This is a genomic window from Pseudomonas sp. WSY_20, from assembly GCF_043104335.1.
Taxonomy (GTDB): domain Bacteria; phylum Pseudomonadota; class Gammaproteobacteria; order Pseudomonadales; family Pseudomonadaceae; genus Aquipseudomonas; species Aquipseudomonas parafulva_B.
Window position 1 is genome coordinate 55,999 of sequence record NZ_JBICKP010000060.1, and the last position, 55,705, is coordinate 111,703.

General features: G+C 63.3%; 56 protein-coding genes (2 of these 56 running past the window's edge). 30 read left to right on the top strand and 26 right to left on the bottom strand.

The genetic code is table 11. From position 1 onward, the window contains the following. Positions 1–378 carry the 3' portion of a hypothetical protein gene (locus ACF8E5_RS14765; RefSeq protein ID WP_196124399.1) on the top strand. Its footprint begins 9 nt before the window's first position, so 378 of the gene's 387 nt are visible here — the last part of the coding sequence; the start codon falls outside the window, past its left edge; the stop codon is at positions 376–378. A 326-nt stretch (positions 379–704) separates the two neighbouring features. After that, entirely contained in the window at positions 705–1,082 is a 378-nt protein-coding gene (locus ACF8E5_RS14770; protein WP_392475454.1) for a hypothetical protein, read from the top strand. A gap of 73 nt (positions 1,083–1,155) precedes the next feature. Here the strand turns inward: ACF8E5_RS14770 and ACF8E5_RS14775 are convergent, their stop codons facing one another. Next, complete coding sequence (locus ACF8E5_RS14775; RefSeq protein WP_392475455.1) at positions 1,156–3,141, bottom strand: sensor histidine kinase; 1,986 nt, start codon at positions 3,139–3,141, stop codon at positions 1,156–1,158. Between the two features lie 262 nt (positions 3,142–3,403). Between ACF8E5_RS14775 and ACF8E5_RS14780 the strand changes: the two genes are divergently transcribed. The 8 genes from ACF8E5_RS14780 to lnt all read left to right on the top strand — a co-directional run bounded on the left by ACF8E5_RS14780 (position 3,404) and on the right by lnt (position 10,899). Then, positions 3,404–4,201 carry a hydroxymethylpyrimidine/phosphomethylpyrimidine kinase gene (locus tag ACF8E5_RS14780; RefSeq protein ID WP_058638963.1) on the top strand — a complete coding sequence of 266 codons (798 nt, stop codon included), beginning with the start codon at positions 3,404–3,406 and terminating at the stop codon, positions 4,199–4,201. 13 nt (positions 4,202–4,214) lie between these two features. After that, positions 4,215–4,838, top strand: a complete 624-nt coding sequence (gene thiE, locus ACF8E5_RS14785) for a thiamine phosphate synthase (RefSeq protein WP_058638962.1) — start codon at positions 4,215–4,217, stop codon at positions 4,836–4,838. Between the two features lie 16 nt (positions 4,839–4,854). After that, positions 4,855–6,138 (top strand): glutamate-1-semialdehyde 2,1-aminomutase, encoded by a 1,284-nt coding sequence (gene hemL / locus ACF8E5_RS14790; RefSeq protein ID WP_058638961.1) that lies wholly within the window; start codon positions 4,855–4,857, stop codon positions 6,136–6,138. A gap of 254 nt (positions 6,139–6,392) precedes the next feature. After that, a complete protein-coding gene (locus ACF8E5_RS14795) occupies positions 6,393–6,938 on the top strand; it encodes a tetratricopeptide repeat protein (RefSeq protein ID WP_058603547.1) in 546 nt (181 codons plus the stop codon). A gap of 105 nt (positions 6,939–7,043) precedes the next feature. Next, a complete protein-coding gene (locus tag ACF8E5_RS14800) occupies positions 7,044–8,042 on the top strand; it encodes a PhoH family protein (RefSeq protein ID WP_028687151.1) in 999 nt (332 codons plus the stop codon). Beyond that, positions 8,035–8,508 (top strand): rRNA maturation RNase YbeY, encoded by a 474-nt coding sequence (gene ybeY, locus ACF8E5_RS14805; protein ID WP_058638960.1) that lies wholly within the window; start codon positions 8,035–8,037, stop codon positions 8,506–8,508. Before ACF8E5_RS14800 ends, ybeY begins: the two co-directional genes overlap by 8 nt. A 25-nt stretch (positions 8,509–8,533) precedes the next feature. Beyond that, a complete protein-coding gene (locus tag ACF8E5_RS14810; RefSeq protein ID WP_023534628.1) occupies positions 8,534–9,373 on the top strand; it encodes an HlyC/CorC family transporter in 840 nt (279 codons plus the stop codon). A gap of 8 nt (positions 9,374–9,381) precedes the next feature. Then, positions 9,382–10,899 carry an apolipoprotein N-acyltransferase gene (lnt, locus tag ACF8E5_RS14815; protein WP_058638959.1) on the top strand — a complete coding sequence of 506 codons (1,518 nt, stop codon included), beginning with the start codon at positions 9,382–9,384 and terminating at the stop codon, positions 10,897–10,899. Positions 10,900–10,944: 45 nt separating this feature from the next. Here the strand turns inward: lnt and ACF8E5_RS14820 are convergent, their stop codons facing one another. Next, positions 10,945–11,706 (bottom strand): YdcF family protein, encoded by a 762-nt coding sequence (locus tag ACF8E5_RS14820; protein ID WP_058638958.1) that lies wholly within the window; start codon positions 11,704–11,706, stop codon positions 10,945–10,947. 115 nt (positions 11,707–11,821) lie between these two features. Next, positions 11,822–12,136 carry a hypothetical protein gene (locus ACF8E5_RS14825; protein WP_078477937.1) on the bottom strand — a complete coding sequence of 105 codons (315 nt, stop codon included), beginning with the start codon at positions 12,134–12,136 and terminating at the stop codon, positions 11,822–11,824. 224 nt (positions 12,137–12,360) lie between these two features. Here ACF8E5_RS14825 and leuS point away from each other — a divergent pair, with 224 nt between their 5' ends. The 5 genes from leuS (at position 12,361) to ACF8E5_RS14850 (ending at position 18,408) form a co-directional block, all read left to right on the top strand. Continuing rightward, the gene (gene leuS, locus ACF8E5_RS14830; protein ID WP_392475456.1) at positions 12,361–14,967 is read left to right on the top strand and encodes a leucine--tRNA ligase; all 2,607 of its coding nucleotides are present in this window, start codon (positions 12,361–12,363) and stop codon (positions 14,965–14,967) included. Between the two features lie 61 nt (positions 14,968–15,028). Continuing rightward, a complete protein-coding gene (gene lptE, locus ACF8E5_RS14835; RefSeq protein WP_145253609.1) occupies positions 15,029–15,634 on the top strand; it encodes an LPS assembly lipoprotein LptE in 606 nt (201 codons plus the stop codon). Positions 15,635–15,674: 40 nt separating this feature from the next. Next, entirely contained in the window at positions 15,675–16,712 is a 1,038-nt protein-coding gene (holA, locus tag ACF8E5_RS14840) for a DNA polymerase III subunit delta (RefSeq protein ID WP_058603540.1), read from the top strand. Positions 16,713–16,872: 160 nt separating this feature from the next. After that, a complete protein-coding gene (gene arfA, locus ACF8E5_RS14845) occupies positions 16,873–17,037 on the top strand; it encodes an alternative ribosome rescue factor ArfA (RefSeq protein WP_027915252.1) in 165 nt (54 codons plus the stop codon). Between the two features lie 60 nt (positions 17,038–17,097). Then, positions 17,098–18,408, top strand: a complete 1,311-nt coding sequence (locus tag ACF8E5_RS14850) for a lytic murein transglycosylase (protein ID WP_058638953.1) — start codon at positions 17,098–17,100, stop codon at positions 18,406–18,408. 82 nt (positions 18,409–18,490) lie between these two features. Here the strand turns inward: ACF8E5_RS14850 and ACF8E5_RS14855 are convergent, their stop codons facing one another. From ACF8E5_RS14855 to ACF8E5_RS14915, 13 genes are all read right to left on the bottom strand, one after another. Beyond that, positions 18,491–19,429, bottom strand: a complete 939-nt coding sequence (locus ACF8E5_RS14855) for an LD-carboxypeptidase (RefSeq protein ID WP_326384037.1) — start codon at positions 19,427–19,429, stop codon at positions 18,491–18,493. Positions 19,430–19,537: 108 nt separating this feature from the next. Continuing rightward, positions 19,538–20,554 (bottom strand): lipoyl synthase, encoded by a 1,017-nt coding sequence (lipA, locus tag ACF8E5_RS14860; RefSeq protein WP_058603537.1) that lies wholly within the window; start codon positions 20,552–20,554, stop codon positions 19,538–19,540. 2 nt (positions 20,555–20,556) lie between these two features. Then, positions 20,557–21,204 (bottom strand): lipoyl(octanoyl) transferase LipB, encoded by a 648-nt coding sequence (gene lipB / locus ACF8E5_RS14865; protein WP_058638951.1) that lies wholly within the window; start codon positions 21,202–21,204, stop codon positions 20,557–20,559. Continuing rightward, entirely contained in the window at positions 21,204–21,479 is a 276-nt protein-coding gene (locus ACF8E5_RS14870) for a DUF493 domain-containing protein (protein WP_058603535.1), read from the bottom strand. The genes lipB and ACF8E5_RS14870 overlap by 1 nt, the downstream gene beginning before the upstream one ends. A 72-nt stretch (positions 21,480–21,551) precedes the next feature. Continuing rightward, complete coding sequence (locus ACF8E5_RS14875; RefSeq protein ID WP_023534573.1) at positions 21,552–22,712, bottom strand: D-alanyl-D-alanine carboxypeptidase family protein; 1,161 nt, start codon at positions 22,710–22,712, stop codon at positions 21,552–21,554. A 267-nt stretch (positions 22,713–22,979) separates the two neighbouring features. Further along, entirely contained in the window at positions 22,980–23,987 is a 1,008-nt protein-coding gene (locus ACF8E5_RS14880) for a septal ring lytic transglycosylase RlpA family protein (protein ID WP_058603534.1), read from the bottom strand. Beyond that, a complete protein-coding gene (gene mltB / locus ACF8E5_RS14885; RefSeq protein ID WP_392475457.1) occupies positions 23,987–24,997 on the bottom strand; it encodes a lytic murein transglycosylase B in 1,011 nt (336 codons plus the stop codon). Before mltB ends, ACF8E5_RS14880 begins: the two co-directional genes overlap by 1 nt. A 17-nt stretch (positions 24,998–25,014) precedes the next feature. Beyond that, the gene (rodA, locus tag ACF8E5_RS14890; RefSeq protein ID WP_042139378.1) at positions 25,015–26,118 is read right to left on the bottom strand and encodes a rod shape-determining protein RodA; all 1,104 of its coding nucleotides are present in this window, start codon (positions 26,116–26,118) and stop codon (positions 25,015–25,017) included. Positions 26,119–26,156: 38 nt separating this feature from the next. Continuing rightward, positions 26,157–28,046: a penicillin-binding protein 2 gene (gene mrdA / locus ACF8E5_RS14895; protein ID WP_058603532.1), complete on the bottom strand. Its 1,890-nt coding sequence runs from the start codon at positions 28,044–28,046 to the stop codon at positions 26,157–26,159. A gap of 16 nt (positions 28,047–28,062) precedes the next feature. Then, the gene (gene rlmH, locus ACF8E5_RS14900; RefSeq protein WP_027915262.1) at positions 28,063–28,530 is read right to left on the bottom strand and encodes a 23S rRNA (pseudouridine(1915)-N(3))-methyltransferase RlmH; all 468 of its coding nucleotides are present in this window, start codon (positions 28,528–28,530) and stop codon (positions 28,063–28,065) included. A 10-nt stretch (positions 28,531–28,540) separates the two neighbouring features. Further along, positions 28,541–28,960, bottom strand: coding sequence for a ribosome silencing factor (rsfS, locus tag ACF8E5_RS14905; RefSeq protein WP_027915263.1), 420 nt, complete (start codon positions 28,958–28,960; stop codon positions 28,541–28,543). 43 nt (positions 28,961–29,003) lie between these two features. After that, the gene (gene nadD, locus ACF8E5_RS14910) at positions 29,004–29,663 is read right to left on the bottom strand and encodes a nicotinate-nucleotide adenylyltransferase (protein WP_196136077.1); all 660 of its coding nucleotides are present in this window, start codon (positions 29,661–29,663) and stop codon (positions 29,004–29,006) included. A 1-nt stretch (position 29,664) separates the two neighbouring features. Further along, entirely contained in the window at positions 29,665–30,936 is a 1,272-nt protein-coding gene (locus ACF8E5_RS14915; RefSeq protein WP_392475458.1) for a glutamate-5-semialdehyde dehydrogenase, read from the bottom strand. A gap of 246 nt (positions 30,937–31,182) precedes the next feature. On the opposite strand from ACF8E5_RS14915, the gene ACF8E5_RS14920 reads away from it, so the two are divergent. Beyond that, positions 31,183–31,851 carry a DNA-3-methyladenine glycosylase gene (locus ACF8E5_RS14920; protein ID WP_392475459.1) on the top strand — a complete coding sequence of 223 codons (669 nt, stop codon included), beginning with the start codon at positions 31,183–31,185 and terminating at the stop codon, positions 31,849–31,851. Positions 31,852–31,854: 3 nt separating this feature from the next. Beyond that, positions 31,855–33,171: a bifunctional DedA family/phosphatase PAP2 family protein gene (locus tag ACF8E5_RS14925; protein ID WP_392475460.1), complete on the top strand. Its 1,317-nt coding sequence runs from the start codon at positions 31,855–31,857 to the stop codon at positions 33,169–33,171. 13 nt (positions 33,172–33,184) lie between these two features. Here ACF8E5_RS14925 and ACF8E5_RS14930 read toward each other — a convergent pair whose 3' ends face one another. Genes ACF8E5_RS14930 through ACF8E5_RS14940 form a run of 3 tightly spaced genes read right to left on the bottom strand, consistent with a single transcriptional unit; the run spans position 33,185 to position 34,860 of the window. Then, complete coding sequence (locus tag ACF8E5_RS14930) at positions 33,185–33,775, bottom strand: LON peptidase substrate-binding domain-containing protein (protein WP_058638979.1); 591 nt, start codon at positions 33,773–33,775, stop codon at positions 33,185–33,187. Positions 33,776–33,784: 9 nt separating this feature from the next. Then, positions 33,785–34,501 (bottom strand): LrgB family protein, encoded by a 717-nt coding sequence (locus ACF8E5_RS14935; RefSeq protein WP_392475461.1) that lies wholly within the window; start codon positions 34,499–34,501, stop codon positions 33,785–33,787. Then, positions 34,498–34,860 (bottom strand): CidA/LrgA family protein, encoded by a 363-nt coding sequence (locus ACF8E5_RS14940; RefSeq protein WP_023534554.1) that lies wholly within the window; start codon positions 34,858–34,860, stop codon positions 34,498–34,500. Before ACF8E5_RS14940 ends, ACF8E5_RS14935 begins: the two co-directional genes overlap by 4 nt. Before the next feature lie 130 nt (positions 34,861–34,990). On the opposite strand from ACF8E5_RS14940, the gene ACF8E5_RS14945 reads away from it, so the two are divergent. From ACF8E5_RS14945 to ACF8E5_RS14980, 8 genes are all read left to right on the top strand, one after another. Then, positions 34,991–35,446, top strand: coding sequence for a MaoC family dehydratase (locus ACF8E5_RS14945; RefSeq protein WP_058603526.1), 456 nt, complete (start codon positions 34,991–34,993; stop codon positions 35,444–35,446). A 113-nt stretch (positions 35,447–35,559) separates the two neighbouring features. Next, entirely contained in the window at positions 35,560–36,453 is an 894-nt protein-coding gene (gene prmA / locus ACF8E5_RS14950) for a 50S ribosomal protein L11 methyltransferase (protein WP_196124432.1), read from the top strand. 27 nt (positions 36,454–36,480) lie between these two features. After that, positions 36,481–37,809, top strand: coding sequence for a DUF3426 domain-containing protein (locus tag ACF8E5_RS14955; RefSeq protein ID WP_392475462.1), 1,329 nt, complete (start codon positions 36,481–36,483; stop codon positions 37,807–37,809). 207 nt (positions 37,810–38,016) lie between these two features. After that, complete coding sequence (gene dusB / locus ACF8E5_RS14960; RefSeq protein WP_058603523.1) at positions 38,017–39,030, top strand: tRNA dihydrouridine synthase DusB; 1,014 nt, start codon at positions 38,017–38,019, stop codon at positions 39,028–39,030. After that, entirely contained in the window at positions 39,027–39,347 is a 321-nt protein-coding gene (fis, locus tag ACF8E5_RS14965; protein ID WP_023534526.1) for a DNA-binding transcriptional regulator Fis, read from the top strand. Before dusB ends, fis begins: the two co-directional genes overlap by 4 nt. Before the next feature lie 81 nt (positions 39,348–39,428). Next, positions 39,429–41,036, top strand: coding sequence for a bifunctional phosphoribosylaminoimidazolecarboxamide formyltransferase/IMP cyclohydrolase (gene purH, locus ACF8E5_RS14970; protein WP_058638216.1), 1,608 nt, complete (start codon positions 39,429–39,431; stop codon positions 41,034–41,036). 99 nt (positions 41,037–41,135) lie between these two features. Continuing rightward, the gene (gene purD, locus ACF8E5_RS14975) at positions 41,136–42,425 is read left to right on the top strand and encodes a phosphoribosylamine--glycine ligase (RefSeq protein ID WP_392475463.1); all 1,290 of its coding nucleotides are present in this window, start codon (positions 41,136–41,138) and stop codon (positions 42,423–42,425) included. A gap of 149 nt (positions 42,426–42,574) precedes the next feature. Further along, on the top strand, positions 42,575–45,367 hold the full coding sequence (locus ACF8E5_RS14980; RefSeq protein ID WP_392475464.1) for a response regulator: 2,793 nt from the start codon (positions 42,575–42,577) through the stop codon (positions 45,365–45,367). On the opposite strand, the gene ACF8E5_RS14985 is transcribed toward ACF8E5_RS14980, so the two are convergent. The 7 genes from ACF8E5_RS14985 to cobG form a co-directional block, all read right to left on the bottom strand. Further along, the gene (locus tag ACF8E5_RS14985; protein ID WP_145253628.1) at positions 45,364–46,020 is read right to left on the bottom strand and encodes a hypothetical protein; all 657 of its coding nucleotides are present in this window, start codon (positions 46,018–46,020) and stop codon (positions 45,364–45,366) included. The two genes, ACF8E5_RS14980 and ACF8E5_RS14985, sit on opposite strands and share 4 nt — an antisense overlap. After that, positions 46,013–46,699, bottom strand: a complete 687-nt coding sequence (locus ACF8E5_RS14990; protein WP_196185794.1) for a hypothetical protein — start codon at positions 46,697–46,699, stop codon at positions 46,013–46,015. Before ACF8E5_RS14990 ends, ACF8E5_RS14985 begins: the two co-directional genes overlap by 8 nt. Positions 46,700–46,754: 55 nt before the next feature. After that, a complete protein-coding gene (locus ACF8E5_RS14995) occupies positions 46,755–47,438 on the bottom strand; it encodes a hypothetical protein (protein ID WP_058638221.1) in 684 nt (227 codons plus the stop codon). A 116-nt stretch (positions 47,439–47,554) separates the two neighbouring features. Next, a complete protein-coding gene (gene cobJ, locus ACF8E5_RS15000) occupies positions 47,555–49,252 on the bottom strand; it encodes a precorrin-3B C(17)-methyltransferase (RefSeq protein ID WP_196126325.1) in 1,698 nt (565 codons plus the stop codon). Continuing rightward, a complete protein-coding gene (locus ACF8E5_RS15005; RefSeq protein WP_058603631.1) occupies positions 49,240–49,971 on the bottom strand; it encodes a precorrin-2 C(20)-methyltransferase in 732 nt (243 codons plus the stop codon). Before ACF8E5_RS15005 ends, cobJ begins: the two co-directional genes overlap by 13 nt. Continuing rightward, the gene (locus tag ACF8E5_RS15010) at positions 49,971–50,597 is read right to left on the bottom strand and encodes a precorrin-8X methylmutase (protein WP_027915280.1); all 627 of its coding nucleotides are present in this window, start codon (positions 50,595–50,597) and stop codon (positions 49,971–49,973) included. The genes ACF8E5_RS15005 and ACF8E5_RS15010 overlap by 1 nt, the downstream gene beginning before the upstream one ends. Then, entirely contained in the window at positions 50,590–51,903 is a 1,314-nt protein-coding gene (gene cobG / locus ACF8E5_RS15015; RefSeq protein ID WP_392475465.1) for a precorrin-3B synthase, read from the bottom strand. Before cobG ends, ACF8E5_RS15010 begins: the two co-directional genes overlap by 8 nt. A 157-nt stretch (positions 51,904–52,060) precedes the next feature. Here cobG and cbiE point away from each other — a divergent pair, with 157 nt between their 5' ends. The 5 genes from cbiE to ACF8E5_RS15040 form a co-directional block, all read left to right on the top strand. Continuing rightward, complete coding sequence (gene cbiE, locus ACF8E5_RS15020) at positions 52,061–53,272, top strand: precorrin-6y C5,15-methyltransferase (decarboxylating) subunit CbiE (RefSeq protein ID WP_197844440.1); 1,212 nt, start codon at positions 52,061–52,063, stop codon at positions 53,270–53,272. Beyond that, complete coding sequence (locus tag ACF8E5_RS15025) at positions 53,265–54,359, top strand: cobalt-precorrin-5B (C(1))-methyltransferase (RefSeq protein ID WP_058638225.1); 1,095 nt, start codon at positions 53,265–53,267, stop codon at positions 54,357–54,359. Before cbiE ends, ACF8E5_RS15025 begins: the two co-directional genes overlap by 8 nt. Beyond that, positions 54,356–55,078 (top strand): cobalt-precorrin-6A reductase, encoded by a 723-nt coding sequence (locus ACF8E5_RS15030; protein WP_078477925.1) that lies wholly within the window; start codon positions 54,356–54,358, stop codon positions 55,076–55,078. Before ACF8E5_RS15025 ends, ACF8E5_RS15030 begins: the two co-directional genes overlap by 4 nt. A 137-nt stretch (positions 55,079–55,215) precedes the next feature. Beyond that, positions 55,216–55,653, top strand: coding sequence for an NfeD family protein (locus ACF8E5_RS15035; protein WP_058638227.1), 438 nt, complete (start codon positions 55,216–55,218; stop codon positions 55,651–55,653). Between the two features lie 25 nt (positions 55,654–55,678). Further along, on the top strand, positions 55,679–55,705 hold the 5' portion of the coding sequence (locus ACF8E5_RS15040; RefSeq protein ID WP_392475466.1) for an SPFH domain-containing protein. Its footprint extends 828 nt past the window's final position; only the first 27 of its 855 coding nucleotides appear in the window; the start codon lies at positions 55,679–55,681; its stop codon lies off the right edge, out of view.

The following is a 55,705-nucleotide window of genomic DNA, read 5'->3' on the forward strand; positions in this document are numbered from 1 at the left end:
CACCTTGACATAAAACTGAAGTTGTTTCTGCTCACTTCCCCTTTCATCGTAGGCTTTATCTCACTGGCCATGGACCTGCGCATTGCATGTTCAAAAGAATACGACGTCATGATCGCAGCGCTCCAGCGCAGTGCTTGCTTAGAGTTTATTACAACACTCTGGGGAGAACAAAGCATACGCGCACGATTATTGGTGATCTCAATGGTGGGTGGGCTCATAGCATTTCCAACCTACCACATTCGCAAAGGTGCGCTTGATCCACTCGATTATCAGAATTTTCCAGCCTCCCTTAAAAAGAAGATCAACACCGCATCCTGGCTGAACACAGTAGCGTTCACTTGGCTAACAGTCGGTTACTTTTTCCTACTACCAAGGTGAAACTGTTTACTCATTACACGCACCATGGATCCACGCTGATGATTGGGTATTCGACGCATCTGGGCGAGCTGGCAAGTAGGCCAGGTACTCGAAGCTCGCACGGCGGACGGGAATACAAAGCCATGTTGAAGAACACTATTTACTGAGCCTGACGATTTTGGCTTGCCCAAAATGGTCGGGGCCAAAGCAGCTAATGAAGTGATACTTATTTCTTCCAGAAGAACTGCCTTGACGGTGCTGCATATGACATCTTGACCCCTGCAACAGCGCCTCTGACGGGAAGCCTTCGTGCATGCAATTAAGCGAAAACTTTCGAGGCCTTGAGAATGATCAAGAATTTTGACATTACGTTTCAATTACTTTTTCTTGCCGCTCCCTTTGCCCTCGGACTGACTGGCCTCGTCATGGATCTGCGTATCGCAGGCTCCAAAGAATACAACGTCATGATCGGGGCCCTGCAGCGCAGTGCGTGCCTACCCTTTATTGTCACCCTTTGTGGTGAAAAGACTTTGCGTGCGAGAATGTTTGTGACATTCATGGTCGCCGGGGTCATAAAGTATCCAAAATCAAGTATTCGACAAGGCATGCTTGACGCACAAGACTATGAGCAATTTCCACCATCCGTGAGAAAGCGGATTGTGGCCGCCTCATGGCTGAACACAGTCGCCTTCGGCTGGTTAATCATAGGTTCTTACTTTCTTTGATACCCCGAGTCGCACGCCCACGTTATCGCACTGCCCATTTAGCTAACAGCAAATCGTCCTAACCTACCGATGCTTACCGCCAACGCCGCCCCTCACTCCCCTGCACAGCCACCTGCCCCTGCGAAATTGCCAACTCCACACTCATCTCGAACCGACTGCCCACCCCAGGCGCCGATTGATGTGACAGCCGTGCCCCCAGCAATTCGCTCATCTGCCGGCAGATGGCAAGGCCAATGCCCAACCCGCCGTAGCGCCGGGTCATGGACCCATCCACCTGGAAAAACCGCTGGTAAAGAATCGACTGGTCAAGGTCTTCAAAACCGATACCGGTGTCGCTCACGGTAAACGTCAAGACCAGTTGATTAGGCCCCCTGTGCTGTCCGCGAACCTGGATCATCACGCCACCCTGATGGGTGAATTTCAGGCCATTGTCCACCAGGCATCCCAGACAGCGGGCCAGCTTCGGCCCATCGCCCACCAGTCGGTCGGGCAGGTCCGCCGGGATGTCCACACTCAAATACAGGCCCTTGCCCAGTGCCTGGCCGGCATAGCCAGCGCGCACGCCGTGCAGCAGTGCCCGCAGGTCGAAAGGTGCTGGCTGCGCACGCAGCCGCCCTGCCTGGAGTTCGGACAAGGTCAGGATGGCGTCGATCATGTTCATCATGCCCTGGGCCGAACCCACCGCTGTCTGATGAAAGCGGGCCATTTCCGCGTCCATCGGCAGGGTATGCATCAACTCCAGGGAACCGATCACGCCATTCATTGGGGTGCGCAGTTCATGGGTGGCGCAGGCCAGAAACTCGTCTTTGAGCCGGTTGCTGTTGGCCAGTTGCTGGTTGAGTAGCTCCAGTTGCTGCCCCGTTTCACGCAGGGTACGGGCCTGCTCATCGCGCAGCGTCTTGATGCGGTCGGCCAGGGCCAGCGATAGCAACGCCACTTCCAGCGCAGCACCCAATTGACTGGCATACATGGTCAGGAACATGTTCGGCAGGTAGCCCAGCACCATCAGCGTGTTGACCAGCCCCCCGAGCAGGAACGCGGTCCAGGCGATGATGAACCAGCACGCCACGCGCAGGCCGCGCTGCCAGGCGTTGAGCCCTGCGCACAAAACGCCCAGGCTGAACACGAGCGCCAAGGCGGTGGCAAGGCGCATGGCCACGCCATAGGGCACGCTCACGGCCAGCACCATCACCACGGCGCCGCCCAGCATCAGCGCCTGCAGCAACCGGTCGAAGCCGCGGCTTTGATAGCGAAGCTGCAGAAAATGCCGGGCGAACTGGGAGCCGAACAGCGCAGCTGCGCCGACGAACAACGGTGTGCAGGCATTGGCCCACCATGGGCTGTCGGGCCACAGGTAAGCGATGCCGGCGCCATTGACCGAGACCTGGTAAAGACCGAAGGAGGCGATGTAGAGGATGTAGTACAGGTAGCTGACGTCCCGCACGCTCAGGTACAGGAACAGGTTGTACACCAGCATCACCAACAGCACCCCGTAGATCATCCCCAGCACATACAGGCGCGTGGCCTGGGCTTCCAGGTAGGCCTGGGGCGACCAGAGGGCCAGCGGCGCCTGCACCGAGCCCTGGCTATGCAGCCGCAGGAAGACGGTGGTGACCTGCCCAGGCGGCAATTGCAGGTTGAACAGGTAATTGTCCTGCCGAACCTCCCGACTTGAGTAAGGCAGTGCGTCACCGGTGCGCTGGGCCAGGTGAAAGCGCCCGTCCGGGCCCTTCAGGTAAAGCTCGAGGTGGTCGAGGGGTGGGTAGGCCAGTTCCAGCAACCAGTGCCGGGGCATGCCCGGCTCCGCGTCAGGGTGCAGCTCGAGCTTGAGCCAGAACACCGACTTGGAAAACCCGGCATTGAGCACGTCTTCAGGGTGGGAAAGAAAATGCTGTGCGAAGTCGGGCGCACTGACCTCCGTGATGCTGGCGCTGCCGTCCGGGTCTTCGTAGACCTGCATGACCTTGCCCAGAGGCAGGTGACGGGTGGCCGCGGTGATGTCCACCGCCTCGGCGAATGCGGGCAGCAAACCCATGAGCATAATCAGCAAATAGCGCATACAGCCCCAGCATGGCCTGTCCGGTCGCGTCGCGGTTGCCCCCTTTCCGTTTGAGACGACGAAATCCTGCAGAACCTGTTTATCGATTTATCTGCGCACTCTAGCACAGCTTCTAGGTGCATCGAGCGGCGGCACAAAACCCACAGGACCGCTCTGGCACGGGCATAAGCGGCGTTGAGCGTTGCCCATCTCGCACCAAAAAATCCACCGACCTGCACGGGCAAGGTCCGCACAAACAGGTTTGGTGGTAAGCTCGCCGACCATGAATACCTACGCCTCCCGCCCCGTTGTCCTCTGTCTCTCCGGCCACGACCCCAGTGGCGGCGCCGGCTTGCAGGCAGATATCGAAGCCCTGCTTGCACAAGGTTGTCATGCCGCGCCCGCGGTGACCGCCCTGACCGTGCAGGATACCGTCAATGTCTCCGACTTCCGCGTGCTCGACCGTGAGTGGGTGCTGGCCCAGGCCAATGCCGTGCTCACCGACTCCACGGTGGCTGCGGTCAAGCTGGGCATGCTCGGCTCGATCGACATGGTCGATACCGTGGCCGAGCTGCTGGCTGCGCACCCGCACCTGCCGTTGGTGTGCGATCCGGTGCTGCGCGCAGGCGGCGGCGGGCGCCTGGGCAAGGATGAAGTAGGCTATGCCCTGCGTGAACGCCTGTTGCCGCTGGCGACCATCACCACGCCAAACCTGCCCGAAGCCCGCATTCTTGCCGAGTTGCCCGAAGGCAGCGCCGACGAGTGCGCTGCCAGGCTGCTGGAGTTCTGCCCGCACGTGCTGATCACCGGCGGACACGGCGACGAGGTCGAAATCCACAACCGTCTGTACAGCCGCGACGGTCACCGCAGCACCTCGACCTGCCAACGCCTGCCGGGCAGCTACCACGGTTCGGGCTGCACCCTGGCCAGCGCCCTGGCGGGTCGACTGGCCTTGGGCGAGCACCTGGAAAGCGCCGTGCGCACCGCCCTGGACTACACCTGGCGCACCCTGCGCGATGCGGAGCAGTTGGGACGGGGCCAGTTCGTGCCTCGGCGCCTGCCTCTGGATTTCTGCTCCTGACTCGAGGTGCTCGATGACCCTACGCGGCCTGTATGCCATCACCGACAGCCAACTGCTGGCCGGCCGATTCCTGTCTCATGTGGAGGCAGCGCTCGAAGGGGGTGTATGCCTTCTGCAGTACCGGGACAAAAGCGATGACGCCGCGCGGCGCTTGCGTGAAGCGCAGGCACTCCAGCAATTGTGCGAGCGCTATGGCACTCAGCTGCTCATCAACGACGATGCCCAACTGGCCAGGCACCTTGGCGTGGGCGTACACCTGGGGCAAACCGATGGGCCGCTGACCCCTGCACGCGCCCTGCTGGGCAGCGCGGCGATCATCGGCTCGACCTGCCATGCCAGCCTCGACCTGGCCGACCAGGCAGCCCGCGAAGGCGCCAGCTACGTCGCCTTCGGCCGCTTTTTCACCTCCAGCACCAAACCCGGCGCTCCGGCTGCCGACGTCCGTCTTCTGGCGCAGGCTCGCGCCCAGGTGAACCTGCCGATCGCCGCCATCGGCGGGGTCACCCTCGACAATGCCGCCGCACTGGTGCACCACGGTGCCGACCTGCTGGCGGTGATCCACGGCTTGTTCGGTGCCGACAGTGCGCAGGAAGTCACCCGCCGCGCCCGCGCCTTCAATGCCTTGTTCGCATCCTGATTCGAGAGAACTTTCCATGTCCCGTTCCGAAGCACTTTTCGCCCAAGCCCAGAAACACATCCCCGGTGGTGTGAACTCGCCCGTGCGCGCGTTCAAGAGCGTGGGCGGCACCCCATTGTTCTTCAAGCATGCCGAGGGCGCCTACGTCGTCGACGAAGATGACAAGCGCTACGTCGACTACGTGGGCTCCTGGGGCCCGATGATCCTGGGCCATGGCCACCCTGACGTGCTGGACTCGGTACGTCGCCAGCTGGAACACGGGCTGTCCTATGGCGCCCCGACCGCCATGGAAACCGAAATGGCAGACCTGGTGTGCTCGCTGGTGCCTTCCATGGAAATGGTGCGCATGGTCAGCTCGGGTACCGAAGCGACCATGAGCGCCATCCGCCTGGCCCGTGGCTACACCGGCCGTGACGCGATCATCAAGTTCGAAGGCTGCTACCATGGCCACTCCGACAGCCTGTTGGTCAAGGCCGGTTCCGGTCTGCTGACCCAAGGCGTGCCCAGCTCGGCAGGCGTGCCCGCCGACTTCGCCAAGCACACCCTGACGCTGCCCTTCAACGACATCGCCGCCGTCGAGAAGACGCTGGCTGAAGTGGGCCAGACCGTAGCCTGCATTATCGTCGAGCCGGTTGCCGGCAACATGAACTGCGTCCCGCCGGCGCCGGGCTTCCTCGAAGGCCTGCGCGAGCAGTGCGACAAGCATGGGGTGGTGTTGATCTTCGATGAAGTGATGACCGGTTTCCGGGTTTCGCTGGGTGGTGCGCAGGCGCACTACGGCATTACCCCCGACCTGTCGACCTTCGGCAAGATCGTCGGCGGCGGCATGCCGGTCGGCTGCTTCGGCGGCAAACGCGAAATCATGGGCTGCATCGCCCCGCTGGGCCCGGTCTACCAGGCGGGTACGCTGTCGGGCAACCCGCTGGCCATGGCCGCCGGCCTGACCACGCTCAAGCTGATCAGCCGCCCGGGCTTCCACGCCGAGCTGACTGACTACACCAGCCGCATGCTCGACGGCCTGCAACAGCGCGCCGATGCTGCCGGCGTGCCGTTCGTGACCACTCAGGCTGGCGGCATGTTCGGCCTGTACTTCAGCGGGGCCGACGACATCGTCACCTTCGATGACGTAATGGCCAGTGACGCCGGTCGCTTCAAGCAGTTCTTCCACCTGATGCTCGAGGGTGGCGTGTACCTGGCGCCGAGCGCGTTCGAGGCTGGCTTCACCTCCATCGTTCATGGCGACAAAGAGCTGCAGATCACCCTGGATGCGGCTGAAAAGGCCTTCGCAGCCCTGAAGTAACCCGGCGCCTTCCCACCTTGGTAGCTGGTAGTACCCGCTATCACGGTGGGTATACCGGCCATCGCCAGGGGCATACCCCATGGGAACGGGCGCATGTGCAATGAGGCCATACAGGTAACGAAGGGGTCCTGCCATCAGCCTGTTTCGCCACGCCGACATAAATTCGAGTAAAACTTTGTAAGGTTGGCGCTGCTTATCCCATAATGTGCCACCAGAGACATTGGCCGCAGCTTTGCAGAGGTAAGTCGATCCCCATGAACCGCACCGGCCGCGCCCTCACCCTGGGCTGCCTGTTGCTTCTCCAGCCCCTGCTGGCCCTGGCGGAGGGCGGTAACTCGTTGCTCATCCCGACGACGGGTCGCTGCACCTTGAACGTGCAGCCGCAGGACCTGGCCAGCGCACTCAAAACCTGTGAACAGGTGGCCGATGCCGGCGATGCCCAGGCACAGTACGAGCTGGGCGAGTACTTCTATGCGCAAGCGCCGAAAAACCTCAACAAGGCACTGGACTGGTACCAGAAAGCGTCCCTGCAAGGCCATGCCGAGGCCCAGTACCGCCTTGGGTCGATGTTTTTCCGCGGCGAAGGGGTCAAGGCCAACAACGTGCAGGCCTACATCCTGTTGAAGATGGCGGCAGTCAACGGCGCTGAAGATGCCCTGGACATGGCGGACGAAGTCACCGAACAGATGCCCAGGGACGACCTGGAGCATGCGACGCAGGTGCTCGGCCAGATCTTCCGCAAGTACCTGCTCGAGCTGCAGAACGCCGAGGGTCGCTCGCCGTTCTCCCCGCTGCCCTAGGCTTTGCTTGCAGAATGCCGTTGAGCCCATCAGGACTTTCGCCACTGCCATTCAAGGGTTATTCTTGAGCTCACACTCATTGCCGTCGGGCGGCTAAAAACGACCTTGAACGCACCCATCGAACCCCATCGTTTCATCCTCGAACCTTTCGAGGCCCACCGTTTCGCCAACTTGTGTGGCCAGTTCGACGAGCACCTGCGCTTGATCGAACAACGCCTTGCCATCGAGATCCGCAACCGCGGCAATCAGTTCGAACTGATCGGCGAATCCAAGACCACCCATGCTGCCGAGCAACTGCTGCGCCGTCTCTACCGCGAGACCCAGGCTACCGAGCTGTCGCCGGAAACCGTGCACCTGTACCTTCAGGAATCGGCCGTCGAGCACATCGACAACCCGGCGGTGAACGAGGTCAGCGTCTCGCTGCGCACACGCAAGGGCAATATCCGACCACGGGGCGCCAACCAGCAGCGCTACGTCAAGGAGATCCTGGCCAACGACATCAACTTCGGCATCGGCCCGGCCGGTACCGGCAAGACGTACCTGGCCGTGGCGTGTGCTGTCGACGCACTGGAACGTGAACAGGTTCGCCGCATCCTGCTGGTGCGCCCGGCCGTTGAAGCTGGCGAGAAGCTCGGGTTCCTGCCTGGCGACCTTGCACAGAAGATCGACCCTTATCTGCGCCCGCTCTACGATGCCCTTTATGAAATGCTGGGCTTCGAGCACGTGGCCAAGCTGATCGAGCGTCAGGTCATCGAAATTGCGCCGCTTGCCTACATGCGCGGTCGCACCCTGAACAACAGCTTCATCATTCTCGACGAAAGCCAGAACACCACGCTCGAGCAGATGAAGATGTTCCTCACCCGTATCGGCTTCGGCTCCACGGCGGTGATCACCGGCGACATCACCCAGGTCGACCTGCCCCGGGGCACCAAGTCGGGCCTGGCGCATGTGATCGAAGTGCTGCGGGACGTGCCGGGCATCAGTTTCACCCACTTCCAGCCCAAGGACGTGGTACGTCACCCCTTGGTGCAGCGCATCGTAGAGGCCTATGACCGCTTCGAAGCCCGCCAGGCCACTCCCGAGGCGCCCGGCAAAAATGCTTGAACTGGACATACAACGGGCGACACAGGCTGTCGCCCCGGTCGATGCCGACTTTCGCCGCTGGTGTGAACTGGCCTTGCAGCAACGCAAGGCCGACTCGGAGATGACCATTCGTCTTGTGGACGAAGCGGAAGCGCGCGAGCTCAATCACACGTATCGACACAAGGACTACGCGACCAACGTGCTGTCCTTCCCGGCCGACGTGCCAGACGAATTGCTCGACATCCCCTTGCTGGGCGACCTGGTGATCTGCGTCGCGGTGGTCGAACGCGAGGCGGCCGAGCAAGGCAAGTCGCTGGCGGCGCACTGGGCGCACCTGGTCATACACGGCTGCCTGCATCTGCTCGGTTACGACCACATCGAGGATGAGGAAGCCGAGGAGATGGAAAGCCTGGAACGAGAATTGCTGGCGCAACTGGGTCACCCGGACCCATACGCCGATGACGAAACCGAATCAACCCCACACTGATAGACCAAGGATCACGAGAACCGCCATGAGCGAAGATCGATCGAGCAACGGGCAGAAGTCCTGGCTGGGTAAACTGACCCAGGCTTTTGCCCATGAGCCGAAAAACCGCCAGGAGCTCCTGGAGCTGCTGCGCGAAGCACATCAGAACAAGCTGCTGGACAGCGAGGCGCTGACCATCGTCGAAGGTGCCATCCAGGTGGCGGACCTTCAAGTGCGTGACATCATGGTGCCGCGCTCGCAGATGAACAGCATCAAGGCCGGCCAGTCGCCGCGCGAGTTCCTGCCGGCGGTGATCGACGCGGCGCACTCGCGCTACCCGGTAATCGGCGAAAGCCATGACGATGTGCTCGGTGTCCTGCTCGCCAAGGACCTGCTGCCGCTGATTCTCAAGGAGAACGGCGACAACTTCGACATCAAGACGCTGCTGCGCCCGGCCACTTTTGTGCCCGAGTCCAAGCGCCTGAACGTGCTGCTGCGCGAGTTTCGCGCCAACCACAACCACATGGCCATCGTCATCGATGAATACGGCGGCGTGGCTGGCTTGGTGACCATCGAGGATGTGCTCGAACAGATCGTCGGCGATATCGAAGACGAACACGACGTCGAAGAGGACAGCTACATCAAGCCGCTGCCCAACGGCGACTTCCTGGTCAAGGCGCTGACGCCGATCGAGCACTTCAACGAGTCCTTCGACAGCGCGTTCTCCGACGATGAGTTCGACACCGTCGGCGGTTTGGTGATGAGTGCATTCGGCCATCTGCCCAAGCGCAACGAAACCACCGAAATCGGCGCGTACAAGTTCCGCGTGCTCAACGCCGATAGCCGCCGGATACACCTGCTGCGCCTGACCCCGATCAACCGTTAAGGAACGACATGCGCTGGATCACCCGCCCCGGCTGGCCCGGTAACCTGCTGGCCCTGGCGGCCGGCGCTTCTACCCTCCTGGCCCTGGCGCCATTCGATCTGTGGCCACTGGCGCTGCTGTCCATCGCCCTGCTCTACCTGGGCCTGCGCGAGCTTAGCCCGCGCCAGGCCCTGTGGCGTGGCTGGTGGTTCGGCTTCGGCCTCTACGGCGCCGGCACCTGGTGGATCTACGTCAGCATGACGAACTACGGCGGCGCCTCGCCGCTGTTGGCCATCGCGCTGCTGGTTGCGTTCTTTGCGGCCTTGGCCTGGTTCTTTGCGCTGCCCACCTGGTTGTGGGCACGCTGGTTGCGGCGCAACGAGGCGCCCCTGGCCGATGCCCTGGGCTTTGCTGCCCTGTGGGTGGGGCAAGAGGCGTTTCGCGGCTGGTTCCTCACCGGCTTCCCGTGGTTGTACGCAGGCTACAGTCAGCTGGACGGCCCGCTGGCCGGCCTGGCGCCTCTGGGCGGGGTGTGGCTGGTGTCGTTTGCGTTGGCCCTGACGGCTGCGCTGCTGTGCAACCTCAACCGTTTGCGTACCCGCCCGGGCTTTCTTGCCATCGCCTGCGTGCTGCTGCTCACTCCCTGGGCAGTAGGATTGGCACTCAAAGGGCATGCCTGGACTACTCCGGCAGGCGACCCACTCAAGGTCGCTGCCATTCAGGGCAACGTCGAACAGGACGTGAAGTGGGACCCGGCGCATATCGACGCCCAGTTGGCCCTGTACCGCGACCTGAGTTTCAGTTCAAAACCTGCGGACTTGTTGATCTGGCCGGAAACGGCGGTACCTGTGCTCAAGGACCAGGCGCAAGGGTATATCGACATCATGGGGCGCTTCGCCGCAGACCGGCATTCGGCCCTGATCACCGGCGTGCCGGTTCGCGAAGTGGTGCACCGCCAGCGTCGCTACTTCAACGGCATCACCGTCACGGGCGAAGGGGACGGCACCTACCTCAAGCAGAAGCTGGTGCCCTTTGGCGAATATGTCCCGCTGCAGGACATGCTGCGGGGGCTGATCGAGTTCTTCAACCTGCCCATGTCGGATTTCGCCCGGGGCCCTGAGGACCAACCGCTGCTCCAGGCCAAGGGTTATCAGATCGCGCCTTATATCTGCTACGAGGTGGTCTACCCCGAGTTTGCCGCCGGCCTGGCGGCACGTAGCGACTTGCTACTGACCATCAGCAACGACACCTGGTTCGGCACTTCCATAGGCCCGCTGCAGCACTTGCAGATGGCCCAGATGCGTGCGCTTGAAGCCGGCCGCTGGATGATCCGGGCCACCAACAATGGCGTGACGGCCTTGATCGACCCGTTCGGGCGCATCACGACCCAAGTGCCTCAGTTCCAGCAGGCAGTGATGTACGGCGAGGTGGTGCCGATGCAGCAGCTGACGCCTTATCTGCAATGGCGTTCCTGGCCGCTTGCAATCGTTTGTGGGTTGCTGCTGGTCTGGGCGTTGATGGCCGGGCGTGTGGCCAGGGCAGTGTGACGGGGCTTTGAAGTTGACGTTCCAAGGGGCTGTTGCTCAGCCCTTTCAGTAGAACAACCGATACCCCACCAGCCCAGCCACCTCATTGAGCAACTGCCCGCTCTGCCACATGGCCCGGCTTTCCGGCAGCCAACCACCGAATGGCCGCGCCGGATCACGGCCGAGGAAGCCGACTGGCGCGGGTACCACTTCGAAACCTGCCTGCTCGAAGCTCCAGCGTGAGCGCTGCATGTGCCAGGCCTGGGTCACCACCACGACGCGGCGTATCCCCAACGGCTCAAGCACACTCGCCGAGTGCTGGGCATTTTCCCAGGTGGTGCGGCTCGCCTGCTCCAACCACTTCACCTCAATGCCGAAGTCGTCATGCAGGCTGTCGGCCATCAGCTGCGCCTCGCTGGGTGGTGTGCCGTAGTGCAGCCCGCCGCTGGTCAGCACCGGTAGCCCGGACGCCTTGGCCAGGCGAGCGGCAAAGCGCAGCCGCTCCAAGGCCGTGGGCGTCGGCTGGTCGACACCCGCCCAGGCAGGGTCGCCCCGTTCACGCCCTGCGCCCAGCACGACGATGGCATCGGCCCGCTGCTTGAGGCCAGCCCAGTCCTGCCCGGCTAGCGCAGGCTCCGTCTCCAGGGCTCTTGCCAGGTACTGAACGGCCACCGGCAAGCTGGTCATCCACAGCCCGCCTAGCCCTGCCACAAAGCACACAGCGGCCAGCCGGGGGCGACGCCTGCGCAGCCACCAGGCTGCAAGCAGCAGGAGAAACAGCACGCCTGGGGGTAACAACCACTGTTTGATGAAATACCGAATGGGCATGCACACCTCCTTCGAAGGTGTGCAGACTAAAAGCATCGGCGCCGGCCAACAACATGGCCGGCGTCGATCAAGGTCGGATTACTGTGCAAACCCTTGAAAGGCGCCGCGCAAACCCCTAGCGGCGGGAGGCCTTGCGTGGGCGTGGCGTGCGCACTGTGCGCTTGATGTCCTTGAGCCAGATGATCCTGGCCGACGCAGGTTCAGCTTGCGGCCTGAGGTTTGCAGCCTCGTCGGCGCGTTTCTGGAAGGTATCCAGATAAGTTTTGATCACCTCGAACTCGGCGCGGCTCAAACCACGCAACTCCAACTCGGCTGGCGCCTCGTCCCGAAGCCGCATGGACGTTCTGGCTGTATCCAGGGCAAGCCCGAGCCTATCGATCAGGCGCTCATAGAGTTCTGGTTTTCCTGCAGGTAGCTGCGACTCTCCCATTCGTTCACCTCATTGAAGATAACGATTATCTCCCCCACCCGAGAGCTTAGCGTCGTTGCGAAAAGCAGCCCGACGCTGCGACCAGCGGCCATTCGCAACGAACGTTTCCCACGATGCGCGGCGCTGCTGTATGCTACGGCGTTCACTCCCGATGACACCGGAGTGCCGGACGCAGCGAGGTTCGCTGCCTGGAAAGGTCTCCTCTCTCTCAGCCAAAAGTAGCCATGCACGAACAATACACGCCCCGTGATATCGAAGCCGCCGCCCAGACATTCTGGGACGAGCAACAATCGTTCGCTGTTACCGAACAGCCAGGCAAGGACACGTACTACTGCCTGTCGATGTTCCCGTACCCGAGCGGCAAGCTACACATGGGCCACGTGCGCAACTACACCATCGGCGACGTTATTGCCCGCTACCAGCGCATGCTGGGCAAGAACGTCCTGCAGCCAATGGGCTGGGACGCTTTCGGCATGCCTGCCGAAAACGCGGCGATGAAGAACAACGTCGCCCCGGCCAAGTGGACCTACGAAAACATCGACTACATGAAGACCCAGCTCAAGAGCCTGGGCCTTGCCATCGACTGGGCCCGCGAGGTCACCACCTGCAAGCCCGACTACTACCGTTGGGAGCAGTGGCTGTTCACCCGCCTGTTCGAGAAGGGCATCATCTATCGCAAGAACGGCACCGTTAACTGGGACCCGGCTGACCAGACCGTGCTGGCCAACGAACAGGTCATCGACGGACGCGGCTGGCGTTCCGGCGCGCTGATTGAAAAGCGCGAAATCCCGATGTACTACTTCCGCATCACCGACTATGCCGACGAGCTGCTGGAAAGCCTCGACGAGCTGCCGGGCTGGCCTGAGCAGGTCAAGACCATGCAGCGCAACTGGATCGGCAAGTCCCGCGGCATGGAAGTGCAGTTCCCGTACGATCAGGCCAGCATTGGCCACACCGGTACGCTGAAAGTCTTCACCACCCGCCCGGACACGCTGATGGGCGCTACCTACGTGGCAGTCGCCGCCGAGCATGCGCTGGCCACCCAGGCGGCCCAGGGCAACCCGGCGCTGCAAGCCTTCATCGATGAATGCAAGGGCGGCAGCGTGGCCGAAGCGGACATGGCCACCCAGGAAAAGAAGGGCATGGCCACTTCCCTGCTGGTCGAGCACCCGCTTACCGGTGAGAAGCTGCCGGTCTGGGTCGCCAACTACGTGCTGATGCACTACGGCGACGGTGCAGTCATGGCTGTGCCAGCCCACGACGAACGCGATTTCGAGTTCGCCCGCAAGTACGACCTGCCGGTCAAGGCCGTGGTGCGTACCAGTGCCGGTGACGAGGTGGGCGCCCAGTGGCAGGCTGCCTATGGCGAGCATGGCCAGCTGATCAATTCCGGCGAATTCGACGGCCTGGATTTCGCCGGCGCCTTCGACGCCATCGAAGCGGCGCTGGTGCGCAAGGACCTGGGCAAGTCCCGCACCCAGTTCCGCCTGCGCGACTGGGGCATCAGCCGCCAGCGTTACTGGGGCTGCCCGATTCCGATCATCCACTGCCCGTCTTGCGGCGATGTGCCGGTGCCGGAAGACCAGTTGCCGGTTACCCTGCCCGAAAACGTGGTACCGGACGGTGCAGGCTCGCCGCTGGCGCGCATGCCCGAATTCTACGAATGCAGCTGCCCCAAGTGCGGCGCTGCGGCCAAGCGCGAAACCGACACCATGGACACCTTCGTCGAGTCCTCGTGGTACTTCGCGCGCTACGCCTCGCCCAACTACGAAGGCGGCATGGTAGACCCGAAAGCGGCCAACCACTGGCTGCCGGTCGACCAGTACATCGGCGGCATCGAACACGCCATCCTGCACCTTCTGTATGCGCGCTTCTTCCACAAGCTGATGCGTGACGAAGGCCTGGTGACCTCGAACGAGCCGTTCAAGAACCTGCTGACCCAGGGCATGGTCGTGGCCGAAACCTACTACCGCGTCGCCAGCAACGGCGGCAAGGACTGGTTCAACCCGGCCGATGTCGAAGTCGAGCGCGATGCCAAGGCCAAGATCGTCGGCGCGCGCCTGAAGACCGATGGCCTGCCGGTTGAAATCGGCGGCACCGAAAAGATGTCCAAGTCCAAGAACAACGGCGTCGATCCCCAGTCGATGATCGAACAGTACGGCGCCGATACCTGCCGCCTGTTCATGATGTTCGCCTCGCCGCCCGACATGAGCCTGGAGTGGTCCGACTCAGGTGTGGAGGGCGCCAGCCGCTTCCTGCGCCGCGTCTGGCGCCTGGCTCAGGCCCACGTTGCCCAGGGCTTGCCTGGCAAGCTGGAGGTGGCAACCCTGGATGACGCGCAGAAAGTGATCCGCCGCGCCATCCACGCCGCCATCAAGCAAGCCAGTACCGATGTAGGCCAGCACCACAAGTTCAACACCGCCATCGCCCAGGTGATGACCGTGATGAACGTGCTGGAAAAAGCGCCACAGGCCACCGCGCAGGACCGTGCCCTGATGCAGGAAGGCCTCGAAGCCGTCACCCTGCTGCTGGCCCCGATCACGCCGCACATCTCCCACGAGCTGTGGAAGCAACTGGGCCATGACCAGGCCGTCATCGATGCCGCCTGGCCTGCAGTGGATGAAGCCGCGCTGGTACAGGACACCGTGACCCTGGTGGTGCAAGTCAATGGCAAGCTGCGTGGCCAGATCGAGATGCCAGCCGCAGCCAGCCGCGAAGAAGTCGAAGCCGCCGCGCGCAGCAACGAGAATGTCCTGCGCTTCATCGATGGCCTGGCCATCCGCAAGGTCATCGTAGTGCCGGGCAAACTGGTCAATATCGTCGCCAACTGATGGCAACGCCCGTTCGCAGGCTCTGCGCACGGGCGGAACAGGCTCACGAGGGAGCAACAACATGATCAAACGCAATCTGCTGGTAGTTGGCCTGGCGGTCATGCTCAGCGCCTGCGGGTTCCAGCTGCGCGGCACGGGCACCAGCGAAATGAGCGTCAAGGAGATGGACGTCAGCGCGCGCAACGCTTACGGCCCGACCGTGATTCAACTGCGCGAAGTGCTCGAGCGCAGCGGCGTGAACGTCCACGCAGGCGCACCTTACCGCCTGGTGCTGACCAACGAACAGGAGCGCCAGCGCGCCGTTACCTACAACAGCGGCAACCGCACGGCGGAATTCGAGCTCACCACCGAGCTGGACTACAGCATCCAGGGCCTGAACAACCTGGAGCTGACCAGCGACAAGGTCGAAGTGCGCAAGGTCTATGTGCGTGACGCCTCGAACATCACCGGTTCCGAGCAGGATGCCAAACGCGCCCGTGACGAGATGCGCCGCGACTTGGTCAATGCCATGATCGTGCGCCTGCAAAACCTCACCCCTGCCCAGCTCGATGAATTGCAGCGCAAGGCCGATGAGCGTGCCAAGGCCGAAGCGGATGCGCTGGAAGCCGCGCGTCGCCAGCAGGCCGAGACACCGCAGCAGTCGCCGCTGGAAGTGCCGGGCAACTGAGCCCGTGCAGGGCGCTGTCTGGCGCCCTGCCCCCGATGCCATGAAACTCGCCCCCGCTCAACTCACCAAACACCTGCAAGGCTCACTCGCGCCCGTCTACGTGGTCAGCGGCGATGACCCGTTGCTGTGCCAGGAAGCGGCCGACGCCATCCGCAGCGCCGCCCGCCAGCAAGGTTTCGACGAGCGCCAGGTATTCAGTGCCGATGCCAACTTCGATTGGGGCACCCTGCTGCAAGCGGGTGCGAGCCTGTCGCTTTTCGCCCAGCGACGCCTGCTGGAACTGCGCCTGCCCTCGGGCAAGCCGGGTGACAAGGGCGCTGCCGCGTTGCTGGAATACTGCGCCCGCCCTGCCGAAGACACGCTGCTGCTGATCAGCTTGCCAAAGCTCGATGCCAGCGCGCAGAAGACCAAATGGGGCAAGGCACTGGTCGAGGGTGATCATTGCCAGTTCATCCAGATATGGCCCGTGGACGCGCATCAGTTGCCCCAATGGATCAATCAGCGGTTGCAACAGGCAGGCCTGAGTGCCCAGCGTGACGCCGTGGACCTGATTGCTGCGCGCGTGGAGGGCAACTTGCTCGCGGCCGCGCAGGAAATCGAAAAGCTCAAGCTGCTGGCCGAGGGCAACGTCATCACCCTGGAAACGGTCCAGGCCGCGGTGGCGGACAGCGCGCGCTTCGATGTCTTCGGGCTGGTCGACGCCATTCTCAAGGGTGAAGCCGCCCATGCCTTGCGCATGCTCGAAGGCCTGCGCGGCGAAGGCGTGGAGCCCCCGGTGATCCTCTGGGCCCTGGCCCGTGAACTGCGGCAACTGGCGGGCCTGGCCCAGCAGTTCAGCCAGGGCGTTCCCCTGGACAAGGCCTTCAGCCAGGCACGCCCACCCATCTGGGACAAACGCCGCCCCTTGGTTAGCAAGGCCCTGCAGCGGTTACCCGCCCAGCGCTGGTCGCAGCTGCTGCAGGACGCCCAGCGTATCGACGCCCAGATCAAGGGCCAGGCGCAAGGTTCTCCCTGGACAGGCCTGGCGCGCCTGGTGCTACTGATGGCCGGCCAGCGCCTAGCGCTGCCTGCCCAATAGTCGAAGCCCTGCCTATAGAGCCCGCGCTTGTTGGCCATGGCCGGCAAGCCGCCTCATGAGGCCTGGATGACACTCACGACCATATAAACAATCAATTGGCCTGCCCACGGCCAAGCCTGCACAGTGCAGCCCGCACCGTCCCAACGCAGGAACCACCTTCATGAGCAAAAAACCAAACAAGCAAGGCCATAACAAGGCCAAGTCCATCGTCGCCCAGCCCCTGTTCCGTTGCCGTCAGGAACGGCCGGAGAAAGGCAAGGGCAGCTACCGCCGCGAAGCCTTCCAATCGAGAGATTGGGAGGCTTCTTACTTTTTGGCGGCATGAAGGCATCCGTAGCGCAGGCATGATATGGTCATCACCTGACCTGCAGACCTGGACCTGTGCATGCTCTACCGTCTTTTTCCTCGTTGGGAAACCCGCCAGCTCGTTGCGGCCTCCAGCTTCATCCTGCTCGTTGCCTGTGCGGAAAAACCCACGGCAGCCGATGCATTGCCCCTCGCCCAGGCGCAGCCGGCACCTGTCGTGAATGCACCTGGCAAGGCGCCAGACAGCAACCCAGATATCCAGCCGTCCCAAACCTTTGCCCAGTGGCAAGCAGGTTTCCGCCAACAGGCCCTGCAAGCAGGCATTGCCCCGGAAATTTTCGACAAGGCGTTTCTCGGCGTCACGCCGGACATGGACGTGATCAAGGCTGACCGAAGCCAGCCAGAGTTCACCCGGCCAGTCTGGGAGTACCTGGAAGGTGCCTTGTCCCCCGTGCGCGTACGCAACGGCAAAAGGCTGCTGGAGCAGAACGCCGAGCTGCTGACCCGCCTGGAACAGCGCTACGGCGTTGATCGCCAGATCCTGGTCGCGGTATGGGGTATGGAAAGCAACTTCGGCCAGTTCCAGGGCAGCAAGTCAGTGATCCGCTCCCTGGCCACCCTGGCCTACGAAGGACGACGCCCACAGTTTGCCCAAGACCAGCTGATTGCCGCCCTGCAGATCATCCAGCACGGTGATATTCAGCCTGATGCGATGCGCGGCTCCTGGGCCGGCGCCATGGGCCAGACCCAATTCATCCCGACCACCTACAACACCCATGCCGTGGATTTCGACGGCGATGGCCGCCGCGATATCTGGAACAGCACGCCCGATGCCTTGGCCTCCACTGCACACTACCTGCAAAGCTCAGGCTGGAAGCGTGGCCAACCCTGGGGGTTCGAGGTGCAGGTACCGGCAGGCTTCGATTATTGGCAAGCTGACGGGACCTCGCGCAAGCCGATCGCCGAATGGTTGGCCATGGGCCTGACACTGCCTGCTGGTACGCAGTTGCCAGCCGGTAGCAATGAGTTGCCAGCCGCCCTGTTGCTGCCCGCTGGCGCGCGAGGCCCGGCATTCCTGGTTCTCGACAATTTCCGCGCCATTCTCAAATACAACAACTCATCGGCTTACGCGCTGGCCGTCAGTCTCCTGAGCGATCGCTTCACCGGCTGGGGCTTCATCGCTGGCAGCTGGCCCAAGGACGACACCCCCCTGAGCCGTAGCGAGCGCATGGAGTTGCAGAACTTGCTCAATGCCAAGGGCTTTGAGGCGGGCAACGCCGATGGGATCATTGGCGCCAACACCCGCAAGGCCATCCGTAATGCCCAGCAGGGCCTGGGCTGGCCAGCCGATGGCTATCCGACGCACAAGCTCCTGGAGAGCCTACGGTAGCCACACGCTCTCGCTGACTGGCAACAATGCGGGTCCCCCTGGGCACGGTAACCGTGACCCTGGGGTGGCCTTGGCGCCAGGCTCATGCCTGGAACAACGCCTGCTCCAGCACCAGGCGCTGCCGCTCGCTGTCCAGCGTTACTCGGGCACCTAGCGGCAGGCAGATATTGGGGTCACAGTGCCCACTGCGCCATCCGGCCAGCACAGGGACGCCCAGAGGGCCGAACGTGTCGCGCAGCAGCGGTGCCAGCGCCGCCGCGGTAATGCCAGCAAAGTCCCCTACCAGCACACCCCTGATGCCTTCTAGCTTGCCGGCTAGCCGTAACTGCGTCAGCAGGCGATCGACTCGGTACAACGGCTCGTTCACGTCTTCGATGAACAGGATGCAGCCCTGGGTGTGCAGCTCTGCCAAGGTCCCCAAGGTCGCACCCAGCATCGACAGATTCCCACCCAGCAGCGGGCCACTGGCAAGGCCGGGGAAGACCGTGTGCAAGGGGAACTGCACCGGGTGCGTGATCAGGTCACCGGCTGCCACCTGCCCGCTCAACTGCGCCACCAGCGACGATTCGGTCGGTGCCTGCTTGCCACCCAGCAGGTCGGCGTTGAGCATGGCCCCGTGGAAGCTGATCATCCCTGTGTGACGGTAGAGCGCCGCATGCAAGGCGGTGATATCGCTGTAGCCAATCAAAGGCTTGGGATGGTGTTGCAACAGCTCGAAATCGAGCTTGTCCAGCAGGCGCATGCTGCCGTAGCCGCCACGCATGCACAGAACCGCGTCGATGGACGGGTCCCGGAAGGCGTCGTGCAGATCCTGTAGCCGCTGCGCGTCGGCGCCTGCCAGGTAGCCCTCGGACTGAGTCGCACCTGGATAGACCCGGCAGCGGTAGCCGCGCTCGGCGAACCACTGGGCCGCTTTGTGCACATCCAGACGCGCCGGGCCTGCCGGGGCAACCACGGCAAAGCAGGCATCGGGCTCAATGGCCTTGCGCAGTGGCAAGGCAGAAGGTTCTACGCAGTTCATCGGGCAACTCCATACGGCTTGTCACAAACAGCTTACGGCTTGGCTGGTAGAAAAAAAAATGCCGACGCGGCCTTGCGGCGCATCGGCATTTCTCTTTTTACGGTCAGATCAGAGTTTGATCTTGGCTTCGTGCGCTTGCTGGTCGGCATGGTAGGACGAGCGCACCAGCGGGCCGGAAGCGACGTTCTTGAAGCCCATGCGGTAGCCTTCCTCGGCGAACCAGGCGAAGGTGTCAGGGTGCACGAAACGCTGTACCGGCAAGTGGCTGCGCGATGGCTGCAGGTATTGACCCAGGGTGAGCATGTCGATGTCGTGCTCGCGCATGCGGTGCATGACCTCGATCACTTCTTCGTCGGTCTCGCCCAACCCGAGCATCAGGCCAGACTTGGTAGGAACATGCGGTACCAGCTGCTTGAACTTCTGCAGCAGGTCCAGCGACCAGTCGTAGTCCGAACCCGGGCGAGCGGCCTTGTACAGACGCGGCACGGTTTCGAGGTTGTGGTTGAACACATCCGGCGGCTCCTGAGCCGTGATCGCCAGCGCGACGTCCATACGGCCCCGGTAATCCGGCACCAGGGTTTCAAGCTGCACGCCTGGCGACAAAGCGCGGATTTCGCGGATGCAGTCGGCGAAATGCTGGGCGCCGCCATCGCGCAAATCATCACGGTCAACCGAGGTGATGACCACGTACTTCAGGCGCAGGTCGGCAATGGCCACCGCAAGGTTCTTCGGCTCGTCCACGTCCAACGGCTTGGGACGGCCATGCCCCACGTCGCAGAACGGGCAGCGGCGCGTGCAGATGTCGCCCATGATCATGAAGGTGGCGGTGCCGCCCGAGAAGCACTCGCCCAGGTTCGGGCAGGAGGCCTCCTCGCAGACGCTGTGCAGCTTGTGCTTGCGCAGCAGTTGCTTGATGCGGTCTACCTCGGGCGAGACCGGGATACGCACACGGATCCAGTCAGGCTTCTTGGGCAGCTCGTCAGTGGGGATGATCTTGACCGGGATGCGCGCGACCTTGTCGGCGCCTCGCAGCTTGACCCCAGCTTCGACCTTCTTGGGGGCGGAGCGCGGCGTAGCGTCCTGGGTTGGGATCAGGTTCGGCACGGCTTCTTGCACAGTAGTCATATTCAGTCGATTCCGCCCGTGAGGGTCGTCTGCTCTGCGTAGTCGAGGTGCTTGACCAGCTGTTCGCGCAGCCTTGTCCTGACCTCGTCGAGTTCGATCGGGCCTGCCAGGTCACGCAGCTGGGTCATCGCCAGCCCCGCATAACCGCAGGGGTTGATTCGGCAAAAGGGCGCCAGGTCCATGTCCACGTTCAAGGCAAGGCCATGAAAGGAGCGGCCGTTGCGGATACGCAGGCCAAGCGAAGCGATCTTCGCGCCGTCCACATACACACCGGGTGCATCGGGTTTGGCAGCGGCCTGCACCGCGTAGCCATCGAGCAAAGCGATCAGGCTGCGCTCGATGCGGCTGACCAGGTCGCGTACGCCAAAGCCCAGGCGGCGTACATCCAGCAGCAGGTAGGCCACCAGCTGGCCTGGCCCATGATAGGTCACCTGGCCACCACGGTCGGCCTGCACCACGGGGATATCGCCCGGCACCAGCAGGTGCTCGGCCTTGCCAGCCTGCCCTTGCGTGAAGACCGGCGGGTGTTCGACCAGCCAGACTTCATCCTGGGTATCGGCAGTGCGCTGCTCAGTGAAACGCCGCATGGCCTCGAGCACCGGCTCATAGGGCTGCAGGCCAAGTTCGCGGACACCGAGGCAGCCGGGCATCACAGCACCATTTTCACGATGCCGGTGGCACGCAGGGCGCTGTTGATGTCGTGGAGCTGGTTTTCGCTTTCGGCCACGATGTGCAGTTGCACGGTGGTGTACTTGCCTTCCTTGCTCTGGCGTTCGGCCAGCGTGGAAAGATCGACCTTGGCGTATTTGCTGAGCACTTCGATCACGGTGTCCTTGAAGCCGACACCAGTGTCACCAATGACTTTGATCGGGTAGTCGGCACAGGGAAATTCGATTTTATGAGACTTGACGTCTGGTTCGCTCATGGCGGAAACGGCCTCGCAAGCCGTGGCAACAACAACACCCCCGCGATCACGCGGGGGTGTGCAGGTCACGTGTCAGTTGAACAACCCGTAGAAGAATAGACGGATGCTATCCCACATACGGCGGAAGAAACCACCTTCCTCGACGCCATCGAGGGCGATCAGGTCGGCGCTATGAACCACTTTGTCGTCCAATTTGACTTCAACCTTGCCGATCACGTCACCCTTGGCAATAGGTGCGGTCAGTTGTGGGTTCATGGTCATCGAAGCCTGCAGGCGCTTAAGCTGGCCCTTGGGCATGGTCATGGTCAGGTCTTCGGCAAGGCCTGCCTTGACTTCGCTGGTGGCGCCTTTCCAGACCGGCGCCTTGGTCAGCTCGGTGCCTTTCTGATAGAAGGTCTGGGTTTCGAAGAAGCGGAAACCGTAGGTCAGCAGCTTCTGGGTTTCGGCAGCACGGGACTGCTCGCTATTGGTACCGAACACCACGGCGATCAGGCGCTGCCCGTCACGTACGGCCGACGCCACCATGCAGTAGCCAGCCTCTTCGGTGTGGCCGGTCTTAAGGCCGTCCACGGTCTTGTCACGCCACAACAGCAAGTTGCGGTTAGGCTGCTTGATGTTGTTCCAGAAGAACTCTTTCTGCGAATAGATGGCGTAGTGAGCCGGATCGACGTTGATGATCGCACGGGCCAGGATCGCCATGTCGTGAGCAGAAGAATAATGCTCCGGGTTCGGCAGGCCGGTGGGGTTCATGAAGTGACTGTTGGTCATGCCCAGGTCGGCAGCGGTCTTGTTCATCATGTCGGCGAACGCGTCTTCGCTGCCGGCGATGTGCTCGGACAGGGCGACGGACGCATCGTTGCCGGATTGGATGATGATGCCGTGCAGCAGGTCGCTGACGGTCACCTGGCTGCCCACCTTGATGAACATGCGCGAGCCCCCGGTGCGCCAGGCGTTTTCGCTGACGGTCACCGGGTCGTTTTCGCCGATCTGGCCACGGCGGATGTCCAGCGTGGCGATGTAGGCGGTCATCAGCTTGGTCAGGCTGGCTGGCGGAAGACGCTCGTCACCGTTGTTCTCGACCAGCACGTTGCCGCTGGACGCGTCCATGAGTACGTAGGACTTGGCTGCCAGTTGAGGCGGCGCGGGCGTCATCTGCTCGGCCGCGAAGGCTACCGGAGTGAGCAGGAGCAATACGGGCAAGCAAAGTCGTTTGGCAAGGTTGGTGATGTTCATCCGTCTCTCGAAAATCGCTTAATGGTCTGGAGATGTTTTCTGGGCAAGCACACGGCCCAGCACCGGTCAGTCTAGTTATTGGCCTGAGGCCTGGCCCGGCAACGTGCGACAGGGTGCCGCTGCGGGCAAAACCGGCATTGTACATGGCTGAGCCTGTCAATTCATGACAAAACCGCCACATTGCACCGTGCTTGCCCGTAGGTGAACCCCACACGCAGGCTGTTCATACCGTGCGCGAGGGGTCGGTCATCCTGCCGGGACGCCTGGTCAGTCAGCTGTGACCAGCTTGGCCTGCCCTAGGTTCGCCAGGCGAATGCTGTTCTGCGCCTGCTGGACTTCACCCTGGCTGTTGATCGGCCCCAGGCGTACACGATGCAATGTCTGCTGGTTACGCACGACCGAGCTGATGAACACCGGTGCGCTGACCATGCTGCTGAGCTTGGCGCGCAGCAGCTCGGCCGCATCCGGGTTGGCGAAAGCGCCGACTTGCAGGAAGCTGCCGCCAGTGCCAGCAGGCACGTTGTTGCCGCCTACCTGCACCGGCACCACCGGTGCTGCATGCTGCTGTGGCGGCGGCGTCCACTGCTCTACCCGACCGGAGCTGGCCGGGATCGCCTGGGTCTGGGCCACCTGGGGCTCCTTGAGCACCATGGGTGGCGTCTGGCCACGTTGTGCCCACCACTGCTGGGGGTCGATGCCTTCGACGCGCACATGGGCAGTGCCGATCTCGGCGTAGCCCAGCTTCTTCGCCGCCGCGTACGACAAGTCGATGATGCGATCGGAATAGAACGGGCCGCGATCGTTTACCCGCAGGATAACGCTGCGACCGTTAGCCAGGTTAGTCACCTTCACATAGGCGGGCAGTGGCAGTGTCTTGTGCGCGGCACTCATGCCGTACAGGTCGTACAGCTCGCCGTTGGCGGTGTTCTGGCCATGGAACTTGGTGCCATACCACGACGCCGTGCCCTCGGCGCGGTAGTTGCGCGCATCCTGCATCGGGTAGTAGGTCTTGCCCAGGACGGTGTAGGGGTTGGCTTTGTAGTTGCCGGTGTGCAGGGTGGGCGTGGCATCGGGGATCTTGTTGACGTCCACATCCCACCACGGCGCACCGTCCTTGTGGGCACGGTTGATGTCCAGGCCGGGCTGGCTGCGCACCACGCTCGCACCGCTGGAACTCTTGGGCGCCGGGCGGCTGGAGGAGCAACTGACCAATGCCAGGCCGATGGCTGCGCAGGTGATCAGTTTGAAGGAAGTGGTAGAGAAAATTGCGCGCATTAGTTGACGCCCCGTGCTTGGACCAGCTGTTGCGCAAGCTGATGCACCGCCATGGCATACATCACGCTGCGGTTGTAGCGAGTGATCGCGTAGAAATTCTTGAGCCCCACCCAGTACTCGGGGCCGTTCTCACCCTCCAGGCGGAAGGCCGTGACGGGCAGATCATCGCGCAGCGAATCATGAACCGACCAGCCAAGGGCACGCAACTGTCCGACCGTGCTGGCCGGCTCGATACCGGTGGTCAGGCCTTGATCGGCGCGCTCGCCCTGCACGGTTGCGCGGCTGACCACTTCCTGTCCGGCCATCCAGCCATGGCGCTTGAAGTAGCTTGCCACGCTGCCGATGGCATCATCGGGGTTGGTCCAGATGTTGATGTGCCCATCACCGTCGAAGTCCACGGCATAGTTGCGAAAGCTGCTGGGCATGAACTGCGGCAGCCCCATGGCCCCGGCATAGGAGCCCTTGAGGGTCAGGGGATCGAGTTGTTCTTCACGGGCCAGCAGCAGGAACTCACGCAGTTCCTTGCGGAAGAATTCGGCGCGGGGGGGATAATCGAAGCCCAGGGTGGACAACGCGTCGAGCACCCGGAAGTTGCCCGTGTTGCGTCCGAAGAAGGTTTCAACGCCAATGATCGACACGATGTATTGTGCCGGCACCCCGTATTCCTTCTCGGCCCGCGCCAGCACGGCCTCGTGCTGACGCCAGAAGTCCACGCCCCGCGCGATGCGCGCGTCGGTGAGGAACATGGGGCGATATTGCTTCCAGGGCTTGACCCGTTCGGCGGGCCGCGAAATCGCATCGAGAATCGACTGCTTGCGCTGCACTTCACGGAACACGCCCATCAGTTGTTCTGGGGCAAAACCATGGTCGCGGCTCATCTGGCCAACGAATTCGGCCACCTGGGGCGAGTTGTCGTAGTCGCCGGCCTCGGCCAGCTGTACAGCGCCAAACAGGCTCACCGCACCAAACCACGGCGCACAACGGGTAGCCCAGTTACGCACTGCTTGCATGTAATTGTTCACCTTATTCAAACCTGTGCGATCCACTTTCGATGCGTGTGGATCGACATCAGAACGCCAAACGCTGACAGCAGCGTCACCAATGAAGTTCCGCCATAGCTAATGAAGGGCAACGGCACGCCAACGACGGGCAAAAGGCCACTTACCATCCCGATATTGACGAACACGTATACAAAGAACGTCATGGTCAAGCTGCCTGCCAGCAGCTTGCCGAACAATGTCTGTGCCTGCGCCGTGATCATCAGGCCCCGGCCGATCAGCAGCAGGTAGACGATCAGCAACAGGCAAATGCCCACCAGGCCGAACTCCTCGCCCAGCACGGCGATGATGAAGTCGGTGTGGCTTTCAGGCAGAAAGTCCAGGTGCGACTGGGTGCCCAGCAGCCACCCCTTGCCGAACACGCCGCCAGAACCAATCGCTGCCTTGGACTGGATGATGTTCCAGCCCGTACCTAGCGGGTCGCTCTCCGGGTCGAGGAAGGTCAGCACCCGCTGCTTCTGGTAGTCGTGCATCACGAAGAACCACATGGCCACCGCCACCGGCACCGTGGCCGCCAGCACGCTGAGAATCCAACGCCAGCGCAGGCCGCCCATGAACAGGACGAAGGCACCGGAGGCCAGGATCAGCAACGCCGTACCCAGGTCCGGCTGGCGCACGATCAGGATGAACGGCACGCCAATCAATACCAGGCTGATGGCCACATGCTTGAGGTGCGGCGGCAGGGTGCGCTTGGACAGGTACCAGGCGATGGTCGCCGGCATGATGATCTTCATGAACTCGGAGGGCTGGAAGCGAATCACCCCGGGTATGTTGATCCAGCGCGTTGCACCCATGGCGTTGTGGCCCATCACGTCCACCACCACCAGCAGCAACACCCCGGTGAGGTAGGCCAGTGGCACCCATCGCGCCATGAACCGTGGCTCGAGCTGGGCGATGACGAACATCGATACCAGGCCAATGCCAAACGAGGTGGCCTGCTTGAGCAACAGGTCCCAGTTCTTGCCGCTGGCCGAATACAGCACGAACAGGCTGCCTGCGGCCAGGGTCAGGAGGATGATCAGCAAAGGACCATCGACGTGGATGCGCTGCAGGAAGCTGGCGCGCCGACGCATCACATCCTCGCTGGAGAGCATGCGATCGAAATTGTTCATCACAGCGGCGACTCCTGAGTAGCGGTAGCCGGCGCAAGCTCAGGCTTGAGCCGGCCGTTTTCGTCCAGCAGCCAGGCATCCATGATCTGGCGCACCACTGGCGCAGCCACCCCAGAACCCGACTCACCGTTCTCGACCATGACCGACACCACGATCTTGGGGTCGTCTGCCGGGGCGAAGGCCACGAACAAGGCATGGTCGCGGTGACGCTCCTGAAGTTTGTTGCGGTCGTACTTCTCGCCCTGTTTGATGGCCACCACCTGGGCGGTACCACTTTTGCCGGCGATGCGGTATTGGGCGCCGATGGCGGCCTTGCGGGCAGTACCGCGCGCGCCGTGCATCACCTGCTCCATGCCATGGGTCACGCGCGCCCAATCGGCCTTGTCGCGCAGCACGATGTCCGGCATTGGGTTTTCGTCCACCGGCGGTTCCCCTTCGATGGTCTTGGCCAGGTGCGGCCGATTCCACACACCCTTGTTGGCAATCAGCGCCGTCGCCTGCGCAAGCTGCAGCGGCGTGGCCTGCATGTAGCCCTGGCCGATACCCAGGATCAGGGTTTCGCCCGGGAACCAGGCCTGCCGGCGCGTGGCCCGCTTCCATTCCCGCGACGGCATCAACCCTGCGGACTCTTCGAACATGTCCAGCGATACCCGCTGGCCGATGCCGAACTTGTTCATATAGCTGGACAACCGGTCGATGCCCATCTTGTGGGCCAGGTCGTAGAAGTAGGTGTCGTTGGAGCGCATGATGGCGGTATCCAGGTCCACCCAGCCGTCACCCGAGCGGTTCCAGTTACGGTATTTGTGATCGTAGTTGGGCAGCTGGTAGTACCCAGGGTCGAACACACGGCTGCTTGGGGTCACCGCGCCGCTGTCCAGGCCGGCGATCGCCACGGCGGGCTTGATCGTCGAGCCGGGCGGGTAGAGGCCGCGCAGGATGCGGTTGAACAGCGGCCTGTCGATCGAATCACGCAGTTCGGCATAGGCCTTGAAGCTGATGCCAGTGACGAACAGGTTGGGGTCGAAGCTGGGCTGGCTCACCATGGCGAGCACTTCACCGGTGCGTGGGTCAAGCGCAACCACCGCGCCACGGCGCCCGGCCAGGGCGGCCTCGGCCGCTTCCTGCAACTTGATGTCCAGGCTCAGCACGATGTCCTTGCCAGGCTTGGGATCGGTACGCTTGAGCACCCTGAGCACACGGCCGCGGGCGTTGGTCTCGACTTCTTCGTAGCCGACCTGGCCGTGCAGCGTGGCCTCGTAGAACCGCTCGATGCCGGTCTTGCCGATGTGGTGCGTGCCGCTGTAGTTCACAGGGTCCAGGGTTTTGAGCTCTTTCTCGTTGATACGCCCGACGTAGCCCACCGAATGCGCGAAATGCGCCCCCTGTGGGTAGTGACGTACCAGCTGGGCGACCACTTCCACCCCTGGCAAGCGGAACTGGTTCACCGCCACACGGGCGATCTGTTCCTCGTTGAGTTCGAACAGGATAGGTACCGGCTCGAACGGCCTGCGCCCCTGGCGCATGCGCTTTTCGAACAGCGCGCGGTCGTCTGGGGTGAGTTCCAGTATCTCGACGATGCTGTCCAGTACCTGCTGCCAGTCTCCGGCACGCTCCCGGGTCATGGACAGGCTGAAGCTGGGCCGGTTGTCGGCGATCACTACCCCGTTGCGGTCGAAGATCAGCCCGCGTGTCGGCGGGATCGGCTGCACGTGCACCCGGTTGTTCTCCGACAGCGTGGAGTGGTAGTCGTACTGGATGATCTGCAGGTAGTACAGCCGCGCAATCAGCACGCAGATGAGCAGCATGACCGCCACGGCGCCGACCACGACGCGGTTGCGCACCAGACGGGCGTCTTTTTCGTGGTCCTTGAGGCGGATCGGCTGCGACATCGGGCTGCTTACAGGCTCATTTGTGGTAGGGATGGCCGGACAACACCGTCCAGGCCCGGTAGACCTGCTCGCCGATGAGTATCCTGACCAGCGGGTGCGGCAAGGTCAGCGGCGACAGGGACCAGCGCTGATCGGCGCGGGCGCACACTTGCGGCGCAAGCCCTTCGGGCCCGCCCACCATCAAATTCACCGTGCGCGCATCCAGGCGCCAGCGGTCCAGCTCACCTGCCAGCTGCTCGGTGCTCCACGGCTTGCCATGAACCTCAAGGGTCACGACGCGCTCGCCGGGTTGCACCTTGCTGAGCATGGCTTCGCCCTCCTGGCGAATCAGGCGGGCGACGTCGGCATTCTTGCCGCGGGTGTTCAGCGGTATTTCCACCAGCTCGAGCGACAGTTCGGCCGGCAGGCGCTTGACATACTCATGCCAGCCCTCCTCGACCCACTTCGGCATGCGCGAGCCGACCGCGATCAGGCGCAGACGCACGGCGCTTTCCTTATTCGCGATCTTTGAGCTTGTCGGAGTACTCGTGGACATGGTCCGGGCTGTGGTGCTTGCCATCGGCGGCGCGGCTCTGCTCGGCACCCTGCCACAGGCGTTCGAGGTCGTAGAACTGGCGTGCAGCCGCGGTCATCATGTGCACGATGACATCGTTAAGGTCCAGCAGCACCCAATCGCTGTCACCCTTGCCTTCCTCACCCAGCGGCTGGGCGCCCTTGGCCTTGACCGCCTCGCGGACCTTCTCGGCCATGGCGTTGATCTGACGGTTGGAGGTACCGGTGGCGATGATCATGTAGTCGGTCAGGCTGTGCTTGTCACGCACGTCGATGACCTGGATATCCTGGGCCTTGACGTCTTCCAGCGCTGCCGTGGTCACTGCGACCAGTTCGTCGCCGTAAATTTTCTGCTTGGTCATATAAAACTCGTTCAACTCGTAGGATGAGGTGCCAGGGGCACCGTCAGTTGGGCGCACGATACAGTTCGTGCGCCTCGATGTAGGCCAGTACGGCGTCCGGCACCAGGAACCTCACCGACCTGCCGCTGGCCAGCAGCTGTCGGATCTGTGTAGCCGACACCGCAAGCGGTGTCTGCCAGACGAACGAAATGTTTCCCGCCGGGCCGGACATGGCGGTGGGATCGCTCTGCGAACGGGCAGCCAGCAGGTTGCGCAGTTCGTCGGGGGGGTCTACGTCCGCATCCGGGCGTTGCAGCACCAGGATGTGGCAGTGTTGCAGCAGTTCTTCCCAGCGGTGCCAACCGGGCAGTCCGCAAAAGGCGTCCCAGCCCAGCACCAGGAACAGCTGGTCATCAGCAGCAAGCTCGGCACGGATCGACTCCAGCGTATCGATGGTGTACGACGGTTTGTCCCGTGCCAGTTCACGTGCGTCCACGCTCAGGCCTGCAACGCCCGCGACGGCGCCCCGCACCATGGCCAGGCGATCATGCGCGGCCACTTGCGGCGTGTCTCGGTGCGGCGGGCGAGCATTGGGCAGCAGGCGCAGCTCGTCCAGGGCCATGAACTCGGCGACTTCCAGCGCACTGCGCAGATGGCCGATGTGAACCGGGTCGAAGGTGCCGCCAAGAATGCCGACGCGGCGCACTGCCTGGGCCTGACTCAACTCAGCAGGACTCCTGGCCGCGCAGTTGACCGTCGCCGATCACCACGTATTTCTCGCACGTCAGGCCTTCGAGGCCAACCGGGCCACGGGCGTGAAGCTTGTCGGTGGAAATGCCGATCTCGGCACCCAAACCATATTCGAAGCCGTCGGCGAAGCACGTCGGGGTGTTGAGCATGACGGAGGCCGAGTCGACCTCAGCCATGAACTGGCGCGCCTGCCCCTGATGCTCGGTGATGATCGAGTCGGTATGGTGCGAGCCGTAGTGGTTGATATGTTCGATGGCCTGATCCAGGCCTTGCACCACACGGATGGACAGTACTGCATCGAGGTACTCGGCGTGCCAGTCATCTTCGCTGGCCGCGTGCGCGTCGATCAGCGCACAGGTACGCTCGCAACCGCGCAACTCAACGCCCTTTTCCTGGAAGCGACGCGCCATCTCTGGCAGGAAGCGCTCGGCAACCTGCTGGTCCACCAGCAGTGTTTCCATCGCCCCGCAGATGCCGTAGCGGTAAGTCTTGGCGTTGAACGCCACGCGCCAGGCCTTGTCCAGGTCGGCATGCTGGCTGACATAGACATGGCAGATACCGTCCAGGTGCTTGATGACCGGTACCCGGGCGTCGCGGCTGATGCGCTCGATCAGGCCACGGCCGCCGCGCGGCACGATGACATCGACGAACTCGGGCATGCTGATCAGCGCGCCCACTGCCTCGCGGTCGGTGGTTTCCACCACCTGGACCACGGCCGCGGGCAAGCCTGCCGCCGCCAGGCCGCGCTGGATGCAGGCGGCAATGGCGCGGTTGGAGTGGATGGCTTCGGAGCCGCCGCGCAGGATGGTGGCATTGCCTGACTTCAGGCACAGGCTGGCCGCGTCGATGGTGACGTTCGGGCGTGATTCGTAAATGATGCCGATGACGCCCAGCGGCGTGCGCATCTTGCCGACCTGGATACCCGATGGGCGGTAGCTCATGTCGCGAATGGCACCGACCGGGTCAGGCAGGCTGGCAACCTGGCGCAGGCCGGTGATCATGCCGTCGATACGCGCCGGGGTCAGGGCCAGGCGGTCGAGCAACGCGGCTTCCAGCCCGGTGGCACGGCCATGGGCCAAGTCCTGCTCGTTGGCCGCGATCAGCGCTTCACGCCCTGTATCCAGCGCGTCGGCGGCAGCGTGCAGCGCACGGTTCTTCTGCGCGGTACTCGCACGGCCGATTACCCGGGAGGCTTCACGGGCTGCGCGACCCAGGCGGGTCATGTAGTCAAGAACGGACTCAGTCATGGGCTCGGTGTCTTGGCGGTGGGGAAACGGCTGATTATAACTGTCGCGCAGGTGTACGCCCAGCGGTGGGTGGCGGATGGTAAAAAAAGCTGTGGGTAATCCGTAGGAAAGATGTAACCGGGCTTATCCATAAAAACGCAGAACTCTGTGGAAATCGCTGCCGTGCGCCGTCGCATATTCGCAGGTTTCAGATTCGGTTAAGGTAGCGCTTGTTACCCTCATGCCTTTAGCCTGCGAAGCCCTTGCATGCCAGCACTGCCAGACAGCTTTTTCGACCGCGACGCCCAGACCTTGGCCAAAGCCCTGTTGGGCAAGGTTATCCGCCACCGCCAAAGCAACCTGTGGCTCGCCGCCCGTATCATCGAGACCGAGGCCTATTACCTCGCCGACAAGGGTAGCCATGCGTCGTTGGGCTACACCGAAAAGCGCAAGGCGCTGTTTCTCGATGGTGGGCACATCTATATGTACTACGCCCGCGGCGGCGACTCCCTGAACTTCAGCGCCCAGGGCCCCGGCAATGCGGTGCTCATCAAGTCTGCCTACCCATGGCAGGATGCCTTGTCCGGGCCAGACAGCCTGGCGCAGATGCACCTGAACAACCCCGACGCCAGCGGCAACCTGCGCCCCATCGAGCGCCTGTGCGCAGGGCAGACGCTGTTGTGCCGGGCGCTGGGCCTCAAGGTGCCACAGTGGGATGCGCAGCGCTTCGACCCGCAGCGGCTGTATGTGGACGACTGCGCCAACCCGGTGCCCCGGGTGATCCAGGCAGCGCGCCTGGGCATTCCCCACGGGCGTGACGAGCACCTGCCGTACCGCTTCGTCGATGCCGCGTACGCCCGGTTCTGCACGCGCAACCCATTGCGGCGCGGCCAGGTCGAAGGCCGTGACTTCTCCATCATCGAACAAGAGAACTGAACCATGGAACAATGGCTCGACGGCCTGACCGGTTGGCTGGGCGCCAACCCACAGTGGCTGGGCGTCGCGATCTTCCTGGTCGCGTGCATCGAATGCCTGGCCATCGCCGGCATCATCGTCCCCGGCACGGTGCTGCTGTTCGCGGTCGCCGTGCTGGCAGGCAGCGGCGTGCTGGGCCTTGGCGAAACCTTGCTGCTGGGCTTTTTGGGCGGGTTACTGGGTGACGCGCTGTCCTACATGATCGGCAAGCATTTCCACCAGAACATTCGCCGCCTGCCGGTGTTGCGACACCACCCGAAATGGATCGGCAGCGCCGAAACCTACTTCAAGCGCTATGGCATCGCCAGCCTGCTCGTAGGCCGCTTCATCGGCCCGTTGCGGCCCATGCTGCCAATGGTCGCAGGCATGTTCGACATGCCCCTGCTGCGGTTCATCGCCGTTAGCCTGGTGGCAGCCGCAGGATGGTCGATCGCCTACCTGCTGCCCGGTTGGGCCACGGGCGCTGCCATGCGCCTGCCCCTGCCCGAAGGCTTCTGGCCCCAGGCCGGCATCATTTTTGGCACGTTGGCGGTGATCATCGGCCTTAGTCTGAGCACCAGCATCCGCGACCGCCGGCACGGCACACGGCTGATTGGTGCCCTATGCCTGCTGGCCTTGGTCGGGGTGTTTCTCGGTTGGCCTTACTTGCACGACTTCGACGACGGGGTGATGACCCTGGTCCAGGAGCATCGCAGCCAGGCCATCGACGGCGCCGTGGTGGTGGTGACGCGGCTTGGGGATTTTCGCACGCAGTTCTTTCTGGGCGGGCTGCTGACAGGCTTGCTGCTGGTGGTACGTCAGTGGCGGCACGCTTTCTTCGCCGCGGGGGCGCTGATGGGCACCGCCATCGCCAACGGCACGCTCAAGTGGCTGTTCGCCCGGGCCCGCCCGGAAGTGCTGACCGACCCGCTGACCAGCTACAGCATGCCCAGCGGCCACAGCTCGGCGTCGTTTGCGTTCTTTCTGGTGCTGGCGGTGCTCGCCGGCCGCGGCCAGCCACCGCGCATGCGCCTGACCTGGATCATGCTGGGCTGCATTCCGGCATTGGCCATCGCCCTGTCGCGGGTGTACCTGGGTGCACACTGGCCCACCGACATCCTGGCCGGTGCCCTGCTGGCCTGCTGCGTCTGCGCGATCAGCCTGACGTTGTCCCAGTACCGGCAGACCCTGCCGGCCCTGCCCCTGAAGGTCTGGTGGCTGGTGTTGCCGGCCTGCATCGCCTTGCTGGCCTTCTTTGCCACCCACGCCCTGCCCCACGCGCTGCTCAGGTACCAGTACTGACGCCCGGCGCTATTCAGGCAAACAGCTCACCCTGGATGCGCTCAAGCAACCTGTGGATCTCGCCCAGCCGCTGCTCGGGCGAGTCTTGGGCCAGCAAGTCCAGCTTGTCTTGCTCGGTGAAGGGCAGCAGATAGGCCAGTTGGTTGGCCAGTGTCTGACGCCCGTCCACGGCCCGGGGCATGTCGAGCGCCTCGACCATCGGATGTTCGCCCAAGGCCAGCAGCAGCGCCAGCAAATCGTCGTCCGCTTCCTGCAAGGGGCTGTCTTCAAGATCAGGCAGCCACTGCACCTGCCCCACCAGCAGCTGATCCTTGAGCACTTCGGTGGCCTGCAGATCGAAACGCCGCACGCCTTCGACGCGAATGCCCAAAAGGCCGTTTTCCTGCTGGACGAAATCGCGGATCACGGCTTCGCAGCCAATGGACGCCACCACGGGCGGCGCCTTGCCGACCTGCTCGCCCTCCACGATGCAGACCACGCCAAAGCCTTCGCCCTGTTTCATGCAACGCCCGATCATGTCCAGGTAGCGGGCTTCGAAAATCTGCAGGTCGAGAAAACACCCTGGAAACAGCACGGTGTCGAGGGGAAACAGCGGTAGCATCATCATCACTCCTCAAGCCACCAGGCTGACGGCCAGCGGCAGGAACACTGCCGTTGCCACGCCCATCAGGCTCATCGCCAGCGCGGCGAAGGCGCCGCATTCGTCACTTTCCTGCAAGGCCACCGAGGTGCCGACCGCGTGGGCCGTGATGCCCAGGGACATGCCCCGCGCTTCAGGGCTGAGCACACCGCAGCGGCTCAACAAGGCAGGCCCGAAAATGGCCCCGATCACCCCGGTAATCAGCACGAAGACCGCAGCTAGCGCCGCCACCCCACCGATCTGCTCGGCTACCAGCATCGCGATGGGCGAGGTGACGGACTTGGGTGCCATGGTCATCAGGATCATGTGCTCGGCGCCAAACCACCACCCCAGCAACAGGCAACACACCGTGGCGAACAGGCCTCCGAGTACCAGCGTAGTCAAGGTCGGCCAGAACAACTGACGAATGCGGCGCAGGTTCAGGAACAGCGGCACCGCCAAGGCCACGGTGGCAGGGCCCAGCAGGATGTTCATGATTTCGGTGCTCTTGCGGTATTCGACGTAGTCGATGCCGCATAGCAGCAGTACGCCGATGACCAGCGCCATCGACACCAGCACCGGCTGCAGGAAGATCCAACGGGTCTTCTCATACCCGGCCAGCACCAGCTGATAGGCCCCCAAGGTCACGCCAATGCCGAACAACGGGTGGTGGACCACTGCATTCACTGCGCCTTGCCAGTCGAGCATCATGGCTGGTCCTCGCGCCGGGCCTGACGATGAATGAGTTTCTGCATCAGCACGCCCACTACCACCAGCGTCAGCAGGCAGGAAATCAGCAGCGCGCCGACAATGGCCCAGAAGTCGGCGGCGATGTCGCGGGCATACACCATCACCCCCACGGCAGGAGGCACCAACAACAGCGGCAAGTAGCGCAGCAGGCTGCCGGCAGCTTCATTGAGGGGGGCCCCCACCTCGCCGCGCACCATCAGAAAGCCCAGCAGTAGCAAAAGGCCAATGATCGGCCCCGGCAAGACGGGAACCAACAGATGATTGACTGCCGTCCCCAACAGCTGGAACAGCACCAGCCAGGTCAAACCCCGCAACAGCATAACGTTCTCCTTCAGGCGTGCGGCTCATTATAAGCATGGGCACGCTGCCAGCGCCGAGCGCAACTTGACCGGCCTGGCCGGGCGTGTTGATCTTGCACGCACGTACCATTTAATACCCATGAGGCTCACCATGCCGCTAGTGCCGGTCACCGCGCTTACCCAATACATCGGCAAGTCCCTCGGCCACTCGGCCTGGCTGACCATCGACCAGCAGCGTATCGACCGTTTCGCCGAGGCGACTGGCGATCATCAGTTCATCCACGTCGACCCGCAGCGAGCGGCGCAGACCGTGTTCGGCTGCACCATCGCCCATGGGTTTCTGACCCTGTCCCTGATACCTGCGCTGATCGAAGACATCCTGGTCTTGCCACAGGGGTTGAAAATGGTCGTCAACTACGGCCTGGACAGCGTGCGCTTCATCCAGCCGGTGAAGGTCGACAGCCAAGTGCGCCTGCATGTCGAGCTGGCCGATGTGCAGCAAAAGCGCCCCGGCCAATGGTTGCTCAAGGCCATCGCCACACTGGAGATAAAAGACGAGGACAAGCCCGCCTACCGGGCCGAATCCCTGTCCCTGTGCTTTGTTTAGGCACCGGCACCTGGCAGGCGCAGGCGTCTCTACAAACCCCACGCACTCGCGTAAACTGCCAGGCTTCCGCGCAGCCTTGGGCTGCCCTTCTGGATCTATCAAAGGTACACGCCATGCCCTGGCTGCAAGTACGTCTGGCCATCAGCCCGGAACAAGCCGAAACCTACGAAGACGCGCTGCTGGAAGTCGGCGCGGTGTCGGTCACCTTCATGGACGCCGAAGATCAACCCATCTTCGAGCCAGACCTCAATACCACGCCGCTGTGGTCGCACACCCATCTGCTGGCCCTGTTCGAGGCCGACACCAACCCCGAGCAGGTATTCGCGCACCTGCACCTGCTGACGGGGGTCGAGCTGCCCCAGCACCAGGCCGAAGTGATCGAAGACCAGGATTGGGAACGCAGCTGGATGGACAACTTCCAGCCGATGCGCTTCGGCCGCCGGCTGTGGATCGTGCCCAGCTGGCACGATGCCCCGGAAAAGGAGGCCGTGAACCTGTTGCTCGATCCTGGCCTGGCGTTCGGCACGGGCACGCACCCCACCACGGCGCTGTGCCTTGAATGGCTCGACGGTCAGCAACTGCAAGGCACCCAGGTCCTGGACTTCGGCTGTGGCTCGGGCATTCTGGCCATCGCTGCACTGCTGCTGGGCGCGCGCGAAGCGGTAGGCACGGACATCGATGTGCAGGCCATCGAGGCCTCTCGCGACAATGCCCGGCGCAACGGCATTGCCGACGAGCTGTTCGCGCTCTACCTGCCCGAGCACATGCCTGCCATGCAGGCCGACGTGCTGGTGGCCAACATCCTGGCCGGGCCATTGGTGGCGCTGGCACCGCAACTCAGCGGCCTGGTTCGCCCGGGCGGCCTGTTGGCGCTGTCGGGCATCCTCGCCGAACAAGGTGAAGAAGTGGCTGCCGCCTACGCTGCCGATTTCGACCTGGACCCCATCGTCGTTCGCGATGGCTGGGTGCGAATCAGTGGTCGCCGCCGCCAGTCGAACCTAGAATAGCCCTCAGCACAGCCTCCGGATCGCCGCATGACCGACAGTTTCGTCACCCAGTGCCCGCATTGCCAGACCAGCTTTCGTGTCACCCACCACCAGTTGAGCGTGGCCCGTGGCGTGGTGCGTTGCGGCCAGTGCCTGCAAGTGTTCAATGCCGCCAAGCAGCTGCTGGCACAGAACCGCAGCGCCCCCCCTCAGGCGAACCCGCTGCCGGCAACCGAGGCAGCGCCGTCGCCTGCCGCGCCCACCCCCGTGCAAGGGCACCCCATCGCCCCGGACGACGAGGCCTGGGCCCAGACCGCCCAGGCCTTGGACGAACTCGATCTGGACAAGGAACTGGAGCGCCTGGAACGCCGCCACGCGCCTGTACAGGTGCGTGAGGCCGACCAGACGCCCGGGCTGCAGGCACGGCGTCACGAGGAGGACACAGAGGATCACCCGGACGAGGTCTTCGGCACTGCAGCCGGCGAGCCGTTTGAACCGGAACAGGCTGATGCCGCCCCCGTGCTCAAGCCCGCCCCCCAGGCAGATTCACGGCGCGAGGCGCGTACCGAGCCGACCTTCACCGCTGACCTGAACACCGATGCAGAAGGTGAGCCGCCGCTGGGCAGCATCGTTACGAATGAAGATGAGCCGAAACTGGGAGCGCCGCTGCGCCCCGATGACGATGACGATGTGTCGATTGCCGACCTCACCGCGCACGACGACGAACCTTTGGCAACTAGCCTGCGCGCCGACGATGAACTCGACGAGGCGCCGTTGCCCATGGGGCGTCTGGAGCCTGAAGTCACTGACAAGGTCGAACGCCCAAGGCGCAAGGAACCCTTGGTGGATGTGGTGGACGACCCGCTGCAACTAGGCTGGGAGAAACCGGCCCCGGCCTGGGGCAAGCGTTTGTTATGGGGTGGTTTGACGCTGATCGCTGCCGCCACGCTAGCCTTGCAGTATGTGTGGTTCCATTTCGACGAGCTGTCCCGACAGGACCAGTATCGCCCACTGTTCGAGCAGGTGTGCCCGGTCGTGGGCTGCCAGGTCCCCTCTCGCGTCGATGTGAACCGGATCAAGAGCAGCAACCTGGTGGTGCGCAGCCACCCGGACTTCAAAGGGGCGCTGATCGTGGACGCCATCATCTATAACCGCGCACCTTTCGCCCAACCGTTTCCACTGCTCGAACTGCGCTTCTCGGACCTCAACGGCCAACTGATCGCCAGCCGCCGCTTCAAACCGGCCGAATACCTGTCCGGGGAGCTGGCCGGACGCGGCGAAATGCCCAGCCAGACCCCGATCCACATCGCGCTGGATATTCTCGACCCAGGTCAGCGAGCGGTGAACTACAGCCTGAGCTTTCGCTCGCCGGAATAAACCCAGGCGGCCTACCCGATACGCTGCCGGCACGCCGGCCATGATGCCGCTTGTCCGGGTCTGACGACCCGGAGCCCAAGGTGCAGGGGCGGCAACCCGCAGTTGTTCAGATTTTATCCAAATCCATCTTTATCCGGTCATCCAGAGCGGGTATCATGCCAACCCTTTTTCGAACCTCAAGATTCGGCCCCACAACAGGGAACACCTATGTCGGCGGTACGCATCGGCCCTTATACACTGCGCAATAATCTGATCCTCGCACCCATGGCTGGGGTCACGGACCAGCCGTTCCGAACACTTTGCCAGCGCATGGGCGCAGGCATGGTGGTGTCGGAAATGGTCTCCAGCGACCTGTCCTTGTGGAACAGCCGCAAGTCGAGCCTGCGCCGCATCCACGAAGGCGATCCCGAGCCCCGCTCGGTCCAGATCGCCGGCGGCGATGCACAGATGATGGCGGCGGCTGCACAGGCCAATGTCGCCGCGGGCGCCCAGATCATCGATATCAACATGGGCTGCCCGGCAAAAAAAGTCTGCAACAAGGCGGCAGGCTCTGCTTTATTGAGAGATGAAGCCTTGGTCAGCGAAATTCTGCACGCCGTCGTGGGCGCCGTGGACGTTCCGGTGACGCTGAAAATCCGCACCGGCTGGGACCGGGCCAACAAGAATGGCCTGAACGTGGCGAAGATCGCTGAACAGGCTGGCATCCAGGCGCTTGCGGTGCATGGCCGCACACGCGCCGACCTGTACACCGGTGAAGCCGAATACGACACCATCGCCGCTATCAAGCAAGCGGTGTCCATCCCGGTCTTCGCCAACGGCGACATCACATCGCCGGAAAAGGCCAAGGCAGTGCTCGACGCCACGGGCGTGGATGGCCTGCTGATCGGCCGTGCCGCTCAAGGGCGGCCCTGGATCTTTCGCGAGATCGAGCATTACCTGCGCACTGGCGAGCATTTGCCAGCGCCGCAGCTGGACGAGGTGGAACGCATCCTGCTAGAGCACCTGGCCGCCCTGCACGCCTTCTACGGCGATGTAATGGGCGTGCGAATCGCCCGCAAGCACGTGGGCTGGTACCTGGCGACACGACCCGGCGGCAAGGAGTTTCGCTCCCGGTTCAACGCTTTGGAAGACACACAAGCGCAGTGCGCCAACGTTCGCGCGTTTTTCAGTGAACGTCGACAGAGCCTTGAGACAGAGGACGGACAAGGGGTGGCCGCATGACGATGATGACCGAAACATTTGTGAGTGGAACAACGCCCGTGAGCGACAACGCCAACCTGAAACAGCACCTGAACACGCCAAGCGAAGAGGGCCAGACCCTTCGCGACAGCGTCGAGAAGGCGCTGCACAACTACTTCGCCCACCTCGAAGGCGCGACCGTCACGGACGTGTACAACCTGGTGCTCTCCGAAGTCGAGGCGCCGCTGCTTGAAAGCGTGATGAGCTATGTGAAGGGCAACCAGACCAAAGCCAGCGAGATGCTCGGGTTGAACCGAGGCACGCTGCGCAAGAAGCTCAAGCAATACGACTTGCTGTAAGCCAGAATCCCGATCGAAAAAGGCGCCTGTCTCAACACAGACGCCTTTTTTGCTGACTCCACCGCGTTATTGGAACCCGAAATGACCGACCAGACTACCCGCCTGCCAGTCCGCCGCGCCCTGATCAGCGTCTCCGACAAGACCGGTATCCTCGAATTTGCCCGTGAGCTGCAACTGCTCGGGGTCGAGATACTGTCCACCGGCGGCACCTACAAGCTGCTCAAGGACAACGGTGTCAACGCGGTGGAAGTGGCCGACTACACCGGCTTCGCCGAAATGATGGATGGCCGGGTCAAGACCCTGCACCCGATGATCCATGGCGGCATCCTCGGTCGTCGCGGTACCGACGACGCGATCATGAACGAGCACGGGATCAAGCCCATCGACCTGGTGGCGGTCAACCTGTACCCCTTCGAAGCCACCATCTCCAAGCCTGGCTGCGACCTGCCGACCGCTATCGAGAACATCGACATCGGCGGCCCGACCATGGTCCGCTCGGCTGCCAAGAACCACAAGGACGTGGCCATCGTGGTCAACGCCAGTGACTACGCCAGCATCGTCGAGGGCCTGAAGGCCGGCGGTCTGACCTACGCCCAGCGCTTCGACCTCATGCTCAAGGCCTTCGAACACACCGCCGCCTACGACGGCATGATCGCCAACTACATGGGCACCGTGGACCAGGCCAGGGAAACCCTGAGCACCGAGGCACGCGGCGATTTTCCGCGCACCTTCAACACCCAGTTCGTCAAGGCCCAGGAAATGCGCTACGGCGAGAACCCGCACCAGCGCGCGGCGTTCTACGTGGAAGCCAAGAAAGGCGAAGCCAGCATTTCCACTGCCGTGCAGCTGCAGGGCAAAGAGCTGTCCTTCAACAACGTGGCCGACACCGACGCTGCGCTCGAGTGCGTCAAGAGCTTCGTCAAGCCGGCCTGCGTCATCGTCAAGCATGCCAACCCGTGTGGCGTGGCCGTAGTGCCTGAAGACGAAGGCGGTATCCGCAAAGCTTACGACTTGGCCTACGCCACCGACACCGAATCGGCCTTCGGCGGCATTATTGCCTTTAACCGCGAGTTGGACGGCGAAACCGCCAAAGCCATCGTCGAGCGCCAGTTCGTCGAGGTGATCATCGCACCGACGATCTCCCAGGCTGCGCGCGAGGTGGTTGCAGCCAAGCAGAACGTGCGCCTGCTCGAATGCGGCGAGTGGCCAGCGGAGCGGGCTGCCGGCTGGGACTTCAAGCGAGTCAACGGCGGGCTGCTGGTCCAGAGTCGTGACATCGGCATGATCAACGCCGATGACCTGAAGATCGTCACCCAGCGTGCACCCACCGAGCAAGAGATCCACGACCTGGTGTTCGCCTGGAAAGTGGCCAAGTTCGTCAAATCCAATGCCATCGTCTATGCCAAGCAGCGCCAGACCATCGGTGTTGGCGCGGGCCAGATGAGCCGCGTCAACTCCGCCCGTATCGCCGCCATCAAGGCCGAACATGCCGGCTTGCAGGTGCAGGGCGCCGTCATGGCCTCGGACGCATTCTTCCCGTTCCGCGATGGCATCGACAATGCGGCCAAGGTCGGCATCAGCGCGGTCATTCAGCCCGGCGGCTCGATGCGTGACGCCGAGGTAATCGCTGCCGCTGACGAAGCCGGCATCGCCATGGTGTTCACCGGCATGCGCCACTTCCGCCACTGATTCAGGGCAATCGGCCGCACCCAGGCAGGCAACTGCTGCGGTGCGACCTGGCACAGCGAGAGGCACAGCCTTTTGCTCGACAGATCTAGAGGTTTTGACATGAAAGTTTTGATCATCGGCAGCGGCGGCCGTGAGCACGCCCTGGCATGGAAAGTCGCCCAGGACCCACGCGTCGAAAAAGTCTTCGTGGCTCCAGGCAACGCTGGCACCGCCATCGAGGCCAAGTGCGAGAACGTCGCCATCGACGTTTGCGCTCTGGAGCAACTGGCTGACTTTGCCGAGAAGAACGTCGACCTGACCATCGTCGGCCCGGAAGCGCCACTGGTCATCGGTGTGGTCGACCTGTTCCGCAGCCGTGGCCTGGACTGCTTCGGCCCGACCCATGGCGCTGCCCAACTGGAAGGTTCCAAGGCGTTCACCAAGGACTTCCTGGCCCGCCACAAGATCCCGACGGCCGACTACCAGAACTTCACCGAGATCGAACCGGCCTTGGCGTACCTGCAGGAAAAAGGCGCGCCGATCGTGATCAAGGCCGATGGCCTGGCCGCTGGCAAGGGCGTGATCGTCGCCATGACCTTGGCAGAAGCCGAAGCCGCCGTGCGAGACATGCTCGCGGGCAATGCCTTTGGTGAAGCGGGTTCGCGCGTGGTCATCGAGGAATTTCTCGATGGCGAAGAAGCCAGCTTCATCGTCATGGTCGACGGCCACAACGTGCTGCCCATGGCCACCAGCCAGGACCACAAGCGCGTCGGCAACCAGGACAGCGGCCCGAACACGGGCGGCATGGGTGCCTACTCCCCTGCCCCTGTAGTCACTGACCAGGTTCACCAGCGGGTCATGGATCAGGTGATCTGGCCGACCGTGCGCGGCATGGCTGAAGAAGGCAATGTCTACACCGGCTTCCTGTATGCAGGCCTGATGATCGACAAGGCGGGCAACCCCAAGGTCATCGAATTCAACTGCCGCTTCGGCGACCCGGAAACCCAGCCGATCATGCTGCGCCTGGAGTCGAGCCTGGTACTGCTCATCGAAGCAGCCTTTGCCAAGGCCCTGGACAAGGTCGAGGCGCAGTGGGACCCACGCCCTAGTCTGGGTGTGGTGCTGGCCGCAGGCGGCTACCCTGGTGACTACGCCAAGGGCGCAGCCATTTCAGGCCTGGAGGCGGCCGCAAAAATCGAAGGCAAGGTATTCCATGCGGGCACTGCCTTGAAGGACGGTGACGTGGTTACCGCTGGGGGGCGCGTGCTGTGCGCCACGGCCATGGGTGAGACCGTCGAATCCGCTCAGCAGCAAGCGTATCGCCTGGCCGAGCAGATCACCTGGGACGGCAGCTTCTACCGGACCGACATCGGCTACCGGGCCATTGCCCGGGAACGTGGCGAGCAATAACCGCTTTATCGCTGCACCGTCGAGGCGCCCGGACCTGTGCAGCCGGGCGCACGGCAACCGGCTTATTGGCGTGCCCGCGGGCCTTGCCTTCAACTCCAAACGCCGCGCATAGTTAGCACCCCGCACATGGGCCAAGAAGGGATTTCGTAGTGCGCCGGCTCCGGATTGCCTCAGCGTTGATCGTCAGCTTGCTGACCCTGATCTGCATGTTCCCCGCGATGGCGGAGCATGACAGTGGCTGGGCGCTGCTGCTCGACGAACAAGGCAACCTGCAACTGAGCGACGTGCGCTCGGACCGTTATCGCAACCAGTTCAGCCCGCTGGAGCTGGCAGAACTCGATGCGGCGCCCCCCGACCAGGCCCTGTGGCTGCATTACCGCCTAGAGCCCGGTGAGCAGGAACAACTGCTGCGCGTCTTCGCGCCTGATCTTTCTGGTCTGGACCTATACGCCCTGCAAGGCGACAAGCTGATACGCCACCTGCATCACGGCCGCCAAACCGGCAGTGCCAACCCCACATTGCGCGGCAGCGACCACGTGCTGCCGTTGCCCAACAGCACGCAAAGCCTGGATATCTACCTGCGCCTGGTATCGGAACACCAGCTGCGCCCGGCCATCAGCCTTGAGCCCGCTGCGCGCGCCGCCGCCAATCAGACCCAGCCGTTGCTGTTCGGCATGCTGTTCGGTGGCCTGGTGATGCTGATCCTGCACAACCTGATTCGCTTCATCTACAGCCGCTCGAGCACTGCACTGATCCTGGCGTTCTACCATGGCTTGATGTTGCTCAGCGGCCTGATCCTGCTGAACCTCAGCGGCCCATGGTGGCATGTGTGGTACAGCGCCCAGACGCCAGCGGCGTACCTTACGCTGGTCCTGGCGGGGCTGGCAGGGCTGTACTTCACCCAGCACTTCTTCGCACCACGCAACTCGCCGCGCCTTAACCGGCTGTTGAGCGGCGAGATGCTGCTGGTGGGCGTGAGCGGGATCGTGCTGCTGTTCATCGACACCTTGCCGCTCAATCTCATGACCTATGCCTTGATGGCACTGGGCAGTGTCACGATGCTGGTGGTCAGCAGCTACCATTGGTACCGCGGTTACGCACCCGCCCGTTTGTTCGGTCTGGCGATGATCATCTTCAACGTTGGCGGGCTGGTGCTGCTGCCTGCCCTGCTTGGACTTACACGCACCCCCACGCCATGGTTGCTGTGCATTCTGTTGGGGCTGGCAGTGGCGAGCGGGCTGCTATTGAACCTGGCTGTCAGCGACCGGCTGCGACGCATCAATGAGGAGCGCTTCAGTGTCAGCCGCGCCTTGGCAGCCAGTGACGCCGAAATCAACGCCAAGGCCGAATTTCTGGCCAAGATCAGCCACGAAATACGTACCCCCATGAACGGCGTGCTGGGCATGACCGAACTGCTGCTGGGCACGCCGTTGTCCGTCAAACAGCGCGATTACGTTCAGACCATTCACAGCGCGGGCAACGAGCTGCTCACGTTGATCAACGAGATACTCGATATCTCCAAGCTCGAATCCCGTCAGATCGAACTCGACGATGTCCAGTTCGACCTCAACGCGCTAATCGAAGACTGCTTGAACATCTTTCGGGCCAAGGCCGAGCAGCAGAACATCGAGCTGATCAGCTTCACCCAGCCCCAGGTGCCCCGTGTGGTCAGCGGCGACCCCACACGCTTGCGCCAGGCGCTGTCGAGCCTGATGGAAAACGCGCTGAAAAACACCGACCAGGGGGAAATTCTGCTTGTCGTTGCACTGGACCAGCGCGGCGAGGTGCCCCGCTTGCGCATCGCGGTACAGGACAGCGGCGACCCCTTGCCGGCAGCCGATCGCGAGGCGCTGCTGCAGGCGGAACTGCACAGCAGGCACTTCCTGTCCAGCAATCGGCTGGGCGGCCACCTGGGGCTTGTAATCGCCAAGCAGCTGATTGGCCTGATGCATGGGGAGTTTGGCATCAAGAGCAGCACCGGCACCGGCAATACCTTGTGGCTGACCTTGCCGCTGGACCCAGCCTGCCTCGAGCAACCTCCGGCCGACCTGGACGGGCCGCTGCGCGACGCGCGGGTACTGGTGGTGGACGACAACGACACGTGCCGCAAGGTACTGGTCCAACAGTGCAGCGCCTGGGGCATGAATGTCAGCGCTGTGCCTTCAGGCAAGGAAGCCTTGGCTTTGCTGCGTACCAAGGCTCACCTTCGCGATTACTTCGACGCGGTGCTCCTGGACCAGAACATGCCCGGCATGACCGGCATGCAACTGGCCGCCAAGATCAAGGAAGACCCCAGCCTCAATCACGACATCCTGGTGGTCATGCTGACCGGTATCAGCAACGCCCCCAGCAAGATCATCGCCCGTAATGCCGGGATCAAGCGGATACTGGCCAAACCGGTCGCTGGCTACACGCTCAAGACCACGCTGGCCGAAGAACTGGCTCAACGCGGCCGCGAGCAGGCGCTGCCGGCTGTTGCACCAGGCCAGCCCCAGGCCCTCGACCTGCCCCCAGATTTCAGCGTGCTGGTCGCAGAGGACAACACCATTTCGACCAAGGTCATCCGCAGCATGCTCGGCAAGCTCAGCCTGCAGCCCGATACTGCCTCCAACGGCGAAGAAGCCCTTGAAGCGATGAAAGCCAAGCGCTATGACCTGGTGCTCATGGATTGCGAAATGCCGGTTCTGGATGGTTTCTCGGCAACCAGGCGCCTGCGCGAATGGGAAGCCGCCAACCAGCGCGTGCGCACGCCCGTCGTTGCACTGACCGCGCATATCCTCGCCGAGCACAAGGACCGCGCCAAGCAAGCCGGCATGGACGGCCATATGGCCAAGCCCGTCGAATTGTCCCAACTGCGAGAGTTGATCCAACACTGGTCCAGCCAACAGCCGGCCAATGCTGATCAGGGCATGGGCCCTGACGGCAGTTGGCCGCGCAACTAGAGCACCAGATCCCTGATGACACGCTCGGCCGTTCGCGCAACACTGGCCTCTGCCCTGCGCCGATAATCCTCACGGAACCCTTGCAGATTGAAATGGATCACTTCCAGTCGCAGGTCTCTCACACTGATCCCGTTGCTTGCGCCCATGAACAGGAAATCGCTGGTGCTTGTCTTCATCGAGATATCCATGTGCAGCAGCACCATGTCGATAAAACCATTCGACTGCTGAGCACAGGGCAACAACTGCACGCGCGCCTGAGTGCCCACGGTCGAATGTGCGCTGAACAGTCTCAGCGCCTTGTCATCTCGACGTAGGGCCTCTAGCGCCTGGTTGGCCGCTTCGGCCAGGCGTGGAGAGCTCGCCTGGCTGATGTGCTCGACTGCCTGCGCAGCAAGGCTGCCTCGGTCAGGCCCGGGCCGCCGCCCTACTGGCGCCAGCTTGCCATCGAAGCCAAGGGCAGCGAGGTTGCGCCAGTAATTCCTGAACCAGTCAGGTTCGAGACCGTCTTTCGAATCCCCCCATGCCACCTGCTGCGCAAAGGCGTTGGCCAACAGTATGTCTGAACGTGCTTGCGGGCATACGCCTGGCAGAAAGACCAGCACGCTGCTGTGGACCAGCTGGCCGGCGATAGATGATGCGTCGGTGTTAGTCATGGTTGAGCTCCTGCACGCTGATTTCGCTGCGGTGATGGGCCAGCTTGCCCTGAAGTTTTTTTGCCAGCCCCGGACCGATGAGGTTCATACGCCTGGAATCGATCAAGTATTGCCCCTGGAACTGCCAGCACACCTGCACCGCCTGAGGGTCGAACAGTTGCCAGAGCCAATCAGAATCAAGAGGCTCTCGACTCCCCAGGTTCAGTTGAGTGCTGATGATGGAATACTCAGGCAGCACCAACCGAACCTCGGCATGCGCGTAGTTCAGACCAGTGTCGCCAGGGTGTTCGCCAAGATCCCAGCGCTCCCCCGTCCGGTCATCGCGTGTTTCACTGCTGGCGCAGGCTGCCAGACACTGCGCGACAGCTTCGCGAAGACGGTGAGGCGTAGCCTGAAGAAGACTGTCGCAAAGCATGTCCCAAGGCTTGAAAGCGGCAACCGGCACCATGGATATGGTTTGCGACCGCAGCGTAGCAAGCGTGCAGCCGAAACTGCTCTGCACACGTATGTATTCATTGAGCCAGCTGTCACCATCAGCCCCGGAGACACCGCCATTGCACGCGGCCAGGTAGGCCGCCAGCTGGATATTGAGCATATCGTGCCTGCAAGACTCGCTGATGGTCTTGTCGACGAGCACCAGACTGTTGCCATTGCGCCACACGCTGTAGTTATTTGCCATTGATGCACCCTCCAGGCTCACCGAAGCCAAGGCCCCGGTGAGTCAGACCGACAGGTTAGATTTCGAGGGCCAGCAACACTTCCAGGGCGTTGTCGTCGAGCTTGGTTTCAACCACGGCGCGTACTTTCTCGTACTGGCGCTGATCGAGATTCAGTACGGCACCGCAGGCGTAGTTGGTGGTGCCGCTGCTCTCCCATTTGGCCAACAGGTAGTTGGCTTTCTTATCAGGCTTGGCATCGGTCTGGACTGCGCTCACCATCATGGCGACCTGGCCAGCACCGGTCTGCTCACACTTGTTCAGGCTCAGGCTGTTGCGGTCATCCTCCACGGATTTGCGATCCAGCAATTCGACATTCTTGGTGCTGGCAGCCAGTGCGGAAATGACGGTCTTGCCCAACCCTTCCAGCGCCGATGCCACGTCGCCGGTAAAGGCGCCACAGGCAGCCTGCAGCCCCTTGCCAACCAGGTTGCTGATTTCCAGGTGCCTGTCGCTCTGGGTAATACGCTGCACATCAACGCGCGTGGGTGTCCAACCCATCTTCGACATCAGGAACACGTACTGGTTGAACCAGGCTTGGGTTTCCTGGATCGGGTGGTGCTGTCTATTGGCGCCCTGGGTAGCAAGGGCGTGGCAGGCCTTGGCCGCGCTACGGTTAACCTCGCTCATGGTGTCCGGGAACACGAACAGGTTCATGTCAGGCAGGACTTGCAGTTCAAGGTTCTCTTTGTTGGTGGTCATGTCAAAGGCTCCAGTTAGGTCCGGTCGAAACCAGGTGGTTTCGGCCGTGAACCTAACTGCTCGACGCTGCTCATCCTGCCTCGAAACGCTTCCCCCTCGGATCGAGCTTCCGTACTTCAGGGCTTTGCGCCATACCACCGCGGCGTGTAGACCCACTGCCCGCCGTCCGGGCGCTCGAAGGTGCACGTGGTCGATGAGCCCACCAGCACCATGGTGCGCATATCGACCATTTCTGGCACCAGTTGGGCCAAAGAGACGACGCGCAAAGTCTGCCCCGGCCTACCAATGTCACGGCCAAGGACTACAGGTGTATCAGCACCACGGTGCCGGCGCACGACGTCCAGCGCGGTCCCCAGTTGGTGAGGACGTGCTTTGGAAATCGGGTTGTAGAAGGCCAGCACCAGATCGGCCTGGGCAGCGAGGTCCAGCCGTTTTTCGATGATCGACCAGGGTTTGAGATTGTCCGACAGCGACATGACACAGAAGTCATGCCCCAGCGGCGCGCCAGCCTGTGCAGCCGTTGCCAGCGAGGCCGATACGCCAGGCAGTATCTCCAGATCGACAGCGTGCCAGTCAGGATTCGTGGACTCGTGCAACGCCTCAAGGACCGCAGCGGCCATGGCGAATACACCTGGGTCGCCCGATGACACCACCACCACCGAACGGCCCCGCGCGGCCAGTTCGAATGCGTGGCGGGCGCGCTGCATCTCCTCACGGTTGTCGGTGCAGTGCAGCACCTGATCGTCCCGGAATGGGCCTGCCATTCGTACGTAGGTTTCGTAGCCGAGCACATCCTCGGCCCGTGCCAGCTCAGCCTTGACCGCTGGCACCATCAGCTCCGCTGCACCGGGTCCCAGACCGATGACGGCCAGCCGTCCACGGCGACGGCCAATCTGAGTCACCTCGACCGGCGCAGGTGCCACGGCGATGACCACCTCACCCTGGCACTGCAACCGCGCCTCGGGCAGTGCAGCGCCCACCATGCCAGCCACATCGTCGGGCCTTGCCGCAAAGCGCAATTCGACACCCAGCGCCTGCGCGGCGGCATGCAACCGGGTGTCCGTCATGGCCCGCTCATCGGCCAGCACGCAGGCCAGCGATGCCTGCGCAATACCGGCCTGCTGCAGCGCGTCACGAATCGTCTGCAGATCGCCGCTGGCGAGACCGACCACGACGGAGCGGGGGTGGATCAACAGCTCGTCTCGGCTGGCGGGGCGCGCCAAATGGCCCACATGGATGGTGCGCTGCGCGGCATCACTGGCAGGCAACTGAGCCTGCGCTAGCCACGGCGCTTGACCCTCGATGCGAACCGGCTCTCCAGCCAGCAGGTCGGACACGAAACGCTTGCCTTGTTCCAGATCCGCCAAGGCGTAACCCTGAGGCGGATTGAGCAGGCACGTACCAAAGCGCAACTCGCCGCTGGTGGTGATGGCCGCTGACACACCCAGCGCAGCGGCGATGTCGCGTGCCATCTGGTTGACGCCACTGAGGCCACCGAGCAGGGGCACCACAGCGCTGCCGTCTTCTGCCACGGCAAGCACAGGCGGCTCGCTACCTTTCTCGCCCAACAGGCTGGCCAGGCTGCGGATCACGATCCCCGCGGCGCACAAGGCGATGATCGGCGTACCACGCTGGTAAAGGCTGCGCAGCAGATCGCCAAAAGTGCTGTAATCCTGGTCTGCCCCCTGGACGCGCCCTTGCAGGCCGTAAATTGTGGCTTGGGCGTAGATCTGTTGAAGGCAACGGGCGGTGGTCAGACTGCCTTGCCCCAGGATGACGATGGCCGGTGCCACCTGCGTGTTCAGCCCTGCCATTTTTCCCCCGGCACGATGATCAGCGAAAAGTAAGGCGAGGACTGCGGGTCGACCTGGTCCAGCGGTACGATTTTCTGGTTGGCCATGGTGGCGCGTTCCACATACAGCGCACGCTCGTGCAGGCCCAGCTCACCGAGCACCTGCCGCACCTTGGGAAAATTGCGCCCCAGTTTCATGATGACGGCCGCATCGGCGTCGGCCAGGCGGCGCTTGAGGTCTTCGGCCGGCAAGACGCCAGAGAGCACCGAAAGGCTCTGGTTGCGATAGACTAGCGGTGCACCCAGCACCGAGGCCCCACCGAGCATGGAGCACACGCCAGGAATCACCTGCGCTTCATAGCGCTGGGCCAGGCGGTCGTGCAGGTACATGTAGGAGCCATAGAAGAACGGGTCACCCTCGCAGATCACCGCCACGTCACGCCCTGCGTCCAGGTGTTCGGCCACCTGGACGCTGGCTTCGTCGTAGAAGTCGCTGATCACCTGCTCGTAGGACAGGGGCGCGGGCAAGGCTTCGGTAGTCACCGGATAGACCAGCGGTAGTAGCGTCTGCTCGGGTTGCAAGTGCGCTTCGATGATGCCGAATGCGTTACCGCGCTTGCCCTTGGCGACAAAGTAGCCGACCACCGGCGACTCGCGCAGCAGGCGCAGGGCCTTGAGCGTGATCAGTTCAGGGTCGCCCGGCCCTACGCCAAGGCCGATCAGGCGTCCGCGCGGGGCCATCATTCCACCTCCGTGGCCAGGGCGTTCACGGCCGCGGCGGCCATGGCGCTACCGCCCAGCCGCCCCTGCATGATCACGAAGGGCACGCCACGGCTGTCGGCCGCCAGCATGGCCTTGGATTCGGCAGCGCCAACGAAGCCGACGGGGAACCCCAGGATGAGCGCTGGGCGCGGCGCACCGGCGTCGAGCATTTCCAGCAGGTAGAACAACGCCGTCGGCGCGTTGCCGATCACCACTACGCTGCCTTCCAGGTGGGGGCGCCACAGCTCCAGGGCAACGGCGGAGCGGGTATTGCCAGCGGCCTTGGCCAGGTCCGGTACGCTCGGGTCGCGCAAGGTGCAGATGACCGGGTTGTTCGCTGGCAGTCGTGCCCGGGTGATGCCTTCGGCGACCATGTGCGCATCGCACAGGATCGGCGCGCCACGCAGCAGGGCCTGACGGCCGGCCTGGCCGGCGCCCTCGGAGAATTGCAGGCCATCGATCGCATCGACCATGCCGCAGGCATGGATCACGCGTACCGCAAGCTTTTCGAGGTCTGCGGGAATCCGCTCAAGTCGGGCTTCCTCACGAATGATCCGGAAGGAATTGCGATAGATCTCCTGACCATCGCGGATGTAGTCAATCATCAAGGTGCTCCGTCGGCAGGTCGAGCATGGCGCCTGCTTCATTCAAGGTAATGTCAGTGGCGCGCAGGGCGCCGAACCCCGGCAGGCGGGGGTCACGCTGGTAAAGATCGTAGCGCCCGGACGCGCGGGCCAGCAGTGTGGCCGGGGCGGTGTGGGCCAGGGCACAGGACCGGGGGCAGCCAGTAAGATGCACGCTGGCAGGCGCTCCGGGCCCCAGTAATGCGGCCAGTGCCACGGCGTCGGCCTTCGTCTCGCTCAAGGCCTTGGCACAGCCGCTGGCGCCGGTGCAGGCGCTGATGCGCGCCAAGGGCTCAGCCGCGTGGCAGAGCAGCCCGACCGTCATCAGGCTGCGCTGCGCCTGGTCGATGGCGCCGCGCGCCAGGTTGGGCAGCACCAGGCTCTGCCAGGGGGTCAAGCGCAGGCTGCTGTCGCCCTGTTCACGCGCGACACGCGCCGCCTCACGCAGCATGGCCGGGGTGAGCCGCCCCAGTGGCGGTGCCACGCCAAGCGCAACCCCACGCCGCTGAGCCAGTGCCCCAAGCCACGACACTGGGCGAACCGGCCGGCGCCAGCCCAGCACGGCGGGGTCTTGGCGCAACGCCACGCCAAGCCCACCGATGAAGTCGGCAGCCTTGTAGGTCTGCAGCACATGCCGCATGCGCGACTGGATTGGGGTGGCCAGGTCCAGAAAACGTTCGAGCACGGCGCGTACCAAGGTCAAGCCCTGGCTGAACGGCACCGCACCCAGTACGTCACTCTCCCCGAGGCTGCCGGCCAGGCCAAATGCGAGCCAAGGCTGCTGCTCAAGCTCAAGCACCGAAAGCCACAGGTCGTGCGGGTGATCGAGCATGGCCAGGCGTTCACCGGCATCGAGCTGAAGGGCGAACTTGGCCGATAACGCGTGAAAGCGTGGCGTGCCCTCGAGCAGGTCGAGGATTTGCCCCCCCAGCGGCCTGACGTCCAGCACCATCGCCGGGTCAAGCCCGGCCAGTGGGCTGAGCATCAGGTTACGAACATCGTCGCCGGCTGCTTCACGCGGGCCCAGCCCAGCTGCAAGCAGCGCCGCCACCAGGCCCTGGTGATCAGGGCCGACGCCACGGATTTGCAGATTGCCCCGGTTGGTGGCCTCGATCACCCCCCCTGCGAAGCGCTCGGCGGCGCTGGCGACGGCCTCGGCCTGCTGGGCCAGCAACACCCCGCCCGGCAGTTTGATCCGGCAAATGCCGCCATCCAGGGCGCTGACGATACGCCACAACCCCGGACAAGCCGAGGGGCGAGGCGAACTGTAGGAAGCGTGAGGTGGCATCGCTGAGGTATCCGGCAATCCGTGAAACTGCGCTTGAGTGGAGAAGGCGCGGTATTATGCCTGCTTTGGCCGCCCGCATGAAAAGCCGGTGGTCGAGCATCTTTCGGGTAAAGGCACAATTGGGCGTGCTGCACACGCACGAACTCTAGAGGTATCAATGGCACCCTGGCTCACAGTAGTAGGCATCGGCGAAGACGGTTTCAGCGGTCTGGGCAAACAGGCTCGCCGAGCGCTGCTCAGTGGGACACGGATTTTCGGCAGCCCTCGCCAGCTGGCCCTGCTGCCGCGTTGCGTGACCGGCGAACGGCTGCACTGGCCGAGCCCTTTCTCGCTAGCGCCGGTACTGGCGCTGCGCGGCTCGCCTGTGTGCGTGCTGGCCAGTGGCGACCCGATGTTCTATGGGGTGGGCGCCAGCCTGGCGCGCCAAGTGCCTGCCAATGAAATGCAGGTGCTGTCGATGCCCTCCTCGTGCGCCCTGGCTGCTGCGCGCCTGGGGTGGGCGCTGCAGGACGTACAGGTGGTGTCGCTGGTGGCAAGGCCCCTGGCCGCGCTGAACGCGCACCTGCATGGCGGCCTGCGCCTGCTGGTACTGAGCAACGATGGAGACAGCCCGGCGGCCATTGCCGCGTTGTTACGCGAACGGGGTTTCGGCCCCAGCCGCCTATGGGTCTTCGAACACCTGGGTGGCGAGGCCCAGGGCCAGTTGCACGGGCAGGCGTCCACGTGGCAGCACGGGCAAACGGCTGCGCTCAACCTGGTGGCCATCGAATGCGTGGCAGCGCCCGAAGCGCCTCGCCTGCACCGCCTGGCAGGCCTGCCCGATGACGCCTACCGGCACGACGGCCAACTGACCAAGCGCGATGTGCGCGCCATCACCCTGGGCCGGCTGGCCCCCGAGCCCGGGCAGCTGCTCTGGGACGTGGGCGCGGGCTGCGGCTCGATCGGCATCGAATGGATGCGTGCACACCCGGCATGCCGCGCCGTGGCCATCGAGGCCGACGAGGGCCGTCAGGGGTTGATCGAGTACAACCGCGATGCCTTGGGCGTACCTGGCCTGCACCTGGTGCGCGGCAAGGCCCCCATGGCACTGGAAGGGTTGGAACCGCCGCATGCGGTGTTCATTGGTGGCGGGGTCACCCGTCCAGGGGTACTGGCGCATTGCTGGTCCAGCCTGCGCCCAGGCGGTCGGCTGGTGGCCAACGCCGTGACGGTGCAAAGCGAACTGGCCCTGGCCCACTTCAAGGCGCAGCACGGTGGCGAACTGACGCGCATTCATGTTGCCCATGCCCAGCCCTTGGGTGCGTTCGATACCTGGCGCCAGGCGCTGCCCATCACCTTGCTCGACGTGGTCAAGTCGGCCGATGCGTGAAGAAACCCGCGAACAGGCCGCCCCGCTGCGCAGTGGCCTGACCACTGGCAGTTGCGCCACCGCGACCAGCCTGGCGGCAGCGCGTCTGCTGCTCACCGGTGCAGACAGCGACGCAGTGAGCATCACCCTGCCCAAGGGCAAGGTGGTGCAGATGCGCCTGGAGTTCTGCCGCCTGGTCGACGATTACGCCGAAGCAGGCACGCTCAAGGACGCCGGCGACGACCCGGACGTGACCCATGGAGCACTGCTGTACAGCCAGGTGCGCCTGCGTGCCCAGGCCGGTGTGCACTTCGTCGCAGGCACAGGCGTGGGCACTGTGACCCGGCCTGGGCTGGTCCTGGCCGTGGGCGAGCCGGCCATCAACCCGGTGCCACGGCGTATGATCACGGACCACCTGCAGGGCCTGGCCGTCGAATGCGGCTACACCGGCGGGTTCGAGGTCACCCTCAACGTGCGGGACGGTGAAGCCTTGGCGCTCAAGACCATGAACCCACGCCTGGGCATCCTCGGCGGCCTGTCGATCCTGGGCACCAGCGGTATTGTGCGCCCCTTCTCCTGCGCAGCCTACATTGCCTCCATTCATCAAGGTATCGACGTGGCGCACACCAACGGCTACACCCACATTGCCGCGTGCACCGGCAACGCCAGCGAGGACACCATGCGCCGTGTCTACGGGCTGCCGGAAATCGCCCTGATCGAGATGGGCGACTTCGTTGGGGCGGTGCTCAAGCACCTGCGCAAGGTGCCGGTTTCACGCCTGACCCTGTGCGGGGGCTTCGGCAAGATCAGCAAGCTGGCCGCCGGGCACATGGACCTGCACAGCCGTCATTCGAGCATCGACCTGCCGCAATTGGCGGGCTGGGCCGCAGCAGGCGGGGCCGATCCGGCGCTTCAGGCTGCCATCGTGGCCGCCAACACCAGCCAGCAGGCCCTGGCGTTGGCCCACAGCGCCGGTGTCCAATTGGGCGATGCCGTGTGCCAGCATGCCCTGGCCTTCGCCCGCAGCGTCGTGCCTGCCCAAGTGAACGTCGAGGTGGTCGCCATCGACCGCCAGGGCGGCATCGTCGGTCGAGCGGGCCAGCCATGAAGGCGCGCATTCTGCTGCTCGGCGGCATTACCGAGGCGCTGGCCATCGCACGCCTGCTGGGCCCGGACCACATCTACAGCCTGGCCGGCGTCGGCCGGGTGCCCGACGACCTGCAGTGCCAGGTACGCGTGGGCGGCTTCGGGGGGGCCGCTGGGCTGGCCCAGTACCTTTATGAAAACGGCATCACGCTGCTGGTCGATGCCACCCACCCCTACGCCGCCCGTATCAGCGCCAACGCGGCCAGCGCCGCGCAGCGTGTCGGGATCCCTTGCTGGGCCCTGCACCGTCCGGCCTGGCAGGCACAGGCGGGGGATGACTGGCGCGAAGTCGAAGACTGGCCGGCGCTGATGCAGGGCATTGGGCCCTATGCCCGACCGCTGTTCACCCTGGGCCGGGAACCCCTGCAGCACCTGGACGCCATCCCGGATGGCCAGTTCTGGACATTGCGCGCCCTGCAGGCCTGTCCTGGCAATGCGCGCTGCGAGGTGATCGGTGCTCGCGGGCCTTTCGACCTGGACCAGGAGCGTGCGCTGTTCACCGACCGGCGCATCGACGTTCTGGTCAGCAAGAACAGCGGCAGCGTCGCCACCGAACCCAAGCTGGAAGTAGCCCGTGAGCTAGGCCTGCCGGTGTTCATTCTCAAGCGACCGACATTGCCGATTGCCGATCGGACGTTCCATGCCCTGCCGGAACTGGTGGCGGCTTTGTTCGCTATGTGACGAAAGCCCCCTTGCATAGCGCCTAGGGGGGGTTGAGCTCCTACACCCCTTTGGGCATTTTCCGAGCGCCTGCAAGTGGCCATGTGTCGCAGTCCTGCCTTAAACTCGGGCGCCCCCCCTCGGAAGACGTGCCTGATATGGAACTGCAATGGTGGATCTGGTTGGTGTTCGGCATCGCGCTGATGTTGCTCGAACTGGTCTTGCCCACGTTCTTCATCCTCTGGTTCGGTATCGGTGCCGTGCTGGTGGCCTTGGCCTCCCTGGCGTTTCCAGGCCTGGAGCTGGACATGCAAGGGTTGCTCTGGGTCGTGCTTTCATCGCTGACTACCCTGCTGTGGTTCAAGGTGTTTCGCCGTAAGCAGCCGGATGAGCGCTGGACCGCCGCCAGCGTGATCGGCGAGGTCGGCTTGCTGACCACAGGTGTGTCCGAATTCCAGAAAGGCCGGGTGCGCTTCCAGAAGCCCGTACTGGGCAATGAGGAGTGGACCTGCATTGCCGATACCACCATCCCGGCCGGCGAGCGGGTACGCCTGATCGCCGTCGAAGGAAATACCGCCCGCGTCATCCGGGCCTGAATCCGTAAAAAAGGAATTTGCCATCATGACCAGCCTCATCGTCGTCGGCGCC

Excerpts from the sequence above, each read along its gene's own strand:
- ACF8E5_RS14770 (WP_392475454.1), top strand. The coding sequence starts at position 705 with ATGATCAAGAATTTTGACATTACGTTTCAATTACTTTTTCTTGCCGCT.
- ACF8E5_RS14775 (WP_392475455.1), bottom strand. The coding sequence starts at position 3,141 with ATGCGCTATTTGCTGATTATGCTCATGGGTTTGCTGCCCGCATTCGCC.
- ACF8E5_RS14780 (WP_058638963.1), top strand. The coding sequence starts at position 3,404 with ATGAATACCTACGCCTCCCGCCCCGTTGTCCTCTGTCTCTCCGGCCAC.
- thiE (WP_058638962.1), top strand. The coding sequence starts at position 4,215 with ATGACCCTACGCGGCCTGTATGCCATCACCGACAGCCAACTGCTGGCC.
- hemL (WP_058638961.1), top strand. The coding sequence starts at position 4,855 with ATGTCCCGTTCCGAAGCACTTTTCGCCCAAGCCCAGAAACACATCCCC.
- ACF8E5_RS14795 (WP_058603547.1), top strand. The coding sequence starts at position 6,393 with ATGAACCGCACCGGCCGCGCCCTCACCCTGGGCTGCCTGTTGCTTCTC.
- ybeY (WP_058638960.1), top strand. The coding sequence starts at position 8,035 with ATGCTTGAACTGGACATACAACGGGCGACACAGGCTGTCGCCCCGGTC.
- ACF8E5_RS14810 (WP_023534628.1), top strand. The coding sequence starts at position 8,534 with ATGAGCGAAGATCGATCGAGCAACGGGCAGAAGTCCTGGCTGGGTAAA.
- lnt (WP_058638959.1), top strand. The coding sequence starts at position 9,382 with ATGCGCTGGATCACCCGCCCCGGCTGGCCCGGTAACCTGCTGGCCCTG.
- ACF8E5_RS14820 (WP_058638958.1), bottom strand. The coding sequence starts at position 11,706 with ATGCCCATTCGGTATTTCATCAAACAGTGGTTGTTACCCCCAGGCGTG.
- ACF8E5_RS14825 (WP_078477937.1), bottom strand. The coding sequence starts at position 12,136 with ATGGGAGAGTCGCAGCTACCTGCAGGAAAACCAGAACTCTATGAGCGC.
- leuS (WP_392475456.1), top strand. The coding sequence starts at position 12,361 with ATGCACGAACAATACACGCCCCGTGATATCGAAGCCGCCGCCCAGACA.
- lptE (WP_145253609.1), top strand. The coding sequence starts at position 15,029 with ATGATCAAACGCAATCTGCTGGTAGTTGGCCTGGCGGTCATGCTCAGC.
- holA (WP_058603540.1), top strand. The coding sequence starts at position 15,675 with ATGAAACTCGCCCCCGCTCAACTCACCAAACACCTGCAAGGCTCACTC.
- arfA (WP_027915252.1), top strand. The coding sequence starts at position 16,873 with ATGAGCAAAAAACCAAACAAGCAAGGCCATAACAAGGCCAAGTCCATC.
- ACF8E5_RS14850 (WP_058638953.1), top strand. The coding sequence starts at position 17,098 with ATGCTCTACCGTCTTTTTCCTCGTTGGGAAACCCGCCAGCTCGTTGCG.
- ACF8E5_RS14855 (WP_326384037.1), bottom strand. The coding sequence starts at position 19,429 with ATGAACTGCGTAGAACCTTCTGCCTTGCCACTGCGCAAGGCCATTGAG.
- lipA (WP_058603537.1), bottom strand. The coding sequence starts at position 20,554 with ATGACTACTGTGCAAGAAGCCGTGCCGAACCTGATCCCAACCCAGGAC.
- lipB (WP_058638951.1), bottom strand. The coding sequence starts at position 21,204 with ATGCCCGGCTGCCTCGGTGTCCGCGAACTTGGCCTGCAGCCCTATGAG.
- ACF8E5_RS14870 (WP_058603535.1), bottom strand. The coding sequence starts at position 21,479 with ATGAGCGAACCAGACGTCAAGTCTCATAAAATCGAATTTCCCTGTGCC.
- ACF8E5_RS14875 (WP_023534573.1), bottom strand. The coding sequence starts at position 22,712 with ATGAACATCACCAACCTTGCCAAACGACTTTGCTTGCCCGTATTGCTC.
- ACF8E5_RS14880 (WP_058603534.1), bottom strand. The coding sequence starts at position 23,987 with ATGCGCGCAATTTTCTCTACCACTTCCTTCAAACTGATCACCTGCGCA.
- mltB (WP_392475457.1), bottom strand. The coding sequence starts at position 24,997 with ATGCAAGCAGTGCGTAACTGGGCTACCCGTTGTGCGCCGTGGTTTGGT.
- rodA (WP_042139378.1), bottom strand. The coding sequence starts at position 26,118 with ATGCGTCGGCGCGCCAGCTTCCTGCAGCGCATCCACGTCGATGGTCCT.
- mrdA (WP_058603532.1), bottom strand. The coding sequence starts at position 28,046 with ATGTCGCAGCCGATCCGCCTCAAGGACCACGAAAAAGACGCCCGTCTG.
- rsfS (WP_027915263.1), bottom strand. The coding sequence starts at position 28,960 with ATGACCAAGCAGAAAATTTACGGCGACGAACTGGTCGCAGTGACCACG.
- ACF8E5_RS14915 (WP_392475458.1), bottom strand. The coding sequence starts at position 30,936 with ATGACTGAGTCCGTTCTTGACTACATGACCCGCCTGGGTCGCGCAGCC.
- ACF8E5_RS14920 (WP_392475459.1), top strand. The coding sequence starts at position 31,183 with ATGCCAGCACTGCCAGACAGCTTTTTCGACCGCGACGCCCAGACCTTG.
- ACF8E5_RS14925 (WP_392475460.1), top strand. The coding sequence starts at position 31,855 with ATGGAACAATGGCTCGACGGCCTGACCGGTTGGCTGGGCGCCAACCCA.
- ACF8E5_RS14930 (WP_058638979.1), bottom strand. The coding sequence starts at position 33,775 with ATGATGCTACCGCTGTTTCCCCTCGACACCGTGCTGTTTCCAGGGTGT.
- ACF8E5_RS14935 (WP_392475461.1), bottom strand. The coding sequence starts at position 34,501 with ATGATGCTCGACTGGCAAGGCGCAGTGAATGCAGTGGTCCACCACCCG.
- ACF8E5_RS14940 (WP_023534554.1), bottom strand. The coding sequence starts at position 34,860 with ATGCTGTTGCGGGGTTTGACCTGGCTGGTGCTGTTCCAGCTGTTGGGG.
- ACF8E5_RS14945 (WP_058603526.1), top strand. The coding sequence starts at position 34,991 with ATGCCGCTAGTGCCGGTCACCGCGCTTACCCAATACATCGGCAAGTCC.
- prmA (WP_196124432.1), top strand. The coding sequence starts at position 35,560 with ATGCCCTGGCTGCAAGTACGTCTGGCCATCAGCCCGGAACAAGCCGAA.
- ACF8E5_RS14955 (WP_392475462.1), top strand. The coding sequence starts at position 36,481 with ATGACCGACAGTTTCGTCACCCAGTGCCCGCATTGCCAGACCAGCTTT.
- dusB (WP_058603523.1), top strand. The coding sequence starts at position 38,017 with ATGTCGGCGGTACGCATCGGCCCTTATACACTGCGCAATAATCTGATC.
- fis (WP_023534526.1), top strand. The coding sequence starts at position 39,027 with ATGACGATGATGACCGAAACATTTGTGAGTGGAACAACGCCCGTGAGC.
- purH (WP_058638216.1), top strand. The coding sequence starts at position 39,429 with ATGACCGACCAGACTACCCGCCTGCCAGTCCGCCGCGCCCTGATCAGC.
- purD (WP_392475463.1), top strand. The coding sequence starts at position 41,136 with ATGAAAGTTTTGATCATCGGCAGCGGCGGCCGTGAGCACGCCCTGGCA.
- ACF8E5_RS14985 (WP_145253628.1), bottom strand. The coding sequence starts at position 46,020 with ATGACTAACACCGACGCATCATCTATCGCCGGCCAGCTGGTCCACAGC.
- ACF8E5_RS14990 (WP_196185794.1), bottom strand. The coding sequence starts at position 46,699 with ATGGCAAATAACTACAGCGTGTGGCGCAATGGCAACAGTCTGGTGCTC.
- ACF8E5_RS14995 (WP_058638221.1), bottom strand. The coding sequence starts at position 47,438 with ATGACCACCAACAAAGAGAACCTTGAACTGCAAGTCCTGCCTGACATG.
- cobJ (WP_196126325.1), bottom strand. The coding sequence starts at position 49,252 with ATGGCAGGGCTGAACACGCAGGTGGCACCGGCCATCGTCATCCTGGGG.
- ACF8E5_RS15005 (WP_058603631.1), bottom strand. The coding sequence starts at position 49,971 with ATGGCCCCGCGCGGACGCCTGATCGGCCTTGGCGTAGGGCCGGGCGAC.
- ACF8E5_RS15010 (WP_027915280.1), bottom strand. The coding sequence starts at position 50,597 with ATGATTGACTACATCCGCGATGGTCAGGAGATCTATCGCAATTCCTTC.
- cobG (WP_392475465.1), bottom strand. The coding sequence starts at position 51,903 with ATGCCACCTCACGCTTCCTACAGTTCGCCTCGCCCCTCGGCTTGTCCG.
- cbiE (WP_197844440.1), top strand. The coding sequence starts at position 52,061 with ATGGCACCCTGGCTCACAGTAGTAGGCATCGGCGAAGACGGTTTCAGC.
- ACF8E5_RS15025 (WP_058638225.1), top strand. The coding sequence starts at position 53,265 with ATGCGTGAAGAAACCCGCGAACAGGCCGCCCCGCTGCGCAGTGGCCTG.
- ACF8E5_RS15030 (WP_078477925.1), top strand. The coding sequence starts at position 54,356 with ATGAAGGCGCGCATTCTGCTGCTCGGCGGCATTACCGAGGCGCTGGCC.
- ACF8E5_RS15035 (WP_058638227.1), top strand. The coding sequence starts at position 55,216 with ATGGAACTGCAATGGTGGATCTGGTTGGTGTTCGGCATCGCGCTGATG.